Below are 57,194 nucleotides of genomic sequence, written 5' to 3'. Positions count from 1 at the left end.
TTCAGCCAGTTCATCAAAGGATTTTTCGGACTGGAATTTCTGCCACAGCGCCTGATCATTGGCCATGGAGGTTTTCAGGGCCTGTTCCGTTACCTGGGCCATGGTGTCGGCATTCAGACCAACCAGTACCACCATACCGCCGCTTGGGGTCGGCATCTGGCGCAGGATTTTGGAACCAACCAGGGTTTCCTTGGTGATCTGGCGAGTGACAGAGGAATTCACCTTGTCGACGGTTTCGCCATCCCCGGTACCCGTGGTCTCAGCATATTGCTTGATCATGTTCTGGACTTCGATACGCATGGTCTGAGCCAGCTCAACACGAGCAGCAGTGGCCGCCATTTGTTTCATGAAGTTGGGGCCAGCGGCAGTTTTGTCGGCATAACCAACCGCAGTCAGGTCGACACCATCAATCGGTGCGCCACAAACCCATTCCGGTGCTGCCTTGCCCGAACCATCAGCAAAAGCACAGCTGACCGGTTGGGTTTCGATCGACTGGTTGGATGAGCAGCCTGCCATAACCGCGACAGCCGCCGCCATTGCCCAATGTTTAAACGCCATAACGTTCTCCTTGTGATATGAATGGGGTCGCTTTCTGATCAGATAAGCCAACACCCTGAATGGTTCATGCTTTGTAATGTCAATATGACCTGTCTTGCCTGTTGTCCCATGCTACGCCAGCACCATGACAATGTGATTGATCTGGTACGGCAGATCCGCCTGTCAGGACCCGTGTCCGCAGTGATCACCGGCGTGGGCGTGGCCATGGGCCAGTTCTTCGGCGGTGGCATCACGGGTACTGAGGATCGACACCTGAAACGTCAATGTCTTGCCTGCCAGCGGATGGTTGGTATCAACATCGGCCATAAATTTACCAACTTTGACGACCGTCACCTTGCGCGGGCCATGTTCTGTCTGAACTTCTGCAAGCATTCCGGCGCGCCAGCGTTTGGCACCTTGCAGATGTTTTACCGGCACCCGTTGTTGAGCGTCGTCGTGGCGCTGGCCATAGGCCTGATCCGGGGTCAGGGTCAGCAGTAATTCATCCCCTGCAGAGCGGCCATCAAGGGCCGCTTCAAATGCCCCCAGCATCTGTTTTTTGCCGTGCATGTACAGCACTGGCTCGCCATCAAAAGTCGACTCAATCAGTTGGTTCTCGCTATCAGTCATGCGGTAGTGCAATTCAACAACGGTATTGGCAGTAATCATCTTGTTTTCCAGCGTATATTCAATTGTAGAGTATCCGGCTGTCGGTAAAGTCAGGCAACTGTTAAAAAAGCGTCAAAGGTAAGTAAAGGCAGTCCAAGCCAGAAATAACAGTGCGGTAAGCGCAAATGTAATCCGCTTGGCATAGACACTTGATTTCGTGATTGACGGCCCCATCTTTTACCGCTGACCCGAATGTAAGCAGGAAGTACGCTATGACAACGATTGTATCCGTCCGACGTGGTGACCAGGTGGTGATTGCCGGTGATGGCCAGGTATCACTGGGTAATACCGTGATGAAAGGGAATGCACGCAAGGTCCGTCGGCTCTATAACAATAAGGTATTGGCCGGGTTTGCGGGCAGTACCGCGGATGCATTTACCCTGTTTGAAAAATTTGAAGCCCAGCTGCAGCAACATCATGGCCAGCTGACGCGTGCCGCCGTCGAGCTGGCCAAAGAATGGCGCTCGGACCGTGCGCTGCGCAAACTGGAAGCGATTCTGGCAGTGGCAGATCACACCGCTTCCCTGATCATTACCGGTAATGGCGACGTGGTGCAGCCGGAAGAAGATCTGATTGGTGTGGGTTCTGGTGGTCAATTTGCCCTGGCCGCGGCTCGTGCCCTGTTACACAACACAGACCTGGAGGCACGAGACATCGCCGAAAAAAGCCTCACTATCGCCGGAGAGATCTGTGTCTTTACCAACAACAATATGACGGTTGAATGCCTGTCTGCCGGAGATAACGCATGAGCGAAATGACCCCGAGAGAAATTGTTCACGAGCTGGACCGTCATATTATTGGCCAGCAGAATGCCAAACGATCCGTCGCGATTGCCCTGCGTAACCGCTGGCGTCGCATGCAGCTGCCAAAAGCACTGCGCGATGAAGTGACCCCCAAGAATATCCTGATGATTGGTCCGACCGGGGTGGGTAAAACCGAAATTGCCCGACGTCTGGCCAAACTTTCCAACGCCCCTTTTATCAAGGTCGAAGCAACCAAATTCACCGAAGTGGGTTATGTCGGCAAAGACGTGGAATCCATTATTCGGGATCTGATCGAAACCGGCATTAAAATGCTGCGCGAGCAAGAGATGGTGCGAGTCAGCCACCGGGCTGAAGAAGCGGCAGAGGAACGTATTCTGGATGCTTTACTGCCTCCGGCTCGTTCCAATACACAAAGCGAGTGGGACACCACAACCAGCCCCAAAACCGAAGATTCCTCCACCCGTCAGATTTTCCGCAAGAAACTGCGTGAAGGTCAGCTGGATGACAAGGAAATTGATATCGCTGTTGCTCAGGCACCGGCAGGCGTTGAGATTATGGCACCGCCAGGCATGGAAGAAATGACCAGCCAGTTGCAGAACATGTTTTCCAACATGGGGAGCGACAAAAAAACCACACGCAAGCTGAAAATCCGCGATGCTTTCAAGCAGCTTCAGGATGAAGAAGCGGCTAAAATGCTCAATATGGAAGACCTGAAAGCCAGAGCGATCGACCTGGTAGAGCAAAACGGCATCGTCTTTATTGACGAGATCGACAAGGTTGCCAAGCGAGGCGAATCCGGGTCCGGTGGTGATGTCAGCCGTGAAGGAGTACAGCGCGACCTGTTGCCGCTGATTGAAGGCAGTACCGTCAGCACCAAACACGGCATGATCAAGACTGACCATATCCTGTTTGTGGCTTCCGGTGCTTTCCACGTTGCCAAGCCGTCAGATCTGATCCCGGAACTACAGGGACGTTTGCCAATCCGGGTTGAATTACAAGCGCTGACGCCGGGCGACTTCGAACGTATTCTGACTGAACCCAGCGCCTCGCTGACGGAACAATACCGTGCCTTGTTGCAGACCGAAGGCGTGGAGCTTGAATTTCGCCCGGACGCCATCAAGCGCCTGGCGGAGATCGCTTACGAGGTGAACGAAAGCACCGAGAACATCGGGGCTCGTCGTTTGCACACCATTATGGAGCGCCTGCTGGAAACCGTTTCCTTTGACGCCACCGACCTGAGCGACGCCGTTGTCATCGACGCCGCTTATGTTGAGGCCCAGTTGGGCGATGTGGTGAGAAACCAGGACCTGAGCCAGTTTATTCTCTGAGCCAAAGGCCTGGTTGACGCTGGTTGCTCTCGCTATAAGAGCAACCGCGTTCAATATTTGGTTGGGTATTTGGATATGAATGTTTAATCGAGTCGCCGAGAGACCGGCGTCTATCCATACTGATTACCGTAATCCGACAACCCAAACCGTTAGCCGCAACGACCAACACACGCTAATCTGGCAACATTTGCCACGTGTTCCATCCCTCAGTTCGGGAGATACCCCATGAAGCCAGATGGCATCACCGTTAAAAAAAGCAGCCGTTGCCTGGTATTACGCTACGGCGAACAAAGCCATGAACTCAGTTTCGAATTCCTGCGGGTGTTATCACCTTCAGCCGAAGTACGCGGTCACGGTAGCGGCAACGGCGTGCTGCAATCGGGTAAAAAAGACGTCGGCCTGCTGCGGGTTGAACCCGCTGGCAACTACGCCCTGAAACTGGTGTTTGACGATGGTCATGATTCCGGGCTGTACGACTGGTCTTATTTGCACCATTTGTGTATGAATCAGGCAACGCTCTGGCAAGATTACCTTGATCAATTGGCCGCTGCCGGTGTGGGTCGGGAGTCCATGTTGATTAATATTCGCGGACTATGACAGCAGATTGAGCAGCATCAGCTGCCTTTGGGTATACTGTCTGGCATGAATAACATAAAACCGGTCTCGACCAGCCGCCTGTGGCGCCCAAACACATCCCTCATAAAAACAGGAGCCGTACATTGACGGATTCTCCCACCCCAAAAAACTCCCCCATTCACGACCCCAACGCCGCGTTGGAGGCAAAGAAATACGACAATCCGGTACCCAGCCGGGAAGCATTGTTGACGCTGCTGGAGCAATCCGGCCGTCCAATGACTCATGAAGATGTGTGTGAAGCGCTGACAGAATCAGATCCCGAGCGGGTTGAAGCCCTGCGCCGCCGACTGATCGCCATGTCGCGGGACGGCCAGCTGATGAGCAACCGGCGCAACCAGTTTTTCCCCATGGAAAAAGCCGACCTGGTGACCGGTGTCGTCATGGGGCACAAGGACGGTTTTGGTTTCGTCTTGCGCAGCGATGCCGACGATATTTATCTGTCGAACCGGCAAATGCGCAAAGTCTTTCATGGTGACAAGGTCGCCGTGCAGATTCTTGGCCTGGATCGCCGCGGGCGTCCGGAAGGCAAGATCGTGCAGGTACTCGAACGTAACACCCAGCACGTCGTCGGCCGTTATTTCGACCAGGCCGGTGTTGGCGTGGTGCAGCCCGACAACAAGCGTGTCAGCACTGAAGTGCTGATTCTTGCTGATGGACGTAACGGTGCCGAGCACGGCCAGTTTGTAATGGTCGAAATCGTTGCCCAGCCAAAACAGGGTGGCTTGCCGGTTGGCAAGGTAGTTGAAGTGCTGGGCGAGCACCTGGCTCCGGGCATGGAAATCGAAGTGGCTATTCGCAGCCACGATATTCCCCACGAATGGCCAGCGGCGGTGACTGTCGAAGCCAAAAAGCTGTCTGACGAAGTACGTGAGGAAGACAAGGCCAACCGGATTGATTTGCGTCACCTGCCGTTTGTCACTATCGACGGTGAAGATGCCCGCGATTTCGACGATGCGGTGTACTGCGAACGTAACAAGAACACCGGTGGCTGGCGTTTGTACGTTGCTATCGCCGACGTATCCCACTACGTCAAACCGGGTTCGGCACTGGATATTGAAGGCCATACCCGAGGCAACTCGGTGTATTTTCCCGGGTTTGTGGTGCCGATGCTGCCAGAAAAGCTGTCCAACGGGCTGTGTTCCCTGAATCCGGCAGTGGACCGTTTGGTGCTGGTGTGCGAAATGACCATCTCCAAAGCCGGGAACATCTCCGGTTACAAGTTTATGGAAGGGCTGATCCACTCCCATGCCCGCCTGACCTACAACAAGGTCTGGTCGATGCTGCAGCAACCGCGCAGTGAAGAAGGCCAGATCTGGCGTGATCATTACCCGGCGGTCGTGCCTCACATCGAAAACCTGTACAGCCTGTTCCAGCTGTTGCGCAGCAAGCGTGAAGAGCGGGGTGCAATGGACTTCGACTCGGTCGAAACCCGCATTGTGTTTGATGCCGAGCGCAAGATTCAGGAAATCGTGCCGATCAGTCGGAACGATGCCCATATGCTGATTGAAGAGTGCATGCTGGCCGCCAACGTGTGCGCAGCCAGCTTCCTGGAAAAATATCAGGTGCCCTGTGTTTACCGCGTCCATCCAGGCCCGAATGAAGACAAGCTGGAAAACCTGCGCTCGTTTCTTGGTGAGCTGGGGCTGGCAATCAATACCGGTAAAGGCAAGCCGACTCCGAAAAACTATCAGGAATTACTCAGCAGTATTCAGGATCGCCCGGACTCCCATCTGATTCAGACCGTGTTACTGCGCTCGCTCAGTCAGGCGGTTTATCACCCGGAAAACGAAGGCCACTTTGGTCTGGCGTACAAGGCCTACACTCACTTTACCTCGCCGATTCGTCGCTATCCGGATTTGCTGGTGCATCGTGCTATTCGCAGCGTGATTCGCAGCGAACAGGAATGCCGTAACGTCATCCGTGCCGAAGGTGCCAAGCCGCTGGCCAAGGCCGAAATCTATCCCTACGATACGGCGCAAGTCATCCAGCTGGGTGAACACTGCTCCATGACCGAGCGTCGTGCCGATGACGCCACTCGGGACGTGAACGACTTCCTTAAATGTGAGTACATTCAGGATCGGGTTGGTGACGTGTTCGAAGGCGTTATCACGGCCGTGACCGGCTTTGGTTTGTTTGTTGAACTGAAAAACGTCTATGTCGAAGGGCTGGTGCATATCTCCTCGCTGGCGAATGACTTCTACCAGTTTGATGCCACCAAACACCGGCTGGTTGGCGAACGCACTCGCCGCACCTTCCGCCTGGGAGACAGCCTCTGGGTGCAGGTGTCGGGTGTTAATCTGGACGAACGCAAGGTCGACTTCGATCTGGCTACCGCGCCAGGTAAAGCCGGGCAAGCGGCGCCGGAAGCGCCACGTTTGCCTCGTCGGCGGGCCAAAAGCACCGCCTCTGGAGCAACAACGACTGGCAGCAAGGATGAAACGCTCAAGCCTTCTGGCCGTCGTCGCCGTAAAAAACCGGCGGCCAACAAGTCCGCGGCGGCAACCGCTCCCGCCATGGTGGCCGGCGCTGCTGTCAATAAAGGGGGCAGTGTGGCCGAGAAAGACGCGGCTGGTGGTAAAAAGAAAAGCCGCAAAAAATCGCCCAGCAAGCGCCAGAAACTGAACGCCAAAAAAGCATCCGCCAGTGGTGTTGCGGCGGCGGCTACCAAAGCCAAACCAAAAGCCAAAAAGCCGAAGCGTAAAGCCGCTCCTGGACCCAAGGCCGCTCCCAAAGCTGGCTCAAAGGCCAAAAGTACCACCAAACCCTGACTAGCATACACTGAGGGCTGTTTGCCATTCGCTCGCGAGTGGCCCTCCAACGAGACAAATGAATGAAGCTTGATGCTGTATACGGCCTGCACGCCGTCACCACTCTGCTACAACGCAGCCCGGATCAGGTGACAGAAGTCTGGGTACAAAAAGGCCGCGTTGATCAACGCATGCAAAAGGTATTGGACGAAGCCCAGCGACTTGGCCTGGATATTCGTGAAGCCGACAAAGGGTTGTTGAACCAGAAAGCCGATGGTAACCATCAAGGTGTCATTGCGTTCCGCAAGCCGCTACAGGGAGTGAGCGAGCGTAATCTGCCAGATGTACTCGATCGCATCGAAGGCCCGGCCTTTATCCTGATTCTGGATGGCGTTACCGACCCGCACAATCTGGGTGCCTGCTTGCGCACCGCCGATGCTGCCGGTGTGCACCTGGTGATTGCCCCAAAAGACAAATCAGCGCCGCTGAATGCCACTGTTGCCAAGGTGGCCTGTGGTGCTGCGGAAGTCGTGCCTTATGTACAGGTGACCAACCTGGCCCGTACCATGACCGAACTGCAAGAACGCGGTATCTGGCTGGTGGGTACCGCAGGAGAAGCCACCACCGCGGTGTATCAGCAAGACCTCACAGGTCCGCTGGCACTGGTGATGGGGGCTGAAGGTGCTGGCATGCGCCGCCTGACCCGCGAACACTGCGATCATTTGATCAATATCCCGATGGCGGGGGAAGTCAGCTCGGTAAATGTCTCGGTAGCGACCGGTATTTGTTTGTTTGAAGCGGTGCGGCAGCGGCTGTCGTGATAAACCGTTGGCCTGTTGTTTTGGTGGCGTGAACGTAGTCTCCCAGGCTTTTTCAACCTAGCTGATGACCAAAGTGATATGGTAGGTTGGACTAGTGTAGCGACGCATAACATCCTGTTATCAGCATAAGATCAAAGTCCATATCTGTCGTCGTTGAGGCTAACAGGCAACTTTTATGGCTCTTTTGCCGTGGAATCAGGTGCACGTTCTCTAGGAAAACTCTTGCAAGCTGTCGACAGGCAGTGCCAATCGATTGTGGCCAGTGCCACTCATGAACCAAAACGGTCTTGTCGAGCTCTGGCGTCAGAGCAAATCTGTCCAATCCGTCATTAAATATATCTTAATACGAAAGAGAACTCTGACTTGGTTTACCATGATGAGGTACTCTTTCTGAAGGGTTCCTAGGTGCAATAATTAGTGATAAAATAAATACTAGATATTTTTTTGAGAATAAATATGAGAACATTGTATTTGCATATAGGGTTTCATAAGACGGGGTCTTCGTCATTACAATTAGCTCTATATAATAATAGATCAAATTTGTTGGATGTCGGTTGGGAATTTTTGTCACTTGATAAACTGGGTAATTCATCATCTTTTATTAAGATAAAAGGTAGTGAGTCAATGGAGTATGAAGTGTCTTCAGATTTTGATGGTTTCTTGGGTAAATCGACCCAAGATAACGTTATCGTTTCTGGAGAACATTTTTCTCTTTTGAATGATGAAGAGGAAATGTCCAAATTAAAAGAAACTATTTTATGTTACTTTGATAAGGTGGTTATTATTGTTTATTTGAGACGCCAGGATAAACTTGCGTTATCGTTTAAGCAACAGGCCGCAAAATGTAGTGTTCCGAAACTTATGTTGTCTAGCTGTTTATGCGGACATTCTGCTTCAGCATTACCTGAATTAACGGACGATTTGAAAAAATATTTGGATTTTGAAAGCAAAATAAAAATATGGTGCAATATTTTTGGAAAAGAATCGGTTTCACTTCGATTGTTCGAAAAAAATAACTTGATTGATGGTGATATTTGTTCAGATTTCCCAAGAATAATAAACCTCCCTTATTCTTTGGAATCCATCCGGGTGAACGAGGGGGTTAGTAGATTATATAGCCTGTGTTCACATCTTCTCATAAATTTGGATTATCCATCCGTGATCGTTGACAAAGTCAGGTCAAAAATTAACCGTGATAGCTGTAAAGTGATGCCATCAAAGAAGGAAGCACAAGAATTTTATTCCGTTTTTGAGAATAAAAATCATACTTTATTTGATTGGTTTGGTCTTGAACAAAGTTTTGATGGTAGTTTTGAAGACTACCCTGATGAAAGCAATTATAAGTTCACAGAAGAAGAATTCAATTCTATATTGGGTATTATCTCAACTTTATCCTATAAAGCAGATTATCTTACAGAAAAAGAGATTGATATTGTGCGAGACTCGGCTTTGCTTTTGGAGAAGGTTGACCTGAAGAAAGCAAATTCTTTGATGCTTATCGCCAATAGATTCAGGCCGCATGGTGGGTTTATAAGAGAAAAGATTGAATATTATAAGTCATTGTTGAAGTAAGTTATTTCTGGGGTATTGCCTTTGTTCGAATTATTATATGGTGACAACATTTTAGAATTGGACCATTCCAGTTCTAAACCTTGTAAAGGTTGCGGGGTTGTTGGGGGTGTTTATTTAAAATATTCAATTTTGAACACTGAAGCCCCATTGGTAATAAGCTTTTCGAATGCGGGAGAGGTTACTAATCCAAATCATATACATGAAACCTCGTATTCTCCATGGGGATATGAGTATCTCTGCAAGAAAAATTTAAATGTAATATCTTTTTCTTGCATGGGAGAGACTACCTGGTACAGAAATGATTTGTTTATTGATTTTCTTGAGAGTTTTGCTTTGCAGTTGAAGAAATTTCGACGGAAAATTGGCTATGGTGGTTCTATGGGAGGCTATGCAGTGAGTGCTTTTGCCAACTTGCTGGAATTAGATAATGTACTCCTGATGAATCCTATTAGCTCATTGAATACTTCATCTCTTGTTCCTTGGGAAACAAGGTTTGCAAGTGCTGCTAACGGTTTGAATTGGGAACAGCGTTATAATGATGGCGCCAATTTGAATTGTAAAGGTATGATCGTTTATGATCCTTTATTTGATTTGGATAATCGACATGCAAAGCGCTATAAGACGCTTAAGCATATTCATTTTCCTGGTGTAGGGCATGGAATACCAAAACATCTCTTGGTATTCAGGCTGCTTGATACTCTGGTTGAATCTATAATACATGAATCATTCGACGAGTTGGATTTCTACAAGAAAATTCGTAAAAGACGGTATTATTATGGATATTACGAATGGATGCTAGGTGTACAAAATAAACATCTGACAAAAAGAAGAAGATTGATTGTTGAACGATATAAAAAAGATTTTTTGAATATCAGTGGCGATGTACCAAAACAGCCAAGACAGAAGAATTACGTAGATCTGTTACGTGATGATGCATTAAAGATTGAAAAAACAAACCTGAATATGGCATATTTTATTATGAAGCGTGCCCTTGAATTACGTCCAAATGGCCCTGTAATCAAGAAAAAAGTTGCCGAATATGAAAAAATTCTAAATATAAGGACTTGATGGATATTGAGCATCTACTCCTCAGAAAAGATCGAGCGTGGTGTTACATGGCTCATCTATTTAATCAGCACTTGATGATACACTCGGGCATATCGCTCAGAACAACCGTGGATACACAACATGCAGCCCGGCTTCTTTGATTTTGACGATATGAACGACAAATTCGATCAACACAACTACCCTGGCCAAAATCAATGAACTCGTCGACTGGACAGACTTTCGGCCTGCTCTCAGCAAAATCCACATGCCACTCTCATTCCATTCAACAAAAGTCGTCCTCGGCCAGGTAAATTTTGATGCTTAAGCCGCTGCGTGATTTCCCCTGGGCTTCCTGATCACGATCGTTTTTTTGAGGCACCGTGTTGATGGACCCGGACAATACTGCCGTCCACCATCAAATACTCCAGATCCGGCTGATCACTCAGCGCTTCAAAGACCGCTTTCCAACCCCCTTTGTGTGACCAGCGACTGTAACGAACATACACCCGGTGCCAGTGACCAAACTCCGGTGGCAAATCCCGCCAGGGAGACCCGGTTCGGGCAATCCAGAGTACGGCTTCGACAAATTGGCGATTATTCTTTGCGGTGACACCGCAATCCGTGTTTTTTCCAGGAAGCCGATGCTCGATGCGTTCCTATTGGCTATCTCGAAGTAAGTTTCTATTCATCTTGGGCAAATAGATAGACGTTACGCAAAAACGCCGAGAAAGTTAATTGAGAATGCTCTCTAGGTTGGCTGACCATTATGGTGTTCTGTTTGTCTTATCGACGTGTCGGTCTGAAGGCGTTTCTTCTGGGGCTCGAAGGTGGCAATACGATATGGATGAGAGGGGTGAGGCCAAAAGCAAGGCGGCATCACCATACCGGCAGATACTGCGTGTCGGTTTTGCCGTCATTGCATTGTTGCTGCCGCTCGGAGGTTTCGCTTGGCAATTACTGAATACGATAGTAATTCAATAATTTCGGGCATCGGGATAAGTGGTTAATTGCCACTATAAGCAAGAAGCAAGCAGATCTCTGATAACCAGGAAACGACGCTTTTTTCTCCTGGTTATGATCTTTCCCTCAGCCCTGTGTGACACCTTTAACGCGAACACCCTCGATCATCCATAGGGGACATCCATTTAATCCTGCACGGCTCTGCGCGAGTGTTGCCGTTGTTCAGGGCAAGGCGACGAATGCAGCGAAATGACGAGTCCTTTTCAAATTCGTCAACACCGCACTGGACGGCGGCAACCCGCGCCCTTCGGGGGCTGCCGGATGATCTCGACTCGGTGTCGCCGACGTTTGACTTGACTCGTCAGGCCTGCAAGTCGGCTTCGTGATTCGAAACCATCCGGTAGCCCAGAGTGAGCACCGGATTAAATAGATGCCCCCCATACAATAGAGGACTCAGAACCGATACCCGACGGCGCCAATATATTCATCGTAGAACACTTTTTGACGGGCCCTGTCGCTGCTGCTATGGGTGGTCAGTACATCGGTCATATTGACGTAACCGTACTTGCCAATAAAGCGCACAAACAATCCTCGCCAGACGTTGGCTTCCACGCCTATTTTCACCAGCGTGCTGTAACCGGCAATATGCCACTCATCGTTACGCGCGCCACTCATCAGTTTGACGTTACTTTTCGGGTACATAATGCCCGCACCCGCACCGGCAAACAGGGCAATGTCCTTGTCCGTACCGTACTGCCATACCGGTAAATAGGCCTCGGTTTCCAGTGAGATCTGGTTAAAGCCATCGGTGTGTTCGTAGGTGAGGAAGTCGCCGCTTAATACAACCTCTTCGGCGGCAGGGTTGGTTTTCTCGAAACCGTCGCGATCGTTCACTCCGGTCATGGTGACGGTCTGGTCCTGGACCATAACGTACTTCATATGATCCCAGCCCAGCGAGACTGACCAGTTATCCTGCACAAAGTAGCCGAAACGCCAGTTGTATTGGGGAATCGTCAAGCGGCCGGGGTTCAGGTAGCTGTGAAAAACCTGTGCAATGCTGAACGGGGTCTGATGATCCTTGGCGGAGACGTTATGCAGGGTAAAGTCGTAGTCGTCTCCCTCAAAATGGATATCGCTGTCGGAGTAGGTGGCGTTGTTCCAGCCCCAATAGCCGTACCAGTCGCCCTGGCTGCGCATGGCGGCTTCGCTGGCAACGGAATAGCAGGAGCTGGCCATTAATAAAATGGCAACGGAAAGAGGGTGTTTCATGAAATGACTACCTTGAGATGAAAACAGGATCAGGAACAAGAGGCCGGGGAGGGTATCAGCTATATGGCTGATCGGTAATGTATTTTTATGGAACAAGGTTGTGTAAGACTCAATACAAGTTGCATAAATCAAGCGGATTCATGTTCGGTTGAGGCGATAGTAGCACCGACTCTGCGCTCAAACCGGAATAAAGCCATGTATTGGCCACCATATCGGCATCACTGCGACTGAATATCTGCCATGGATTCCACCAGTGAATTGTTACTTTCATGGTTTTTCCCTACTCTCTCGATCTTGTGCTTATTACTTCCGTTGCGTTTGCTGTTGCCAAGGATCGATTTATGTCCGATTTCGTTTTTACACTGCCAGATTGGTGGCATGACCTGGTCAGCCAGAATTATGACTGGTTCTGGGATGTCTCAATTGCCCTGACGATTATGGTGGTGGCTGCTTTTGTCTGGCGTATTGTGCGCAAGCGTCTGGCTCGGCTGGCAGCTCATAGTAATAATCAGTGGGATGATGTGCTGCTGAATGCCATTGCGGTGCCGGTGAACTGGATCATTATTGCCATTGGCGCCACCTGGGTGGCCGATATTACTACCCGTAATTTTCAGCTGGATGTCATGACCAGCGTGCCGGTGGTGCGGCAGCTGTCGTTGATTATCCTGGTGGCCTGGGGAATCTGGCGGCTGATTAACCAGGTAGAGCAGCGGCAGATTGTACGGGGAGCTGATCCAACCACGATTCAGCTGGTCGGCAAGCTGGCCAAGGTCGCCGTCACGATATTGATCATGATGCCGGTATTCCAGTCGCTGGGGATTACCATTTCTGGCTTGCTGGCGTTTGGTGGGGTCGGCGGGCTGGTGGTTGGCCTGGCGGCCAAGGACTTGCTGGCTAACTTTTTTGGTTCGATCGTGGTGTATATGGATCGCCCCTTCAAAGTAGGAGACTGGATCCGTTCCCCGGATCGCAATATTGAAGGTACGGTGGAGCACATCGGCTTCCGGGTTACCTGTATTCGCACCTTCGACAAACGCCCCTTGTATGTACCTAACTCGGTATTTACCAGTATTGCGGTGGAAAACCCGTCACGGATGCTGAATCGCCGTATCTATGAAACCATCGGCTTGCGTTATCAGGACTCCCACTTGCTGGATAATGTGTTGCACAAGATCGATACCATGTTACGAGCACATCCGGATATCGATACCGATCAAATGATCATGGTGAACTTCAACAGTTTTGGTGCCTCCAGTCTGGATTTCTTTGTGTACTGTTTTACCAAAACCACCGACTGGAGCACCTACCACAAGGTCAAGCAGGCGGTGATGCTGGAGATGATCCGTATCATCCATGCTGAAGGAGCTGACTGTGCCTTCCCGACACGCACCTTGCATCTGGAGTCCATGCCGCCGGCGGCGGCCATGGCGAACGATGGCGCGGCCTCCCGCGTCTGATCAAGACTGGTCTGGCTCTGGTCGCAGCAGAGCCAAAGCAGATCAGGAATGGTATGGTCGTTGTCTGAAAAACCAGCAACGATGGAGCCTGTATGTCCCCGGATCTTTCTTCGTATCAATGGCACACCGATACTTCTCCGCTCGCTGATGCCCTGGCGGCAGAACGCGATTATCTGATCATTCAGGATCTGGACGGTGTGTGTATGGGGTTGGTTAACGACCCGCTGAGCCGCACGATGGATCCTGATTATATCCAGGCTGTACGACAACAGGCCGGGCATTTCTACGTGCTCACTAATGGTGAACACATCGGCAAACGAGGGGTCAATCCGATTGTTGATCGGGCGTTAGGAGACTCAACAGCCAAGCAGCAAGGTTTGTATTTGCCAGGCCTGGGTGCCGGTGGCGTCCAGTTACAGGATCGCTTTGGCAAAGTCACTCACCCCGGTGTCAGCTCGGCAGAAATGGCCTTCTTGCTGCAAATACCAGTGAAAGCCCGCTATTTTCTGATCAATTTACTGGGCAATACTCCCTACAACCTCGCCAAGGAAAACATCCACTTGCTGGCAGACGCCGTCGTGCTGGATAACCGCGCTTCGCCGACGATTAATGCCAACCTGTTATGTGCCGTACTCGGTTCGGTCAGTAGCGTGACGCGGCTGCAACACGATTTGCAGTCTTTTATGGCCAAATTGCTGCTAGAGGCGCAAGCACAAGGCATGGGTGATTCTTTCTTTATCCACTATGCCCCAAACCTGGGAACTGATCCGGTAACCGGGCAAGAGCGGATTAAACCGGCCGATGGTAACAGCTGGGGAACCACGGATTTCCAGTTCATGCTGACCGGTGCAGTAAAGGAGTCCGGGGTGCTGGTATTGCTGAATCAGTATTACGCTGCCAAAACCGGGGTGTATCCACTGGGAGAAGATTTCAGCGCCCGTAGCGCACCAGGCTCCCATGCCGCACTGCTGGCTTTATCCAGGGAAGCGTTTGATCCGGCCCAGATGCCCCGCATTATCGGCGTGGGTGACACCATCACCTCCCATCGGGTGGGGGATGAATGGCAACGGGGTGGCAGTGACCGGGGCTTCCTGACCCTGGTACAGGATCTCGGCCGTCAGTTCGAATCCGATAACGTAGTCTTGCTGGTCGATAGCAGTGGCGGTGAGGTGATTCGCCCGAGTGTGGATGTTGACGCCCTGCAGCAGCACCCGGCTGATCATGAGTCGTACTGGCAAGCAGTGGCGGGCTTGAGTGATCCGGCCGATCCGCTGCAGGTTAATTTTGTCTGTGCGGGGGGGTATCCGCAATATCTGGCCTGGTTCAGGCATATTGCTGATCTGATTCATTGATTTCTTGCCCGGATGGCCAGACATTACCGTAAGCGTCGGTCGTGTCTGGTCTGGGCCTGCCTTTACCTGACTCACAATTGTGTTCGAGTTAAGCCAGCCGGCTGCCTGCTGGCTTTCATTCGGCTCGTCTCAATAGCGATATCGTTCGATGGCTATTGGCTATAGGCCTATTTAAAAAGATTAATTTAACCTATGGCGTGGAGCGGCGCATTATAGATCTCGTTCCCGGATATATTCTCTGACTCAAACTCACTGGAGTGACCACTATGATCAATACTGCTATCAAACCATTCTCTGCTACTGCCTTTAAACAAGGCGAATTCGTCGACATCACCGAAGCCGACGTTCTGGGTAAATGGGCTGTCTTTTTCTTCTACCCAGCTGACTTCACCTTTGTTTGCCCGACTGAACTGGAAGACCTGGGCAGCAAATACGAAGAACTGCAATCCATGGGTGTTGAAGTGTTCTCTGTTTCGACGGATACCCACTTCTGCCACAAAGCATGGCACGACACTTCAGATGCGATTGGCACCATCAACTACTACATGGTAGGCGACCAGACGGCCACTATCACCAGCAACTTCGGTGTACTGCGTGAAGGTCAAGGCCTGGCAGACCGTGCCACTTTCCTGATCGATCCAGAAGGTGTGATTCAAGCCATGGAAGTGACCGCTGAAGGTATTGGCCGTGATGCCGACGACCTGATGCGCAAAATCAAAGCGGCTCAATACGTCGCGGCTCACCCAGGTGAAGTTTGCCCGGCCAAGTGGAAAGAAGGCGAAGCCACACTGGCTCCTTCACTGGATCTGGTTGGCAAAATCTGATCTGAATTTTGGGCAGATAAGATAAAAGGGAGCATCCGCGGCTGCTCCACTGTTGTGAACAGCCTCGTCTTCAGACGGGGCTGTTTGCGTTTGTAGCCACAGTAAAACCAGAGCAGTAACAGCTCTACAAACAACCCTGTCAGCCACTAACCCGGCCGGACATTGATACGACTCAAGCGAGGTCTGTCAGTCCAGGGACACAATGACAATCAGATATTTTTTGTTTTTATTTTTAGCTTTAAACTATCGAATAGTTAGAAAAGATTGATTTATATAATCATAGGGGCAGGGCTATCATAGTCTCGTATCTTGAATAAAGGCGTTCATGCCGTCGTTGCAGCAGCCTGAACGAAATCAACGAAATAAGGAAACCATCATGCTTGACGCAAACATGAAACAGCAATTGGGCGCTTATCTCCAAAACATCGTTCGTCCGATTGAGCTGACTGTCTACACCAAAGAAGGCAACGACAAATCCATCGAGCTGGAAAGCTTGGGCCGTGATATTGCCGACCTGTCCGACAAGGTTGCCCTGAAAATCGTCTCTGGTGACAGTGGTCGTACACCACGCATGACGGTTGGCCCGGAAGGCGAAGCGGCCCGAGTCACCTTTGCCGGTGTGCCAATGGGGCACGAGTTCACTTCACTGGTACTGGCGCTGCTGCAAGCGGGCGGTCACCCAAGCAAGGCGGCACCTGAGTTGCTGGAGCAAGTCAAAGGCCTGAACAAGCCACTGGACTTTGAAGTGTACATATCCTTGTCTTGCCACAACTGCCCGGATGTCGTCCAGGCCATCAACCTGATGGCGGTACTGAACCCGAACGTGCGTGCCACCATGATCGACGGTGGTGTGTTCCCGCAAGAAGTGGAAACCGTGGGTATCATGGCGGTACCAACTTTGATGCTGAACGGCGAACCTTTCGGCAACGGTCGCATGACGCTGGAAGAGATCCTCAACAAGGTGGACGATGACGCCGATGCCAAAAAAGCCGCCGAAATTTCCGCCAAGGAACAGTTCGACGTGCTGGTGGTCGGTGGTGGCCCTGCGGGTGCTTCAGCGGCGATTTACACTGCCCGTAAAGGCATCCGCACCGGTATTGTGGCTGAACGTTTTGGCGGGCAAGTCATGGACACACTGGCGATCGAAAACTTTATCTCGGTAAAAGCCACCGATGGCCCGAAATTGGTGGCTGGCCTGGAAGAGCACGTCAAGGATTACGATATCGATGTGATGACCAACCAGCGTGCCAAAGCGATTCGTGAGATCGAAGTCGACGGCCAGACACTGAAACAGGTTGAACTGGAAAACGGTGCCATCCTGACCAGCAAAGCCGTGATTCTGGCGACTGGTGCACGCTGGAGAGAAATGAACGTACCAGGTGAAGAGCAGTACAAAACCAAAGGGGTGGCCTTCTGCCCACACTGTGACGGCCCGCTGTTCAAAGGCAAGCCAACTGCCGTTATTGGTGGTGGTAACTCCGGTATCGAAGCCGCGATTGACCTGGCAGGGATCGTTGAACACGTAACCGTACTGGAATTTGGCGACACCCTGCGTGCCGACGCCGTGCTGGTGAAAAAAGCAGAATCCCTGCCGAACGTTACCATCATCAAAAACGCCATGACCACTGAAGTGGTCGGTGATGGCAGCAAGGCGACAGGCCTGAAATACAAGGATCGCGTCAGCGGCGAGATGCACGATCTGGCAGTGGCCGGTATCTTCGTCCAGATTGGTCTGGTGCCCAACAGCGAATTTCTGCAAGGCACTTTGGAACTGAGTAACCGGGGTGAGATCGTGATTGACGCCAAAGGCCAGACCAGCGTGCCTGGTATATTGGCGGCCGGTGACGTTACCACGGTGCCGTTCAAGCAGATCATCATCTCCATGGGTGCCGGGGCCACCGCCGCACTGGGAGCGTTTGATTACCTGATCCGGAACTGATTCAGGCCATCAGTGGCCGGTCAGTAGCAGAAAACAAACAGCCACTGTTGTAATACAGTGGCTGTTTTTTTGTGGCCTTTATTCCAGGCCATCGTGCCGGTTTGCCAGAATATGTTGTTGAACATATTGTTGGGCGGCATACAGTGCGTCAGGCCATCTTAGAATCAGGAATGGCCCATTTTTGCTGCGGAGTCTTTTAATATGAGTTCATTGTATCTTTTTGGTCCGGCCATCAGTCCGTATGTTCGTGCGGTTCGTTTGTATGCCCATGAACTGGGATTGCCGCTGGCATTTGGCATGGCCCCGGCGGGCAACCCGATTGCCCCGTATTCCCCGGATCATCTGGCGCTCAATCCGTTTGGGAAATTCCCGATCTTGCTGGACGGCGATTTCAGTCTGCCGGAAGTAACGGCTATTTGTACCTATCTGGATGATCTGGCTGGTGCTTCTGGGCGCCTGGCGGCGTTGTCGAGCCAGCAGCGGGCGACGGTGCTGCGCTGGACCGGAGCGATCGCGATTTATGGACGGCTCTACACCATGGACGGCTTTATGCTGGAGCTGGTGTTTCCCCAGGGTGACAACGGCCGGCCGCGTCTGGATGTGATACGGGGTAATCTGCCGCGAGTCCGTGAGTTTCTGGCAGTGATCGAGCGCCAGCTAGCGGCGTCACGCTGGATTGCCGGTGAGCAGTACAGCATGGCCGACAGCTTGCTGACGCCGTTTCTGGATTATCTTGTCAATGTGCCACCGTTGGATGAACAGGGGGTGTTGCTGGCCCCGGATAGCGCCTGTCGCCGTTATCTGGATAACGTGCGGGAGCGCGATACGGCAAAAATCCTGCAACAGGGTTGATACGCTCCGTCGTCGCGCGCTCGGCAAGCATCTCCGGAGCGCCAGCGGTTATGACGTCTGCCGTTGCAACCACACCTCAATGCCCTGGGTGTTGAGGTTGACGTCCATGCTGAGCCAGTGGCGAGCCTGATCCAGGTCGGCGGCGGGGTTGATTGTTTCCAGCTGCGCCAGCAGGTATGCCATCATGCGCTGCTGGATTCGGTCGCTGCGGCCTTCGGGCGGCGCGATTTCCTGCCGGGCGATGGCAACAAAGGCATCGAGGGATTGCAGCAACTGGCTGACGTTGTCAGCGTGGGGAACAATCGGGCCGTAGTGAGTGAGGTAAATACGCTCGGGCTTGAGCCCTGCCAGCCGTTCGATGCTGGCACGCAGCGCGGGTGGATCAAAGTGCACTGGGGTGGTGGTTACAAACAGTAGATTCTGGCCATCGTCGGCATCGAACGCACGATAGGAAATACCAAAGGTGTCGCCACTGAAGATGCTGTTGCTGGCGCTGTCGTGGACGCAAAAGTGATGCTTGGCGTGACCCTGTGTATCCAGAAAGGTAAAGGTGCGACCGTTGAAGTCCAGCGTGAAACCATCGCTGGCCTGAATCACCCGCTCTGCGGCAATCGGCAACAGCGAGCCATAAAGTTGCTCGTATTTTTCGGCGCCATACACCGCCCGGGTTCCGGCTTCCAGTTTGCCGGGGTCGATCATATGGGCTGCCCCGCGGGGGTGAATCACCAGTTGGGCATTGGGGCACCAGGCCATCAGGTGTCCGGCACCGGCGGCATGGTCGAGGTGAACATGCGTCGGGATCACATAATCGACGTGGGCTGGGGTCAGGCCGAGCTGATGGATCTGCTCCAGTATATGAGGAACGGTATGGCAGGTACCGGTTTCGACAATGGCCAGGCGGTCTTCCTGTTGGATGATATAGACACTGGCGACCCCCGGAGTGACATATTCTGCATCCAGCTGCCAGATGTCGTGCGGGTGGTGTATCGGGGTGGGGTATTGAGCGGGCTGCTGCCGTGCATCCGTCATAAGAGTCTCTCCACAGTGGCGGTTGGATCCGGGTCGACGGTCGCGCCCGGACTATTATTATCACCGTCAGTAAAGCCGTCTTTGGCAACAGAGGCAATCCGACGAAGTGTTGGCATTTCTTGATGCGACCGGTTGACCATTAATTGTTGCAGTTATTCCCGCCGCTGGTGAATAAAAACGTGCTGCCAGCGGTGCTTGTTTTGTCTTCGGCCGTTTTCGTCTTCAACAATCCGCACTGGTTGGTTTGCGCAACTGAGTTGCGTAAGCTGGATTGAATCGAATTCTTGGACAATCATGGCCGCTGATGAATACAGACACCCTCACTCCCGCTCTTACGCCTGCTTCCTCTTCTGATCTGAACATTGTGTTTGCCACCAATAACCCGGCATTCAGTGCCCGCTTGATGGCGCTGATGGCCACAGAGTATCCACAGGTTGCTGTGTGTACGCCGGACGACCCGGCTGCCCGGCATGCCCAGGTGGCGGCGTGTTGGCATCCACCGGTGGATTTGTTGCAGCGTTGTCCCGGGTTGCAGCTGCTGCAAGCTGTATCGGCAGGGGTTGATCATCTGGGCGACATACTGATGCACAGCGGCTTGCCCGTATCCCGAGTCGTTGATGAAGGGCAACAGCAAGGCATGCTGGAATATGTGTTATGGGGTGTATTGCATCATCAGCGCGATTTTGATCTGGCCTTGAGCAATCAGCAGGCCAAGATCTGGCAATTACATCCGCAGCGCCAGGCTGGTCGTATGCGGATCGGTGTGATGGGCCTGGGGCAGTTGGGGGGATTTATCGCGGCCAGGCTGGCCGGGCTTGGTTATCCTGTTTCTGGCTGGGCAGGCAGTCGCAAGCAGATTGAGCAAGTGCATTGTTACGCAGGAGAGGCTGAGCGAGGAACGTTTTTATCCAGCTGTGACCTGCTGGTTAATCTGCTGCCCCTGACCACGGCAACCGAGGCGATTCTGGATGCTTCGCTGTTTGCTGAATTACCACCGGGCGCGGTAGTGATGAACTGCGGCCGCGGCGAGCACCTGAATGAGCAAGACCTGATCGATGCCTTGAGCAGCGGCCATTTGCGAGCTGCTGTGCTGGACGTGTTTGCGCAGGAGCCGTTGCCGAAAGGCAACCCTCTCTGGGATCAAGCCGGCGTGATCGTGACGCCGCATATGGCATCGTCGGCTTCTGGCCAGGTAATGCTGGCGCAGCTGGTCGAGAACGGCTACCGCCAGCTGGCCGGTCAGCCGTTGCGGAACCTGGTCGATATCGCCAAGGGTTATTGAGTTCGTGCCGGTGGCTGATCGAGTGATTTAATGCGCATATCAATGTGCATGGCGGGTCAGCCAGTTATTGACTTGCGATTCCACGCGGCCGCCAATCAACCTGGCTCGTCTGGCCATTTCGGCATGCCACGCTTTATCGGTTGTGTTGTTTGCAGCCGGTTTGGCGTCACGGGGGTCAGCTCCCTGATAAAGGTAGTAGTCTGCGATGTAAGACAGTGGTTGATCAGACAGGAATCGGTCTGACAGGTCGCTCAGTCGCTGTTGGCCAAAGGGGTCGTGCCCAAGATCAATCAGGGTTGGCGCTTGGTAGCGGGTTGTGTCCAGTGCGGCTCCCATGTGAGGCCAAAGGGTAATGACGTTGGTGCCAGACTGGACCAGCCGGGATACCAGCGAGTTGAAAACATCCGGCTTACCCTGAAGTTTGAGAGGCCTTTTCAGCTGATGAAAGGCACCAAATAGCAGTATCGCTGTTTGATGCTTTTCCAGTACTTCGGACTCGACCATGTTCTGGTAGGTGTCTTCACGCGTTACCGTCAGTGTTTCCCATTCATCACGTCTGATGGTTGCCCAATCGAAGGCGGGGTCAGCCAGAACGAGACGAATCTTGTGCGCCCGGGTTGCGTTATGGTAGCGCAGAAATTCGATCAACCGCTGGTATTGCGGTGTTTGCCAGGCCATGAAGTACAGTGTATTGCGCCATATCTGGCGGAGTGTTTCCGGGGCGACATAAACTCCCTTCAACAGGTAGTCATCGGCCAGGGCTTGATATTGGGCGTTACCAAACTCAACCACGATGTTGTCGATTTTATTCGCGATGGCAGGCTGTTTGAGTGTATTAATCAGAAAATTCACTGGTTTTTCTGAGCCATGAATATCCCCAAGTGCGATCAGCCTGGTGCTGTTCACTATTTCTTCGATGGTGGACAGGGCCTGTGTGTTATTGGTGAATCCCAAAAGCAAAGTCAGCAGCATGGCTGTTCGCTGCAGTGTGTGGATGATCATCTGTTTGCCAAATCTCATGAATAGGTGTAACCCGCGACAAAGCCACCGGTCGCTATCTTCCGGGAGTTGCCTGGGCCGCATCGCTGATGTCGGGTAAGACGGGTCGACCGGTTGGGCTGCTGCAGTGGCGGTTTGCGAGCACGGCAGCGTAATCCCTCGCCTTGCGTCATACCGTGATCAGCCTCGCGTTGCTGCCATCACAATATCCAGTGCATCCAGCCGCTGTTGGCGGTCATAAATATCGTTGGTGAACATCAACTCATCCACCTCCAGCTCCTGTACCAGCGACGCCAGTTTGAATGCCAGTGTTGCTGGCCCACCGACGACAGCCATGGCCAGAAAAGACTGCACTTGCGCCTGCATCGGAAGATCCCACAGGGCATCTATATTCCTGGTGGGTGGCGGTAAAAACAAGGGTTGTCCTGTCATCAGGGCGATCACCCGTTGCTGACTGCTGGTGGCCAGATACTGGGCCTGCTGGTCGGTTGCTGCGGCAATCAATGGCAGCGTGGCAATGGCGTACGGTTTGGCCAGTTGCTCTGATGGTTGAAACTCCCGCCGATACAAGGCCAGCGCTTCGTGTAGATAGCGAGGGGCAAAGTGCGCGGCGAAGGCGTAAGGCAAGCCTCGCTGTGCGGCCAGCTGGGCGCTGAACAAACTGGATCCCAGCAGCCAGATCGGTACCTTGGTATCACTGCCGGGGTAGGCATGGACGGCGTGGCCTTCAGTGCTTTTACCTAACAGTCGTTGCAGCTCGGCGACTTCGGCAGGGAAATGATCCGCTCGCCGCTCGTCACGACGTAATGCCCGGCTGGTGATGGCGTCGGTACCTGGTGCCCGACCCAAACCGAGGTCGATGCGATCCGGGTACAGCGATGCCAGGGTGCCGAACTGCTCGGCAATCACCAGCGGTGGATGGTTGGGTAGCATGATGCCGCCAGAACCGACTCTGAGCTGTCGGGTATGGGCGGCAACCTGGCCAACCAGCACGGCAGTGGCAGAACTGGCAATACCGGCCATATTGTGATGCTCCGCCAGCCACAGGCGTTTGAAACCCAGCTGGTCGGCGTGACGTGCATGCTCCAGCATATGCTGCAGCGTCTGGGGAATATCAGCGCCTTGCGGCACCGTGGCCAGCTCCAGCAATGACAACGGAATCGATTCAAGTACCGACATACAAACCTCATGTTTTATCAGCCGGTTATGCTGGCAGGTTCTCCGGCACGACAACAGCACTGGCGGTGGTACACACTGTTGTCATAACCCCGGCTGCCGGGGTTACTCAGGGCAGACGTAGCACGTGTATCAGTACCATCACCAGCTGGACGATGCTGACCAGCAAACCGACCATATAAAAATAACTGCGCGGACTGGGGTTTCGCTCGGTGGCAATGGCGTAATACAGCCCCATGTGAATCAGCCGGGTGGCGGCATAAATGGAGCACATGACCCCCAGTTTGAGGGCATCAAAGCCACTCAATATGCCGATCAGGGCTGGCCCCAGCAGCAGTGGCAGATTCTCCAGTGAGTTGATAAAGGTGCGGTGACTGCGAAACACAAACGAGCCATGGCTCAACTGCGGGTCAACAATTCCGGGGGTGTAGCGCCCCTGTTTGCGGTGCGCCATGGTGGCGACCAGATTTTGTACCAGTAGAGTGGCAAAAATCAGCATCAGGGCCTGAAACGTCAGGCTGTATGAAGTCATTAATTCTGGCATGGGTGATACCTGTTGTGCGGTGGCGGTTGTGACAAGGTGTGATGACAGGATAGTCGTGATTAAGCGTCATTGCTTGGCTGGCGGCTGGTCGTGATCATCGCGGCGCGGCGGGCAAACTGTTGCTCGATCGTCTGGATATTGTCCTGAATAAAATCGACAAATGCCCGCATGGCCGGGTTGGGCTGCTTGTCGCTGAGATAGACCAGACACCAGGAGCGGCGCAGCGGAAAGCCATCGAGTGGCAGCTGTTGCAGGCTGCCATCATGCAGTTCCGACAGCACCGTCAGCTTCGGCAGTACGGTGACGCCGAGACCGGCCATGACGGCGTGTTTCAGGCCTTCGTTGGAGTCGATCTGCATCACGGGTTGTAGTGGTATCCGGCATTGTTGACTCCAGCATGTCAGAGCCTGGTGGGTGCCGGATTCCTGCTCCCCGACAATCAATCCATGGTCGAGAAAGTCCTGCACACGCACGTCTGGCTGAGACAGCAGTGGATGGCCGGGGGCCACCAGTGGAATCAGCTCGTTATCCAGAAATGGCAGGGTGGCGAGGGTTTTGTCGACTGGAGCCATGCCCATAATCACCAGATGGTCGGTGTAATCGGCCAGACGCTGTAACGACTCGGAACGGGTCACCATCCGGGCGTGCACCTGTACCTGCGGGTGGCGTGGCATAAAATCCTTTAACAGATACGGCAGTATGCAGTGGGCGGTATCCACGGCGGCAATGTTGAGATCCCCGGCCACCTGGTTACCCATGATAACCAGCTGGTTCTGCAAGGTGCCCAGCTCTTCAAAAATCACTTCAATGCAGGAGGCCAACTGCTCCCCGGCGGCGGTGCAGAACAGTTTGCGGCCGACGTATTCGAACACCGGTTGTTTCAGCGCCAGTTCCAGCTGCCTGACCTGTGAGCTGACCGCGGGTTGAGTCAGTCCCAGTTGTTCTCCGGCCTTGCTGTAGTTGCGGTGGCGATAGACGGCACGGAACACTTGCAGCTGCCGGAAAGACAGGCGACTGATCAGTTGTTGAACAGAATTTGGCATACCAGACTCAATACAAAAAAGCCGACTATAAGGTAAAACGCGGCGTTATCTAAGGTTGCTCGTTCAAGTGTCTGGAAATGAGCTGATTATCGTTTGTTGGCGTTATCGCGGGCTTCGGCGCCGTGGGTGTTGAGCATTCTGGTCGGGACGCTTCAGCGACTGCGGGAAAGGGAAAACGGCCGCTGCCAGACCTCAGATAAACAGCCATGGCAGAGGCCAATGCGTCGTTTATCAGACTCCGTTATCAGTCCGTTGGTGAGTGCGCCATTATTGAACATTCGTTCAGGTTCGTGAGCGATAGCAGGGATTTTGTTGCGTCGGATGGTGGCCAAATACCGTAAAAATACACCGACGGGGCAATGAACGGAGGCTTATGTGGATGATTGGCAGAATGGACACTGAAATTACATTAAATTAAATCACTGAAAAATTCATTTTTTATGGTCGAAAATTAAATAATATCAATAATCTGTAGGTATAAGAACTATTCAGAGGCTTCGATTAGATCACAACAATCCGATTGTAAGACGGGTTTCGGGCCTGTTTTAGCGTTTCGATGAGTGGGTTGTACCAAGGGACCTGAATGGCCGCAGAATCGCCTTCCCATAAGGAAAACTTATATAAAAGATAAGTTTTCAATGGCTATTTTATGATGCAACTGCACGGAAGCAGGGCGGGATTTGATATTCATAATGGTGATAAGTATATAAAAAACAGAAATAAAGGCCGTTTTTAAGCCATTTGAAGTCATGGCATAGCTGTTGCTTTATCCCCCTCAGAGCGCCTTCGGGCGTATCCCGAACTCCACTTGAGGAACCTATGTATGGACAAGTCGGCGCTACAGCTAACTGAAGGGCTCACACCGGGCCTTGGCTTTGCACTTATGATCGGACTGGGGCTGGTCTTTCTGGCCCTTGCTTACTTGATCAAGCGAACGCTGATCAGAAACACACATGATTTTATTTCCTCTAATCGCCGCATTGGCCTGGGCTTTGGCGTTGGGTCGGTGATTTCGGTCTGGACCTGGGCCATGGCCGTGATGATGAGTTCAGCGATGACGTTCCAGTGGGGCCTGTCGGGGCTGTTCTGGTTTGTGGTTCCCAACGGCCTGGCATTGATGGTGATGATTCCTCTGGCGCGTATTCTGCGCAAGCGGATGCCGGACGGCTATACCATCAGCCAGTTTGCCTATAACCGCTTTGGTCGTTCCCAGGCGGCTGCCAGTGTGGTCACCATGACGATGATTTTTGGCATCCTGCTGGAGATCCTGATCAACCTCAAAGGCACCTCGGTTGTGATGTCGACGGTGTTTTCGATCGACTGGCGCGTGGCCACGGTTGTCACTGTCTGTGTGGTGATGGCGTATTCATTCTTTGGCGGGCTCTGGACAGCCGTTATGACGGGCACGATCAACACCTGGATGATTACAGTGCCTGCGGCGCTGGTGATTGTGGCAGTCTTTGATCTGATTCCTGGTGGGGTTGATACGGTCTTTGCCGCTGTCGGCGAGGCGGATGAAATCAATCTGTCGATCACCGACTCCGCTGCCGCGGCGGGCTTTGGTATCACGCTGGCCTTTGGCTTGCTGGCTTCGGTTGTTGCTGATCAAACCTTCTGGCAGAAAGTCTGGTCGGTACGCAAGGATCAGGTGTCACGTACGTTCCTGTGGGCCGGTGCGCTGTTCTACCCGATTCCTATCTGTCTGGGCATGCTTGGTCTGGTCGGTATTGGTTTTGGTCTGACGGCCACCGAACTGGGTGGTGATATTGTCGCTGTCGGGCCTTATATCATCTCTCATATCGGCCTGCCGATGACGCTGATCATCGCTTATACGCTGGTGATTCTGGCGGCCTGTTACTCCACCATTGATGGTGCCAGTGCAGCGCTGTCGTCTGTTGTTGCCATTGATATCGTCAAACGCTTTGCCCCCAATACCGGTGAAAAAACCCTGTTCTATATCACCAAGGCTTCCATGTTTGTTGGCGGCAGTGTCGCGGCGCTGATCGTGCTCTCCGGGGTCGATTTCACCTCGCTGGTACTGACGACCTACGCATTGAAGACCTCCATTCTGATTCCGCTGGTACTGGCCATTCTCTGGTCGCGAACCAACACCCTCGGTTTTGTGGCCGGTGTCATTCTCGCCATCCTGGTTGGTATGCCCATCCGCAGCATGTACGGCGAGCTGGTCGGTACGCTGTCGATTCTCTCTATCAGCGGTATCACGGTGGTACTGGGTGCGCTGCTGAAACCCGTCAAGTTCGATATGGATGAGCTTGAGAGCATGACGGCCGATCTGGATCACAATGTTGAAGTCGCCAATCGTGCCTGACATCCCGTCGCAAACTGATACGACCCCACTGAGGAAACCGCTATGTCGATTTTGTTTTATGTAACTTTGTTTCTGTGTCTGATAGCGACGGCCATTTTTGTGGCCGGCTATATCAAGGGCGTTACCGGGGCGGTGGCAGATCACCGCGCCACCGCCGAGACGGCCATCCCCGAAGAGCAGGACAGCAATTATGGTCTGGCGATTCTGGCTGCTGTCCTGGCCGCCAGCGGCATCATTGCCATGGTCGGTTTTGTGCCTGAAATGATTTATGCCGGGCCTTTTCTTGCCATTGTGACCGCGACCATGAATGGCGTGGCTTTCTTTGTCGACGCTGAGGGGTAGTGATGAAGTTTGGTCTGTGGTTGCCGGTGTACGGCGGTTGGTTGCGATTACTCAATCATCGCCCGTTACCCGACTTTGAGCAGTGTGCTCGCCTGGCTGTTCAGGCGGAACATGACGGATTTGATTATCTGTACGGCTCGGAGAATCTGCTGAATTGTGTTTACGGCAAGGATGCAGAAGTGGCTGACCCATGGATATTTGCCGCTGGCATCGCCACCTTGACGCAACGGATTGAACTGGTTGTCGCCAGCAAGCCTGGCTTCTGCTCGCCACTGGTGGCGGCGCAAATGGCCCGCAGTCTGCAGCAAATGAGTCGTGGGCGCTGTTCCGTCAATATCGTCTGTGGCTGGTGGCCGGAAGAGTTCCGGCAGGCCGGTGTGGATTACCTGGATCATGCTGGTCGCTATCGCCGTGCGAATGAGTACTGCCAGAGCCTGCAGCGTTTCTGGGGAGTGACAACCGCAACTGCGGCGGCGGAGTTTTTCAGTGCCGAAGTCGCACCGCCAGTCGACAAGCTCGAACCGGTGCCGCCGATCTGGGTGGGAGGGCAGTCCGAGACTGCCCTGGCCATGGCCCGGCGGTACGGCGAGACGATTTTCCTGAACAGCATGCCGATTGCTGAACTCCGGGAAACCATTGCGAATATTCGCAGCACCGAGGCCGCAGAGGCAACACCGCTGAAAATTGCCGTCAGCGCCTTTGTGTTGATGGCAGCAACCGATCACGAGGCGCAAGCCCGTTATCAGGCATTACAGAGCCAGCGGGATGACGCGCTGGTTGATGAACTGCGCACGGCGATGGATGAGTCCGGTGCCAGCTCTTGGGAAGGACTGAGCAAGGAAAAAATGCTCGACTCCAATTGTGGTTTCGACATTGGGCTGGTGGGGTCTACCGACACCATCGCTGCCCGCCTCCGTGAATTGAACGATGCGGGGGTGGATGTACTGATGTGTCAATTTGAAGACATGGTCGGTGGCAGTCATCAGTTCGCTCGACAGGTTATGCAGCCGTTTCACTCTCTTTATACGGCTTGAATACTTTTCATAATAAGCGCTAGTGGAGAAATACAATGTCCAAGAAAAAAGCACACCTGCTCGGTTTTGTACAACATGGCATCAACAGTCATGCAACAGGTATGTGGCGACACTCCCGCGACAAGGTCAACTGGGATTGGCGCAAGCCCGAGTACTGGCAACACATGGGTCGCACCATGGAGCGAGGTCTGTTTGATGCCATGTTTATTGCAGACGAGCTGGCGCCCTATAACAACTACGAGCAGAGTTCGGATGCGAGTGTGAAATACGCCGTCCAGTGCCCGACCCACGAGCCATCAACCATTGTGCCAATCGTCACCGGCGCGACCAAACATCTGGGTGTGGGAGTGACGCTCTCGACCGCATTTGAACATCCTTATTCCATGGTTCGCCGTCTGTCGAGCCTTGATCATCTCTCCAGCGGACGGGTGGCCTGGAACGTGGTCAGCTCCTACTCCAAATGTGAATGGGATGCGTACGGTGAGCCGATGACCGATCGCTCACGCCGTTATGAACGGATGGAAGAGTACCTGAAGCTTTGTTACGAACTGTGGGATTCCTGGGATGAGGATGCCATCGTTGCCGACAAGGAAAGCGGCGTATACGTCGACCCGACCAAAGTCCGCGAGATCGACTTTGACGGCGAGTTTTTCAAATCGAAAGGCCGTTCGTTTGTCTGCCGTTCACCACAAGGCCGCCCGGTACTGTGGCAGGCCGGTTCATCGGCGACAGGACGTGATTTTGCTGCCCGCCATGCGGAAGCTATTTTTGCCGTTCACCCCAATATTGATCGCATGCGTGAGTATGCCGACGACGTGAACGGCCGCTTGGCGGCGACAGGCCGTGCGCCTGGCAGCGTCAAACTGATTTACGGACTGCAAACCGTGGTCGCCGAGACACGGGAAGAAGCCGAAGCCAAGTACGAACGCATCAAGGCCTGTATTCCGCTGGAAGGCGCATTGGCCTGGATGTCTGGACACTTTGGCCCGGACTTCTCGACCTACGACCTTGATGAGTACGTACAGAACATCGAGATCCCGGGTATTCAGGGGCTGTTTGAATCCATCATTTACGCCAAGGGCGGCGCACCGGTAACGGTGAAAGAAGCGGCGCTTTATTACGCACAAGGCATGGGCATGCCGATTCTGGTGGGGACCCCCACAGACATCGCCGACAAGATGGAAGAATTCATGGATGAAGGCGGTGCTGATGGCTTTATGTTGGCGGCCACTTACACCCCGGGCTGCTTCGAAGAGTTCGTCGATATGGTTGTGCCTGAGCTACAGAAACGTGGCCGTTACCGCACCGAATACACGGGTTCGACGCTGCGCGAGAACCTCTTGGCCAACTGAGGTGACGGCAATGATAAGCAACGAGCTTTTTTGCAACACGATGCGGCAACTGGCGTCCGGCGTGGCGGTGATCACCATGGAGAACGACGGTCAGCTGCACGCCATGACGGCCACGTCCTTTACCTCGGTATCGGCACAGCCGCCGTTGGCGCTGGTGTGTATCAAACGTGGCAGTGATACCGACCAGTTACTGGGCAAGGCAGAGCGTATGGGAGTCAGTCTGTTGAGCGAGAGCCAGCAGGAAATTTCCAATCGATATGCCTGGAAAACAGCCGACCGGGGCCGTTTTGATGACCTCGACACCCGGCGTTGTCCGGGTGGTGCACTGGTGTTCAATGACAGCGCAGCGGTGATGGAAGCGGTGATTACCGAGACCTACGAAGCCGGTGATCACACCATTTACATAGCCCAGCTGGATTATGCGGCGGTGAATGAGGAAGTGCAGCCGTTGTTGTATTGGCAAGGCCGTTACGCCGGACTGGACAGCCCGGCCTGACCGTAGCGGTTTGCCACCGTCAGGCGTGCCAGCGGGTACTGCCTGCCGCTTCTATTAATGAACACTGAAACGGCCGGCCGGGCACCCCCGGCCTTGCCGGTCGACTATCAGGAGGACGTATGTCCAATATGCCATCCATCAAGTTAAGCGCCGCCCTGTCGGAATTGGCGGCCGGTAACATCATTATTCTGACCGATGATGAAGACCGCGAAAACGAAGGTGACCTGTGTGTGGCTGCAGAACACGCTACCCCGGAAGCCATTAATTTTATGGCGATTCATGGACGTGGCCTGATCTGTTTAGCGCTGCCAGAATCCCGTACCCAGACACTGGGGCTTTCTCTGCTGGTGGCTCCAGAAGCAAACCAGACGGCTCATGCCACCCCGTTTTGTATGCCAGTGGATGCCAGGGTTGGTGTAACGACAGGGATTTCCGCACCAGACCGGGCGGAGGCTGTACGAGTTGCCCTGGACCCGGCGAGTCAGGCGGGTGATCTGATTGCACCTGGGCATTTGCCGGTATTGAGCGCCCGGGCTGGTGGTGTACTGGAGCGCTCCGGTCATACCGAAGCCTCGGTTGAACTGGCCCAGCTGGCTGGCCTGACGCCAGGTGCTGTGATCTGCGAAATCATGAACTACGACGGTGGTATGGCAGGGCAGAGTGACCTGCGGCAACTGGCTAAAGAATTTGGCCTGAAGACGCTGGCGATTCGTGATCTGGTGGATTACCAGGCCCAACGGGCCAATTTTCAGGATTGCTCTGTTGGCCAGCTGGCCGGAGAGTATTTCTGATTGATTCTGGGCCGGGCACTTTCTGCATCAGGCGTTGCCAGGCACCGCCTGTGCTGAGCATGGGTGCCTGGAGACAGTAGGAGACAGTAACAATCTTATGTCGGCAGCGGCTGAGTTTTTGCTGATTGGCCGGGCGCCGGGATGGGCTGACTTGAGTCAGCCGAGATGGCGGGAAAGGGTTATGCCGTATTGGCGGACCAGTCTTCGCAGAAGCGCAAAAACGCATTCATTAAACGGCTACGATATTTGTCTTTGTGCACCACGATATACAGGTTCCGTTTCAAATCCAGAAAAGGTACTGCCACCGCTGCCAGATCACCGTGATCGATCATGGCCTTGACGGCGGTAATCGACAGGCAACTGACGCCCAATCCACTGGCGACTGCTGTTTTAATCGCTTCGGTATGCCCTAATTCAAGATAGACTTTTAATTCATGTAAATGATCACGTAATGAATTCTCGAATATGGTACGGGTACCGGAACCGGATTCACGTAATATCCAGTCAGGCTTGTCAAGTAAATCATGGACATTGGACGGTGGGTGTTTTGCTAGTGAATGATTCGGATGTGCCACAATAACCAGATTATCCTGTCGCCAGGGAAATGCCTGTAATTCCGGAGCGACACTGATGCCTTCAATAAAAGCAATATCAATTTTAAAAGAAGATAAATCTTCCAGTGCCTGTTCCGTATTACTTGAATTCAGGCGAATATTGACTTTTGTATGTTGCTTGATAAACCCTCCCAATATGACCGGTAATAAATAATTGCCAATAGTCGAGCTGGCTCCTATTTTTAATGAGCCAACCTGTTGTGTCAGGTGCGTATTGGGGCCGGTTTCTATTTCACTGGCGCGGGAGCACAGCTCAACCGCCAGGGGTAATATGGCCCGGCCTCGATCATTGAGTAACAGAGTACGATCGACGCGATCAAAGACCCGCTCTCCCAGAATATTTTCGAGTTGCGAGACCGACATGCTGACCGCCGGTTGCGACAGATTGAGTTCTTTTGCCGCGTCGCTGAAGCTTCCGTTTTTGACGACCGACGAAAAAATTTCCAGTTGGCGTAGTGTAACGGGCATAAAATATTCCAGTACATTGATGAGTTCAGGGAACCGCGGATACGTTTGAATATTAACTGAAGCATTAACCGTGCCTGGAATATAAACAGACTGTTGTTGCTCTTTTTTGCAGCGTTTTTTTACGCTGTTTGAGGCTTTTTCTTCCTTGTTTATATCGCTGCTGGAGCGCGGATTGGGTGATGTTTTCGGGTGGCACAATATCTGCAATAACCGGATCTCAAATCACTGTTTAAGGATCACTCCGTGGGTTTCCGACTTTATACCCTGCTCAGCTCACAAGGCTCGATTATTCCTGGTTTTGCTCTCTGTCTGGCTCTGGGTATGGCAGCTGTTTTTTCATCGCCTTTTTGGGGTGTGCCATCACTGATTCTGGCGCTTTTTCTTGGCTATGTTATTGGTGCTCCAGCGCGGGAATATCCACTCTACAGTGGCATAGAATTCAGTCGGCAGAATATTCTGAAACTGGGGGTGGTATTGCTGGGAGTGAGACTGGATTTGCATCAGGTGCTGGCGCTTGGCTGGACCCCGGTATTGTTGGTGAGTCTGAGTGTTCCGCTGACAATTCTGTTGGCCTGGGTGATTGGTCGCTGGTTACGGCTACCGACGGAGTGCTGGCTGATTGGTGGCGCAGCGGTGGCTATTTGCGGCGCGTCAGCTGCGATGGCAGTGGCGGCAGTATTGAGTGCTCGTCAGGGGACGTCCCGGATTCTTCCTTATATTGCTGCCAGCGTCACCGGAATCGGTAGTATTGCCATGATCAGTTATCCATTTCTGGTGGATGTACTGGGTATTAACGCTCAAAGTGCCGGTGTCTTGATCGGTATATCCATTCATGATGTCGCCCAGGTAGCCGGGGCTGGTTACGCTATTTCCGATACGGTGGGTGATGTTGCCATTTATACCAAGATGTTGCGTGTTGCGGCGCTGGTGCCGGTGATTGCGATTATTGCCATTTGGCAGAAATCAAACAGCGATCATGGTAATGGCTTGCCCGGTTTCCTATACGCATTTGCTGCTATTGTAACGCTTAATGCACTGGGGCTTATTGGTGATCAGGTCAAATGGTTGGCAGAAGAATTATCCACTGTTTTTTTGGTAACGGCGATGGTTGGCCTGGGTGCAAAAATCCAGTTCGCGAATCTGCTGGGTGAAAGCTGGCAGCCATTGTTCTTGTTGCTGGTTCTTTCGGTATTGCTGTTTTTGGTGCCATTGTTGGTGATTATTATAAGCGGTGGTTTCTGATTTTATTAATCAATGGTTGACCGGTTTTCCGTTTTTAAATGCTGGCTTTATTGTTTGTTTAATAGTCAGTTTCTTTATTTTTCGAGATGTCTTTTAGCCATTACGAAAGCACTTTGCATAAATATAATTTACCGATGTCATAACTGAACCATGGCCCGCTTATGATGCAGTTGCACGGAATCAGGGCGGCGACCTGCCCGTTCTGCGGTTGGTTCTGTCTCCGCTTTTTAGCTCTTGCTCCTCTCTGTCTCACCTCCGGTGATGACCTGAACCGGCCTGAATGAGTGGATGTGTTTGTTCATATTCAGGCCGTTATGACGTCAAGACCGGGGCTGATTGCGTCAGGTCAAGCTGCTGGCCGGTTGCCCTGTCATGGTGATGTGGCTGTTGTTGGGCAATCGGTGGTCATCAGTCATCAGGGTAACGGCTATAGAGAAGAGGCTGACACCATCGTTGAACAGAACTGGTTCTGCCGGGCTTTGTTGAGTCCATAGTTGCAGCTTGTCTATAAGGTAAAGCTTATGGCTGACTAAAATAATATCAATTTTGGATTGATATACGAGTGTCGTAGGGTGAACCCATCAACCATGTTCGAGGCTTGACTCATGTTGAAGAAGGTACTGATCGCCAACCGTGGCGAAATTGCAGTGCGTATTGTGCGCGCTTGCGCCGAAATGGGAATTCGCTCGGTTGCCATCTACACCGAACCCGATCGTTATGGCCTGCATGTCAAACGAGCGGACGAAGCCTACTCGTTAGGGGACGATCCGTTAGCGGGTTATCTGGACCCTCTGCGACTGGTGAATCTGGCAGTCTCGACCGGTTGTGATGCCATCCATCCCGGTTACGGTTTTTTGTCTGAAAACGCGGAATTTGCCCGCCTTTGTGAAGCAAAAGGCGTTACCTTTATTGGCCCCAAATCGGCGGTGATTCATGGCATGGGTGACAAAACCCAGGCCCGTGATTCGATGCGGGCGGCGGGTGTGCCGGTTACGCCCGGTTCCGACGGTAATCTGGCAGACATTAGCGAAGCGTTAACGCTGGCAGAAGAGGTCGGCTACCCGGTGATGATCAAGGCCACTTCCGGTGGTGGTGGTCGGGGGATTCGCCGCTGCGACAGCCCGGAAGAATTACGCCAGCAGTACCCCCGAGTCATATCCGAAGCGACCAAGGCCTTTGGTTCTGCCGATGTATTTCTGGAAAAGTGCATCGTTAATCCCCGCCATATCGAAGTACAGATTCTGGCCGACAGCCAGGGGAATGTCATACATCTGTACGAACGCGACTGTTCGATCCAGCGTCGCAACCAGAAACTGATTGAGATTGCACCCAGCCCACAACTCACGCCGGAGCAGCGTGAGTATGTGGGCACTCTTGCCGTCAAGGCCGCCGCTGCGGTGGGCTATGAAAATGCCGGTACGGTTGAGTTCCTGCTGACCGGCAACAAGGTGTATTTCATGGAAATGAACACGCGGGTTCAGGTAGAGCACACCATTACCGAGCAGATTACCGGCGTCGATATTGTGCGCGAACAGCTGCGTATCGCTGCGGGTTTACCGCTCAGTTACCGTCAGCAAGACATCAGTTATCGCGGCTTTGCCTTGCAGTTCCGTATCAATGCCGAAGACCCCAAAAACGACTTTTTGCCCAGCTTCGGTCATATCACCCATTACTACGCGCCGGGTGGCCCGGGGGTTCGGGTAGATACAGCGATATACACCGGTTACGACATTCCGCCTCATTACGATTCCATGTGTCTGAAGCTGATTTGCTGGGCCTTGACCTGGGAAGAAGTGATCGCCCGGGGTAAACGGGCCATCGATGATATGCGTTTGCGCGGAGTCAAAACCACAGCACCTTATTACCAGCAGATTCTGGCTCATCCAGATTTTGAAAAAGCGGTGTTTGATACCAGTTTTGTACCCAGCCATCCTGAGCTGATGAACTACTCAGAAAAACGAGACCCCAGTGAAATTGCCCTGGCGCTGGCCGCGGCCATCGCAGCCCATATGGCCGCCTAATCGAGGAGATTGAACATGACCAAGAAGCCAGTACAGGTAACCGATGTCACGCTGCGTGATGCTCACCAGTCGCTGATTGCTACCCGCCTGCGTACCGAAGACATGCTGCCGATCTGTGAAAAAATGGATCAAGCCGGATTCTGGTCGCTGGAAGTCTGGGGTGGGGCAACGTTTGATGCTTGCGTCCGTTTTCTGAAAGAAGACCCCTGGGAACGCTTGCGCCAACTGCGGGCGGCGTTACCCAACAGCCGTTTGCAAATGCTGCTGCGAGGCCAGAACCTGCTCGGCTACCGCCATTACGCCGATGATGTGGTTGAGGCATTTGTCCATAAAGCGGCAGCAAACGGCATGGATGTATTCCGGGTTTTTGATGCCTTGAACGACCTGCGCAACCTCGAAACCGCGATGAAAGCGGTCAAGGCCGCAGGCAAACACGCCCAGGGCACTATCTGTTACACCACCAGTCCGGTACACACGCTGGATCTGTTTGTGCAGCAAGCCAAGGATCTGGTCAATATGGGAGCCGACTCCGTTGCCATTAAAGACATGGCCGGTCTGCTGACACCGTATGGCACTTATGACCTGGTCAAGGCGCTGAAAGAAGCGGTGGACGTAGATATAGTGATCCACAGCCACAGCACTTCCGGTCTGGCGCCGCTGTGTCAGATGAAAGCGATTGAAGCCGGTGTCGACCGGATAGATACCGCGATTTCTTCCTTTGCCAGTGGTACCAGCCATCCGGCCTGTGAATCACAGGTGGCCGCGCTGAAAGGCACCGAATACGATACCGGGCTGGATCTGGAAGGGCTGGGCGAGATCGCCGATTACTTCCGTGATGTGCGCAAAAAATACCACCAGTTTGAATCCGAGTTCACCCGTGAAGATGTCTCGGTGCAAATCAACCAGGTGCCCGGGGGCATGATGTCCAACCTCGCCAACCAGTTGAAAGAACAGAATGCCCTCGACCGGATTCGCGATGTATTTGCAGAAATTCCACGGGTACGTGAAGACCTCGGCTTCCCTCCTCTGGTGACGCCGACTTCTCAGATTGTCGGCACCCAGGCGGTATACAACGTGTTGGCGGGGGAGCGTTACAAAACCATCACCAACGAAGTCAAACGTTACCTGCAAGGGGGATACGGCAAGGCACCGGCGGCCGTGAACGCCGAACTGCAACAGCAAGCGATTGGTACGGAAGGTATTATTGAAACCCGTCCGGCGGATTTGCTGGATGCCGAAATGGCGCGCCTGAAAGCCGATATCGGCGAGTTGGCCCTGAATGACGAAGACGTACTGACCTTTGCCATGTTCCCGGATCTGGGGCGTGAATTCCTGCAGCAGCGTGCTGCCGGTACATTGATGCCCGAAGCGCTGCTGGCGGCGGATGTCGACAGCAAAAGCAAAATGGGTGTGGCCACCGAGTTCGTTATCGATGTGCACGGCGAAAGCTACGATATCGCAGTCACCGGCGTTGGTGATTTTGGGGCTGGCAAGCGCAAGATCTATCTCAGTATGGACGGCGTGCCACAAGAAGTGATCTTTGAACCGTTAAATGAATATGTTGATGACGGTGCCAGCAAAGGCCGTAAACGCGCAACGGAACCCGGTCACGTCACGGCCACCATGCCAGGTAATGTGGTGGATGTGCTGGTCAAGGAAGGCGATACCGTCAAAGCCGGTCAGGCAGTTATGGTGGCAGAAGCCATGAAAATGGAGACTGAAATCAGCGCCAATATCGCCGGTGTGATCCAGGCGGTTTATGTCACCAAAGGGGATCGCGTCACTCCCGGCGAAGTGCTGATCGAGATCGGCTGAGCCACTTCGTTTACGCACACCGGCAATCTGCTACCCAACTCACCATGCTGATGGAATGACTCCGATGATTCACATCAAAAGAGATGTGTTGATTACGCGGGTGACGTAATCTCCCGGCTTATAAATCGGAACAACCGCTTGATGGCATTTTGAGGAAGAAAGATGAAAAAACTGGTGCAGGGTGTGCTGAATTTTCAGCAAAACATCTACCCGAAAAATAAAGATCTGTTTGGTGAGCTGGCCGATGGCCAAAGCCCGGATGTCCTGTTTATTACCTGTTCTGATTCCCGCATTGATCCTAACCTGGTCACCGGTTCAGAACCTGGCGACCTGTTTATTTGTCGCAACGCCGGCAACATTGTGCCGCCACCCTCGAACTTCACCGGGGGGATGACGGCTTCCATTGAATACGCTGTTGCGGTACTCGGGGTGCGCCATGTAATTATCTGTGGCCATACCGACTGCGGCGCGATCAAGGGGGCGCTGGATATTCAGGCGATCAAGGATCAGGGTTTACCACACGTAAAAGAATGGCTGGGGCACTGCCGTTCCGCTATGGATATTGTGCGTGAGCGTCATGGCATCGCCTGGAATACACCGGTAGACACCTGTTATCTGAATGAGGCCATCAGCCAGAACGTTTTGCAGCAGGTCGCCCATATTCGGACGCATCCTTGTGTGGCCGCCAAGGTGGCCGCCAAAAAGATTTATCTGCATGGCTGGGTGTATGACATCAAGAGCGGCGATATTTTGTGCAGCGATGAACAGTGTGAAGACTTTATGCCGTTTGCCGAGCGTTACGCAGACCATATCAAGGCACTCGCTGACAGCTGACACAAGGAACCCAATATTGCTCCCGGCAGAGTCCCGTGTCTGGTTGGCCTGATCCTTTTACGGATCGGGCTTTTGCATGACATCACCAATGTACAGCAAGAGTAATGCCCCGACCGTTGCCATCAGGGCCGAACCAATAAAACCAATGGCGGCAAGGTCGGTGAGCGCAAAGACAAGACCACCAATAAACGCCCCGACAATACCAATTATCAGATTGACAATAATCCTGAAGCCACCTTCTTTTTTGAGCGTACTGATCAGCCATCCGGCAGTCGCGCCAATGAATAAAAACACCAATAAATTCGCTAACTCCATGATTTCCCCTCCTCTCTTGTTTATTGGCTGATGTTGTACCCGTCGCCATGCCTGCCTTTGGATTGATGTGCCTTGCATAGTTCAAGAAAATCGATAATGACACATGAAATCAATGTGATGCCTGATGTTCAGCATTGACAAAGTATCAGAGTGTTTCTGACAGCCTTGTCGGGTTGATGACAAAAAAGCCTACGAAACCCTGGGCAAAGAGGTCAAAAGGGCGGTTTTTACCCTGGCCCCTGGCTTGCTGACGTATCAAGGACACCTTCATTCAAAGCATAGCGTCAGACGCTACAGGAGCCAGTTATGTCAGCGACATTTGAACTGAAAACGACGATCAGCCAGGCATTTACGTTTGAACTGCTCAGTAGTCGTGGCCACTCACTGCTGTTGGGCGGTGATTACCCGACCAAAGCCGAGGCCGAACAAGGAATCAAGGACGTGCAGCTGGGTTCGTTGATGGGACATCAGATTGCAGCAGGCCGAACCCCGGCAGGTGAGACCTTTTTTGTTATCAAGGACACCCAAGGCCAGATCATTGCCAAAAGTGCGTTATTTGGAGATCAGATGTTGTTCGACAATGCTCTGCACGCCGTCAAGGATAACGCCTGCATTGCAGCGATTGCTGATTTGACGACAGCCTGACAAGTGGAGAAAGGCGATGAATAATGAGCTGACTATTCTGAAAGAATTGGCAGTCGTGTCTGTTACCCGGGCGGAATGGCTGGAAATTCACCGTACGGTGGCTGGCCATGTGCCGGGTAGCGACTTTTCACAGACCTTTGAGGCGATGGTGCAGGATGTATTGAAGGTCTACGATTTTGTCGGCGACATCCTGTCTCCCTTTGTGGCACTTAACTCAGTGGCCGCTTTTGAGGCAGGCTTTGATTCGTTGATGGCCACCTATCAGGCTGGGTATCTGGCGGAAGCCAGCAAGCCCAGACACTACTGTGACGACGCCTACGAGCACTTTATCGAGATACAGCAAAGCAAGGTATTCAATACCCGCTATCCACTGCTGAAGCACACGTTTGACCGGCTGGATTACATCGTCGACAAGTTCATCGCCAATGACGCCTGGCTGGTGATGAGTATCGAAACCGTGATGAAACGCCTGAGTCGCTGGCTGAATGGCATTGCCGAACTGAAAAAATCCGATGGCGAGGATGCTTTCTGGGTGTATCAGGGGCTGATGGCCAGTATCTGTGACTATTTGCAGTTACTGAGCCAGCGCCGCTGATTGCTGGTTTTATCGATCGATCAGTACTTCCAGCACAAACTTGGAACCGAAGTAGGACAGCACCAGAAAACCGGTACCGATTAACGTCCAGCGGCTGGCTGTGACACCACGCCAGCCAAAGCGATAACGACCAAACAGCAGCAAGGCAAATACCGACCAGCCAATCGAGGCAAAAGCGACCTTGTGAATCAGATGCTGCTCTTTCAGATCCACCACACTCGGCCAGCCAATGGCAAACGCCATGGTCAGTAGAATCATACCCAGCCAGATCATCTCAAACAGCAGCACATCCATGGTCTGTAGCGGTGGCAAGGCCTGGATCAGGCCATGGGTCTTGTGCTTGCGCAAGTGACGGTCCTGCAAGGACAGCAGGATCGACTGCACTGCCGCAATCACAAACACACTGTATGCCAGCATCGAGAGCATGATATGCCAGACCAGGCCGTAGCTGAGATGCTGTAAAGACTCGTGGCGCTGGGACAGCGATGACACCAGCAGCACTATCACAATCATCGGGAATAACCCGACAAACAGATTCTCTACCGGTTTTTTCAGACTGGAAAACAGCAACAGCAAGGTAATAAGCAGACCGATTACAGAGCCAATGTCATAAAAGGCGAAATTGATTCCGGACTGGTCGCTACTGTTGGTGGCGGCACTGAACACCAGTACACCCATATGGGTGAGAGAGGCCAGCATGGCCAGGGTGAGCACCATATTACGATTGGCCGGGCGATCACCACGAATGGTTTGCCACTGGCGGAAGGCAGAAAACAGATACAGGGCAGCCGCAGGAAGGGCAACAAAAAATTCGGACATAAACAGGTTTCCAAAAAGACGCGTCCAGTGTCGCACATGGCTTCCGCTTCGCAAAGCAGATGCCATGCCGAGATAACCCCGTTGGGGAGCAATTGGCATGCCGGTCAAGAGCGGTGGCTCGTTCCATCGGGATTATTCTGCTGGCGTGTTACTTCAGTATCTCAACCCAAGGGCATCGCAGAGCCAGCCCTGAAACGGACTGGCAGCCCGAAAGCGCCGGGCGACCTGATCGCAAAAGTCGGCCTGAAACAGCATGGCCGGGTCTAATGTAGTCAGGGCAATAAAATCCTTGCGCTTGATTTCCTCAATGTGCGGATGTTCCTTGTCGTAACCCCGGGGTGGCCGGATCAGGCGGTCACCCGCCAACTGAAAGTATTGCTGGAAATCATCGTTCGCCATGGCATCCAGATAATGGGCCGGTCGTTCTGCCAGCGCGTCGCGAATCCTGCCCAGTGAGGGCGAATCCGGGTGCCAGACACCCACGCCGATAAATACCTCGTCCGGTTCAATGTGCAGGTAAAACCCCGGCGCATGGACATCCTTGCTTGATTCATGGCGAAACTGGATGCCGACATTCAGCTTGTACGGCGTTTTGTCCTTCGAAAAACGGGTATCCCGGTACGGCCGCATTAACGATCCGCCCACTTTTTTGGCCACCGCGGTGTAATACGGAGAGATGGCACGAACTTCCATTTCCATCGCCGCGATAAACGCCAGTGCCGGGCCTCGCACCTGCTGTTCGTATTCGGCCTTGTGTTGTTGAAACCAGGCCTTGTTGTTGTTCTCTCGCAGTTGTTGCAAAAAAGTCAGTAATTCCGGTGAAAAAGCCGTAAACATCGTGTTGCTCTCCCAAGAGGTGGCGGCGATGGCATGAGTTCCCGCGGCCGCGTTTGATTGGTTGCCAGAACCCCGGTAGCCAGGCAATCGGCTTTGCCTGGTCGGCGCTGGTGTCGAGCTTGCCACCAACGGGTATGGTTCGGGTAACGTCGACTGTGACGAATTCGCCCAAGGGTGTGAAGATAACCGCCTTTAAAGAGGGTATACTCGGGGGGACATCTATTTAGTCCGGTGCTCACTCTGGGCCACTGGATGGTTTCGAATCACGAAGCCGACTTGCAGGCCTGACGGGTCAAGTTACAAGTCGGCGACACCGAGTCGAGATCATCCGGCAGCCCCTGAACAACGGCAACACTCGCGCAGAGCCGTGCAAGATTAAATCGATGTCCTCTCAAGGCTATTTTTCGCAAACGAAGCGCCGGTCCGGTTATCCAGTCCCGGCCAGACGTACCAGCATACGAGTTGTCATTATGTTCGAAAGTTTGACCGACCGACTTGGCAAAGCCCTCAAAAGCATTTCCGGCCAGGCCAAGTTAACCGAAGAAAACATCAAAGGCACTGTGCGTGAAGTTCGCATGGCGCTGTTGGAGGCCGACGTGGCCTTGCCCGTGGTGAAAGCCTTTACCGATCAGGTTAAAGAGCGCGCCATTGGCACCGAGGTGCTGAAAAGCCTGAATCCGGGTCAGGTCTTTCTGAAAATTGTCCATGAAGAGCTGCAAAGCGTCATGGGTGAAGCCAACGAAAAACTGAACCTGGCGACCCAGCCTCCGGCTGTTGTGCTGATGGCCGGTCTACAAGGTGCGGGTAAAACCACCACCGTCGCCAAGTTGGCCAAATATCTGGCCGAGCGTGAAAAGAAAAAGGTCATGGTGGTCTCTGCCGACGTGTATCGTCCGGCCGCCATCAAACAGCTGGAAACCCTTGCCAACGAAGTCGGGGCGCTGTTTTACCCGTCTGATATCAGCCAGAAACCTTTGGTCATTGCCCGCGGTGCGATCGACGCGGCGAAAAAGGCCCACGCTGATGTGCTGCTGGTGGATACCGCCGGACGTCTGGCGGTCGATGACGCCATGATGGCCGAGATCAAGGAACTCCACGCCGGAATCAACCCGATCGAAACCCTGTTTGTGGTTGATGCCATGACGGGTCAGGATGCTGCCAACACCGCCAAGGCTTTCAGTGAAGCCTTGCCGTTGACCGGGGTGGTACTGACCAAGGCAGACGGTGATGCGCGTGGTGGTGCGGCCCTGTCGGTGCGTCATATTACCGGCAAACCGATCAAGTTTATGGGGATGGGTGAGAAGACCGACGCGCTGGAGCCTTTCCATCCCGATCGTGTTGCTTCCCGTATTCTCGACCTGGGTGACGTACTGACCCTGATCGAGGAAGCCGAACGTAATATCGACAAGGCCAAGGCCGACAAGCTGGCGAAAAAACTGCAAAAAGGCAAAGGCTTCGATCTTGAAGACTTCCTCGACCAGTTGCAGCAAATGAAAAATATGGGTGGCCTGACCGGTATGCTCGACAAGTTGCCGGGTATGGGCAACATGAACCAGATGGCGAAACAAACCACCGCCGCTGAAAGCCAGTTCAAGCAGATGGAAGCGATTATTTTTTCCATGACGCTGGACGAGCGCCGTTTCCCGGACAAGATCAACGGTTCCCGTAAAAAACGTATTGCCAACGGCTCTGGCTCCCAGATCCAGGACGTTAACCGGGTGCTGAAACAGCACAAGCAAATGCAGAAAATGATGAAAAAAGTCACCGCCAAAGGTGGCATGAAAAAAATGATGCGCGCCATGGGTGGTATGGGTGGCGGCGGTATGGGCGGTCCGGGTGGCGGCTTGCCACCGGGCTTTGGTGGTGGTGGCGGTATGCCACCCATGCGCTAGGCCATCAGCTGGTCAATAAACCAGTCGATACCCAAAAGCCTGATGTGGTTATCCCCGTCAGGCTTTTTTTATGCCGTTACCTGCTTAACAACCCATTCTGTTTTATGCTGCGGCTTCTTTTTATCGATACAGGAAGGATGATTGTGCAGTTGCGTCCCATAGACAAGAGCAGCTACAAAAAACGTCTTAATCAAGTGCAGGGTGGCGCGGTGGTGGCCTTGCTGGTACTGGCGCTACTGTTCTCTGAACTGTATCGGGGGTTATGGGCCAATGGTGAGTCCAGCACCTGGTTAAATGCGCTGGCTGTCGCCACGGCTGCGGGGTTGGTCGGGCTGGTCTTTAATATCATCAAGGACAAACCCTGGATGGCGGACGTGGTGTACCTGTGGCGCCTGAAGCAGGAGCTGAACCGGATTTATCGCAGCAGCAAGCTGATAGAACAGGCGTTGGCTGATGGCGATCGTGAGGCATTTGTGATTCAGAACTTTAACTTGCGCGGCGCCAAGCTGTTGTACACCGCCGAAGACAACACCCTGACGCTGCCAGAGTTGCAAGAGAAAATCATCGAACTGGAAGCCACTCTGGCAGAGCGGCAATTGACCGTATCCGTTGATGAATACAGCCCGGCGCTGTTGGATGCCTTTAAACAGCGGCTGAAGTCAGGAGTTTAGCGGCCGCTGACTGCCTGGCGATGCTCGGGATCGAGGCACGGCAGTTCTTCATGAGGGCGGCCGGGGGCAAGGTTGCTGTTGAGATAAGCGATGACTGCCGTGACCGGGTCAGATTCCGACGTCGCCACCAGAGTCGTGTGGCGTTCAGCCAGCCTCCGGGTGACACCTTCCCCGGCCGATCCGCAAATCGCAATATCCACCTCGTGTAATGGGTGCCGGTTACCGTCACCGCGGACATGCCATTCATGCAAGCTGCCTGCTGGTGACAAGGTCAGGTTCCAGACCAGTTCGGGCTGGCCCTGTGAGATGGCATAGACATGCCAGTGTGCTGCTCGGCCAGCGTGGGGAGATACGCTGCCGTTGTCTTGTACGGCAACAGCGATCAGGGTGTCTGTCATGGGAGTTCCTCCGGTTAATGGCGTTATGCTAAAACGGGAAGGCATTGCGAATTTGATCCGTCGCAGGCAAGGGCACATCAATCGGACGAAAATGTCCAGAATGGCATGACTGGGCATTGAGTGGTGCACTGACGCTTATACCGGTTGTGCTGAACTGGCTGTTATTGATATCGCCAGTTATTTCTGCGGCTGAGGATTGGCGATTTCTTCCAGAATCGGACAGTCCGGGCGATCGTCACCGGCACAGCCTTGCAGCAGCGATTGCAAGCTGCTGACCATGGCTTGCAGCTCTGTAATGGTGTGATTCAGCACGTCAATATGTTCGGTGGCCAGACGTTTGACGTCTTCGCTGTGGCGAGACTGGTCTTGCCACAGGGCCAGCAGTTCTCCGGTTTTTTTAATCGAAAATCCCATATCCCGGGCGCGACGGATAAACCTCAGTGTATGAATATCGGCCGAGGAGTACTGGCGATAGCCTGCAGCGCTGCGTCCCGCAGGCTGGATCAGGCCAATATTCTCGTAATAGCGCAGCATTTTGGCGCTGATGCCCGAGGCGCGGGCGGCGGCTCCAATGTTCATGCTGGTCTCCTGTCTTGTGGGACAATCGTGTGAAGGTGCCATTGTTGTCTGGAATATCACCGTGATCAGGCCAGACGGACACGGTTAAGTCGCAAGGCATTGCCAATAACAAACACCGACGACATGGCCATGGCAGCGGCCGCAACGGCGGGGGATAACAACCAACCGAAGGATGGATAAAACACCCCGGCCGCCAATGGCACCAGAGCTGCGTTGTAGGCAAAAGCCCAGAACAGGTTCTGGCGAATATTGGTCATGGTGGCCTTGCTCAGGGCAATAGCCGTGCGGGCACCGTTAAGGTTACCCGACATCAGTACCACGTCGGCGGCTTCAATGGCGACGTCGGTGCCTGTTCCAATCGCCATGCCGATATCGGCGGCGGCCAGTGCCGGGGCATCGTTGATGCCGTCACCAACAAAGAGCAATTGTTGGCCTGTCGGGAGTTTGTTCTTGAGCTGTTGCAAGGCATCGACCTTGCCGCTGGGTAATACCTCGGCAATCACCTGATCGATCCCCAGTGTCTGTGCAATGGCCGCGGCGGTGTGGTGGTTGTCGCCGGTAATCATTACCACCTTGAGACCCAGCTGGTGCAAACCGGCAATGGCGGCGGGCGTGCTGGCCTTGATCGGGTCCGAGACGGCGATAATGGCGGCGAGTTGGCCTGCCAACGCCACATACAGTGGCGTTTTGCCTTCCTGGCCGAGTCGGGCAGCGGTATGGGCCAGCGGGCGAATATCGATGCCGAGTTGTTGCATCAGTCGATCCGATCCCAGTGCAATGGTCTGCATCTGTTTATTTTGCGTGACGTCTGTCATCACCCTGGCGGTTACCCCCAAGCCCGCAAGCGAGGCGAAGTCGGAGCAGGTCGGCAGGTTCAGTTGTCGTTGCTGCGCGGCATCTTCAATGGCGCGGGCAATGGGGTGTTCTGAGTGTTGTTCAACCGCCGCGATCATGGCCAGCAGAGAATCTGCTTCAAGACCCGGGGTGACGTCGAAATCGGTCAACGCCGGTTTGCCCTCAGTCAGGGTGCCGGTTTTATCGAATGCAATCATCGCCACATCCTGTAACTGTTGCAGGGCCTCTCCTTTGCGGAATAACACACCGATGGCCGCCCCGCGCCCGGTGCCGACCATCAGCGAGGTGGGGGTGGCCAGCCCCATGGCACAAGGGCAGGCAACAATCAGCACCGCGATGGCGTTGACCAGGCCAAAGGTTAATGCCGGTTCAGGCCCAAAGATCAGCCATACCCCAAAAGTCAGCAAGGCCAGCGCCATAATGGTAGGCACAAACCAGAGTGTGACCTTGTCGACCAGGGCCTGAATCGGCAGTTTGGCCCCCTGGGCCTGCTCGACCATACGAATAATCTGCGCCAGTACGCTGTGTTCTCCAACGGCGGTTGCCTGCAGGGTCAGGGCACCGGACTGGTTCAGGGTGCCACCGGTAACGCTGTCGCCGGGTTGACGGTGAACGGCTACCGGCTCTCCGGTGAGCATGGATTCGTCGACATAGCTGTCTCCTGCCACTACTTTGCCATCCACCGGGATGCGCTCACCGGGCCGCAGTTCGATACGATCTCCCGCTACTACATCGGCGAGGGCGATTGTGACCCGCTGGCCATTACGCTGTACCCGTGCTGTCTGGGGCTGCAGTCCCATCAGGTGGCGAATGGCGGCGGAGGTTTTCCCCTTGGCCCGGGCCTCCAGCAAACGCCCCAGCAGAATCAGCGTGACGATTACCGCCGCGGCTTCGTAATACACGTGCACGGTGCCGTGTGGCAGCAAGCCGGGTGCCAGTGTGGCGATGGTGGAGAACCCCCAGGCTGCCAGCGTACCGACCGCCACCAATGAATTCATATCGGGTGCGGCATGCAGCAGGGCGGGAATGCCCCGCAGATAAAATCCTCGTCCCGGGCCTAGCAGCACCAGCGTGGTCAACGCGCCTTGTATCAGCCAGTTGGTGTGTTGGCCCAGAACGGTCATAAGCCACTGCTGCAGCGCTGGCACCAAATGGCCTCCCATGGCCAGCATAAACACTGGCAAGGTCAGGGCCGCGGCCAGCCAGAAGTCGCGCTGGTATATTCTTGCTTCGGCGTTGCGCTTGGCCTGGGTGTCCAGCGACGCTTGCCCAGCGGGTTCGGCGCTGCTGATGGCGCGGGCGCCAAAACCGGCTTTGTCGATCACGGTGATCAGGTGTTCGGCGGTGGTGCCGGGCAGACATTGGATGCGTGCCTGTTCCGTACTCAGATTAACCTCGGCCTTGATGACGCCAGCCTGCAGATTGAGTTGTCGTTCGATACGACCGGAGCAGGACGCACAGGTCATGCCTTCGATGGCCAATTCTATGGGGGGCGGCAGATGTACTTTGTACCCGGCGAGGGTAATGGCGTCCATCAGGGCCTGTACCGACAGGCTGGCTTGGGGGGGTGTCGGTGATCCGGCGGGTGCTGGTCTGGCTGTTACGGTGGCGGTTTCCGTCGCTAGATTAACGTTGGCGTCTTCGACACCGTCGACGTGGAGCAGTGCTTTTTGCACTCTGGCAGCGCAGGAGGCGCAGGTCATGCCATCGATACGCAGCTGCACTGTGTGTCCTGCGAGAGCCACGGTTGGGTCGGTGGCTGGGCTGGTGGTAGCAATGGCAGACATGGCATCTCCTTGTCAGGTTGTCAGGTCGAATAAAGCGTCAGTGTTGGCGGTGCCAGTTAATCAGCGGCGATGAGAGGGACAGGGTAAACCTTCCCATTATGGCAAGGTAAACCGAATCAGGATAAATCCGTCAGTCTGTACCCTGTCCATCGAGCCAGATCAATAGAATGGTATTTGGCGTTGCGGTTGTATTGACCTTGTCATGGGGACAGGGCTCATATGAAAGCGGTGTTGAATCATCAACATAGCATCAGAACCCACATTAAAATCACCGCGGCGGAGCACAGATACCCGCCGATAAAACAGGAGTCATCATGATGAAACTCAGTGTCGAAGGCATGACGTGCAGTGGCTGTGTTAACGCGGTTACCCGCATTATTACTGGACTGGATGATCAGTCTGAAGTCCAGGTGTCGCTGGCAAGCGGGCTGGTAGAAACCAATGCCCGGGTCGCGGCAGCCGAGTTGATCGCGGCGTTACATGAGGCTGGCTTCCCGGCTCACGAGCAAGGGTAACCGAATCATAGCGGCCAATAGCCCTTCTGTGAGGCAGGCCCAGCAAGCTGGCAGACTCTTTGCAATACCTCTTTGTGAGTTGGCAATTGACTAGGGAGACTGCCGTTATGACACTGTATTGCGGGGCATATTTGCCAGAAAGCGGGTTATCAGACAGCCCGTTTGTCGGGGCGCTGACAAGGGTTGCAGCAAAACTGACAAGTATGAGCGGGCGTCAGACCAACACGGAAGATCCTCATCTGGATCTCTACTTTCTGGTGCCGGGCAGCACCGATGTACCGCCGTTTCGGGGGATGCGTTTTCATTCATTTGACCGCACCAATCGGCGTTTGCGGATCGAATCCTCGGTCCCTGCGCATATGGTTGGGTCCCGTCACTGTCAGGCCTATGTACTGGCGGCGATTCAGGATGCGGTCGAAAACGCCGCCGACTTCTTTTCGCGTGAACATATCGAGTTTGATCACCAGTCCTACGACTCCATGATCAGCCGGTTAGTGGAGACGCACTGATGACCGATCCCGTCAAAATGATTCTGTGTGAAGACATCCAGAATCTGCTCGACAAGCCCGATCTGTTGCTGCTCGATTGTCGCGATGTTGGCGACTATCGCAGCCATCATCTTGAAGGGGCCTTGCATGCCCACGACAGCCTGATTGAAAGTCTGGTGCGCAAGGGCGACAAGCAACGACCGATCCTGATTTATTGCTACTCGGGTCATCGCAGTGAAAACCTGTGTGAGCTGTTTGGCGGCTTTGGTTTCAAACAGGTCTATAACCTTGGTGGAGGCTACCTGCGCTGGCAGGAGCTGCAAGTGGCAAGCTGATTATGAAAACCACCATGCAGACCGACCCGGCAGGTATCCGGGTCGGCGAATTGAATATCTGGGCGATGGACAAGGATCAGGATATCAAGCACCTGTTGCTGCTGCTGACAGAACAGCTGGGGGAGGATGGGTTTGCGATTGACGAACGCATCCTGACCGATCTGCGAGCGGTGTATATTTGTGATCTGGACGAACCGGAAATGCGCGCTTATCTGTATACCCTGGGTCAAGCGCCAGGTCGTTATGGCGTTCATCTGGAGTACCCCGAGTCATCGGAAGCCAATCCGGTGTACGACGTGTTTGAAAACCTGTCACTGCCATCACTGGTCAGTATCCTGGCTGTTCATCTGGACGTGAATGAAATCCAGCCTTTGCCTGTATTGCATTAACCGCGTCTTGCATTAACCACATCTTATGCTGTGTCCTGCAGTAACCGCCCTGCATTCACTCATGGCAGGCTGTTGCGCAGGTGATCTTGCCGTTCTCTGATTTTTTCTGTTATTCCCGGCACTGTTCCTGTGCTGTTTCTGTACCTATGGCCTGCTATTGGCATGTCGGTCTGCCTGTTATACCTACAAAACGCACTGATACTGTTTCTCATTAATATTTTCAATTGTAGATTTGTAACTAACTGAGACACACTCTGTCGCCACAAAAAGGACCGTTGGCGCCGTGTATTACGTGTTCATCGTCTGATTCATCCACTTGACCATAACAAACAGGGACACCATGTCTGCGGCGCCCCCGGCAGCAAATTCTGCAACTCCAGTAGCCACCCGTTGGAAATCCGTGTCGTTGGCGACCTTGCGCCAATGGCATTGGGTCAGCTCCGCCTTGTGTCTGGTTGGCATGCTGCTGTTCGCCATCACTGGCATCACCTTGAATAACGCCCGCCATATTCCTGCCGAAGCCGTGGTTACCACCATCGAAACCACCTTGTCGCCCGGCTTGCTGGAGATACTGGCACAGCGTTCAGACGGCCCCTTGCCCTTGTCGGTGCGGCAATGGCTGCAGCAAAACCACGATCTGAGTATTCCGGCACTGGATGCCGAATGGGACGATCTTGAAGTCTACCTCGGTATGCCGCGACCGGGCGGTGATGCCTGGCTGAGCCTGGATCTGGAATCCGGCTGGCTGATTTACGAAAAGACCGACCGTGGGCCAATCTCGTTTCTGAACGATTTGCACAAAGGCCGTAATACCGGAGTGGCGTGGAGCTGGTTTCTGGATGTGTTTTCGGTCAGTTGCATTGTTTTTTCTCTGAGTGGCTGCTGGTTGCTGGTGCGATATGCCCGCCAGCGGCCGGGAACCTGGCCGATGGTGTCGCTGGGACTGGTGATACCTCTGCTGCTGGTTTTACTGACCATCCATTAAATCTGTAACGCGCCATCCTTGGCGGATGGCTCATGAACACACCATATAAGGAGTCTGTATGTTACCGGGTAAAAAATGCTTGCTGGTTCTGGCAGCCAGTGTGCTGGCCAGTCAGGCAAGCGCTACCGAGTTGCGCATCGGTATTGAACTGCCTGACCTCAAGGTCGCGGAATACCACAAGCCCTATGTTGCGATCTGGCTGGAAAACAAGGACACCCGCGCAGTGACCAATCTGGACGTCTGGTACGACGCCGACATGGCGGATAACGAAGGTAACAAGTGGCTGAAAGACATGCGCCAGTGGTGGCGCAAAAGCGGCCGTTCGCTGGATATGCCCGTCGACGGCATCACCAGTGCCACCCGTGGCCCAGGCCAGTACGACCTTTCTTTTCGTAGCAATCAGGCCCGGTTGGCGGACTTGCCAGCGGGTAATTACCAGCTACGTGTGGAAGCCGCTCGGGAAGTGGGCGGACGTGAACTGCTGAGCATCCCGTTTCAATGGCCGGTGGACGGCAGCTTCAGTGCCACCGCCAATGGCTCCAAAGAGCTGGGCGACGTTGTCCTCAGTATCCAGCCCTGATCCTTGCCAACCCATCATTTGATAAAGGAATACGTGTATGAAACCACTGAAATTATTGAGCGCTGCCGTTTTGGCCGGTGCGACCCTGATGTCGATGCAGGTCAATGCGCACCGTGCCTGGATCTTGCCGGATGTGACGGTCTTGTCCGGAGAAGAGCCGGTGGTGGCGTTTGATGCTGCTGTCTCCAACGAAATCTTCAATTTTGACCATTTTGCCCTGAACGTTAAGAGCGTTCGTATCACCGCACCCGATGGCAGCATGGTGGAGCCGGAAAACGCCGCCAAAGCCCGCTACCGCAGCACCTTCGATCTGACCCTGAAGCAAGAAGGCACGTACCGGGTCTTTATCGCCTCACAAGGTCTGCGTGCGCGCTGGGAAAAAAGTGATGGCAAGCGAGGCTCTTACCCAGGGCGAGGTGAAGACTACACCCAGGAAGGTTTTGACAAGAACGTCCCCAAAAACGCCAAAAACCTGAAAGTAAGCCAATACTCCCGCCGCCTGGAAACCTTTGTGACTGCTGGCGAACCCTCCGACAATGCCAACAAGGTGACTGGCCAGGGCTTTGAAATGAAGCCGGTCACACATCCGACAGACCTGTACGTTGGGGAAGACGCGACGTTCCAGTTTCTGATTGACGGCAAGCCCGCCAAAGGCGCAAAAGTCACTCTGATTCGTGAAGGTTCCCGCTACCGCAACGATCAGGAAGCCATCGAGCTGACCACCAGTCGCCAGGGTAATATCCAGATTGACTGGCCTGCCCCGGGTCGCTACTTCCTGGAAGCGGAATACAAGGACGACGACGCCAAAAAACCGGCTACCGAACGTACCGGCAGCTACGTGGGTGTCTTTGAGGTACTGCCGGACTGATGAGTTACATCGGGATGGCGGAACTGCAAGCCATTGTACTGGTGCTGGCCTGGTTGCTGTTGACGGGCTGGTGTTATCGGCACCGGCTCAGCTGGGGGGTTACACCTGCTGACGCCGATGGTGTCGGTGGGCCATTGTGTGTCTACGCCAGCGAAAGCGGCCATGCCCGCTCGCTGGCGGAACAGTGGCAACAGCGATTGCAGCACCAGGGTCGTGCTGCTCACCTGCTAACCCTGAATCAGCTGACTCAGGCACCGTTGTCGTCCTCATCGCCGCACGGTCGGGATATCTTTCTCTTTATCAGCACCACCGGAGAAGGAGAAGCCCCGGATAATGGCAACCGGTTTTTGTCCCGGTTGCAAGACCCGCGCTCTGACCATGAGCGCTGGACGTGTCGGGTTGCTGTTCTGGCGCTGGGAGACCGTGCCTACCCGGAATTCTGTGCGTTTGGGGTAGCTGTCAGTGATGCCTTGCAGGCAGCAGGGGCCGAGCGATTGTTTGAGCCGGTGCTGGTGGATAATCTGGCTCCGGCCGATTTGCAGCGCTGGCAGTCTCATCTCGACAGGGTGTCGGATTATACCGGTCTGAGTGCCGGTTTATGGGGCGATACGACTGCCATCACAGAGACCGACGGTATTTCGACAGCCGCCGTTGCTGGGCCGTTATCCGCCAAGCCAGCGCATACGCCAAGTGTCTTGTTACGGCGGCAGTGTCTGAACCACGGCAGCCCCGGTCATCGGGTGTTCGAACTGGATTTTCAATGCTCCGACGTCTGGCAAGCCGGAGATATCGCCCGGCTGAGTCTGGATGATGCGGCGGGCAAAATACAAAGCCGCGATTACACCATCGCCAGCACGCCATCGGAAGGGCATCTGCGGTTGCTGGTACGGGAGCAGTTCCAGGCTGATGGTCAGCCCGGACTGGGCAGCGGCTTTTTATGTACACAATTGCCATTGCAGGCAGCAGCGCGTTTACAGGTTATTGAGAACACTGGTTTCCATGCCCCGGATACCGATGTCCCGCTGATTCTGATTGGTAATGGCACCGGGCTGGCCGGACTGCGGGCGCATCTGCAGCAGCGCTTTGAACGGAGTTCGACGGCCCGGCATTGGCTGATCTTTGGTGAACGTACCCTGGCTCACGACGCGCTCTGGCAGACAGAGCTGCAGCAATGGCAAGCGCAAGGTTTGCTGGGGCGTCTGGATTTGGCGTTCTCCCGCGACATTGACGGAGAGTTACAGACAGGGCATCTGACCCGGGGGTATGTGCAGCAGGTGCTGGAACAACAGCAGCAAGAACTGCAGCACTGGCTGCAACAGGGCGCGATGATTTATCTGTGTGGCAGTCGTGCCGGTATGGCCAGCGCTGTTGATCAGGTACTGCGTGCTGTACTGGGAGATGATCAGGTCGATGCGCTGGATGTGCAGGGCCGTTATCGCCGCGATGTCTATTGAATATGGGCACTTGCCCGGTGGAGCAAGTCGTCAGTCAGGTGACGGCTTGCTGTTCACAATTCCTCCTGCTGGTCGTGCGCAATGCGGTCAAAACAGGTAAGCTAGCCCACTTTTCTAGCACCCTGCCGGTACATTGATGGTCTGCACGGCCACGCCGGTGTTGGCGCTGCACGAATCCACCACTGCATTCGGGTTTTCACACCATGATGAAATACATCTCCACTCGGGGTAATGCGCCAGAGCTGGCGTTCGACGACGTTCTGTTAACCGGTCTGGCCGCTGACGGCGGCCTGTACGTACCGAAAGACGTGCCACAATTCTCTCTGGAAGAGATTGAATCCTGGCGTGACCTGTCGTACACCGAACTGGCGCACAAGGTGATTTATCCCTTCGTGGAAGGTTGCGTAGACGCCGATGCATTACAAGGCATGATCGATGATGTATACGGTGCTTTTGGTCATAAAGCCGTTGCGCCGTTGCAGCAGATCGACCACAACGAATACGTGCTGGAACTGTTTCACGGCCCGACGCTGGCGTTCAAGGATTTTGCCCTGCAACTGCTGGGACGCTTGCTGGATTACGTACTGGAACGGCGTCAGGAAAAGGTCGTGATCATGGGAGCCACCTCGGGTGATACCGGCTCGGCGGCCATCGAAGGCACCAAGGCTTGTCGTAATGTGGACATCTTTATCCTGCATCCCCATGGCAAGGTCTCTGAAGTGCAACGCCGCCAGATGACTACCGTTACCGGCGACAATATCTTCAACATCGCCATCGAAGGCAATTTCGACCAGGCGCAGGATATGGTCAAGGCCAGCTTTGGCGACCAGTCCTTCTTGCGCGGTGAACGCAAGCTGGTCGCTGTCAACAGCATCAACTGGGCACGCATCATGTCCCAGATTGTTTATTACTTCTATTCCAGCCTGAACCTGGGTGGTCCACTGCGGCCAATGGCGTATTCGGTACCGACCGGGAATTTCGGCGATATTTTTGCCGGATACATGGCGCGTAAAATGGGCCTGCCAATCGAGCAGCTGATCATTGCGACCAATGAAAACGACGTCCTGCATCGGTTGATGAGCCAGAACCTGTACGAAGTTCACCCGCTCAAGCACACCATCACGCCATCCATGGACATTGCCGTATCGTCCAACTTTGAGCGTCTGTTGTTTGACCTGTACGATCGCGACGGCGCCGCTCTGGCCGACCTGATGGGCCGGATGAATGCCAAAACCGAAGTGGTCTCCCTCGACGCAGACAAGCTGGCCAGCGCCCGCCAGTTGTTCGACAGCCTCGCGGTGGATCAGGATGCCACCATCGCAACGATGCAACAGGTCTTTGCCGAAACCGGCTACCTGCTGGACCCGCATACCGCCATTGGTGTGAAAGCCGCTCGGGAATGCCGTCGCAACCCCCGGATTCCGATGATCACATTGGGCACCGCGCATCCGGTGAAATTCGAAGAAGCGGTCCAGCGCGCCGGATTCGAAATGCCCAAACTGCCGCATCATCTAACCGATCTGATGGAACGCGAAGAGCGGTTGAGCGTATTACCTGCCGATCTGGCCACCGTGCACGCATTTATTGCCAGCCACACCTTCAAAGACTGATTGGCTTGCCAGCGGGCACCAGCGTGCCCGCTGCCTGGTTTCTTATCACTTGACCATCGACCACTGGACTGCTGTGCAGATTATGGTAACGGTGGTACATCTGACATTCCGAGTTTGACTCTCTTCCCCCGAGGCTTGCCATGCAGTACGTATCCCTGAACGACTTTAAATGGGGCTGGATTTTCCGTCATCGTGAATTACCGATCGATTCTGAGACGTTGGCGCTGATTCGCCCGCTCGACAAGGCCTCAGCCAACCAGTTCTGGAAAACCCATATCAGCAAGGAAGCGGCGCATGCCAGCCACTTTCTAGGTGATGACTGGCCATCCAAAAAAGGTATCTGGCAGCCGAAGGCAAACTGGCAGAATGCCTGGGAAGCCGACGAAAACAGCATGCCGGAAGACCTGGCGCAGCATATTCACTGGGAGACCAACGTCACCGTCTTTTTTTGTTACGACGTCGATCATATTGTCCAGACGCGCTGGGATATATTTCAGCAACACTGGAAGAATTTTCTTTTTGTTGATGACCAGCCAATGTTACTGGGAAAGAGTCGTGATGAAGTGGTGTGGTTTTTTAATGATGGCTTATATCAAACAGGAACTCGTCCTAAACGGTGATGGTTTTCAAATGATAAGGCGATTGAGTTTTATTGATATAAAATTGTTTAAAATCAATAACTTGTTTGTTTTGCTACAAAATTGAAAATTCAATAATATTGGTAGATGCAAACTTATTTATAACGTAAATATTGCATTTACAGACTTGCCGACCAGCCTTTTGATACCTAGACTTGGCATCAATGTAATCACGACAAGGATTAGGGGCTTATGAAAGGCGATAGCAAGGTTATTGAATACCTGAACCAGGTGTTAACCATTGAGCTGACTTCGATCAACCAGTATTTCCTGCATGCCCGCATGTATAAGAACTGGGGTTTCGAAGCACTCGACAAAAAATGCTTCAAAAAATCCATCAAGGATATGAAACAGGCTGATGAACTGATTGAACGCGTACTGTTTCTGGAAGGCCTGCCTAATCTGCAGAAACTGAATCGTCTGCGCATCGGTGAAAGCCCGGCCGAGATGTTGCAGTGCGACATGGACCAGATCGTCGAACAGCTGGCGCTGCTGCGTGAAGCCATCGCCTACTGTGAATCGGTCAAGGACTTCGTCAGTCGCGAAGTACTGGAAGAAATCACAGAGTACGAAGAAGAGCATCTGGACTGGATCGAAACCCAGCAGCATCTGATCGCCAACACCGGTATCGAAAACTATCTGCAGTCCATGATGAGCGACGACTAAGGGGAACACCATGAAAGGCAATCAACAGGTTATTGAAAAACTGAACGAACTGCTGGCGGGTGAACTCACTGCCATGGACCAGTACTTTGTTCACTCTTGCATGTATCAGGACTGGGGCCTGGACAAGCTGTACGTCCGTATCTCCCACGAATTTGATGACGAAAAACAACACGCTGCCGACCTGATTGAACGTATCCTGTTCCTCGAAGGCACACCCGATATGGTCACCCGTACACCGATTCACGTTGGTAACGATGTACCGACCATGTTGCAGAATGACCTGAACCTCGAATATCAGGTGGTGGCCGATGTTCGTGAGGTGATGGCTTATTGCGAGTCGGTTCAGGATTATGTAACGCGTGATATCTTGCTGAAAATGCTGGATGACACCGAAGTGGACCACGCTTACTGGCTGGAAAAACAGCTGGGCCTGATCAAGCGCATCGGCTTGCAGAACTACCTGCAATCACAAATGGATGCCCCTGCTGCCTGAGGGCGCGATGCCCGCAGCTGCTGTCCGCTTTGACAGGACTGCGCCAACTCAAGCACGATTCAAAACAGCCCCTTGTTGAGCGATCAACCTGGGGCTGTTTTTTATCATCAAAATAAAGGGTTAGCCAGGAACCGATATGAACGAAATTCGATTTTCTACAGAACAAAAATCACACATGGCAGCCAAAGTGAAAAAATACTTCAACGACGAGCTGCAGCAAGACATTGGCAGCTTTGATGCCGAGTTTCTGATTGATTTTTTTGCCCGTGAAATCGGCCCGTATTACTACAATCGTGGTTTGCAAGACAGCCAGCAGTTGCTGCATGAAAAGATGGAAGAAGTGGGCTATTTGCTGCAAGAGCTGGAACAGCCGGAGGGGGAGTGAAATCCTCTATTAAAAATCCTCTAATAATATTAAGACACCCACCCTATTAAAAATCCTCTATTAAGACACCCACTAAACAATCCTACTATTGAGACACCCATCAACTCTATAGGAAGAGCACTATTAAGACACCTGTAGTGGTTCAATGATTCCGGACACCAACGTAGGTGGTAATATCGCCACCATAAACGAGGTGTCTGATGACCAGCA

56 protein-coding genes (1 of these 56 running past the window's edge) are annotated in these 57,194 nt (G+C 53.5%); 40 read left to right on the top strand and 16 right to left on the bottom strand.

Features of this window, described 5'->3' with window-relative positions; translation table 11 throughout:
- Both Q8W22_RS12130 and Q8W22_RS12125 read right to left on the bottom strand, forming a co-directional pair.
- Nucleotides 1–558, bottom strand: partial view of an LPP20 family lipoprotein gene (locus Q8W22_RS12130; protein ID WP_303432758.1) — the 5' portion only. Its footprint begins 21 nt before the window's first position; only the first 558 of its 579 coding nucleotides appear in the window; the start codon lies at nt 556–558; its stop codon lies beyond the left edge, outside the window.
- A 162-nt stretch (nt 559–720) separates the two neighbouring features.
- Nucleotides 721–1,206 (bottom strand): peptidylprolyl isomerase, encoded by a 486-nt coding sequence (locus Q8W22_RS12125; protein ID WP_305452486.1) that lies wholly within the window; start codon nt 1,204–1,206, stop codon nt 721–723.
- A gap of 212 nt (nt 1,207–1,418) precedes the next feature.
- Here Q8W22_RS12125 and hslV point away from each other — a divergent pair, with 212 nt between their 5' ends.
- The 7 genes from hslV (at nt 1,419) to Q8W22_RS12090 (ending at nt 10,142) form a co-directional block, all read left to right on the top strand.
- Nucleotides 1,419–1,955: an ATP-dependent protease subunit HslV gene (gene hslV, locus Q8W22_RS12120; RefSeq protein ID WP_305414385.1), complete on the top strand. Its 537-nt coding sequence runs from the start codon at nt 1,419–1,421 to the stop codon at nt 1,953–1,955.
- Nucleotides 1,952–3,298, top strand: a complete 1,347-nt coding sequence (gene hslU / locus Q8W22_RS12115) for an ATP-dependent protease ATPase subunit HslU (RefSeq protein WP_303432763.1) — start codon at nt 1,952–1,954, stop codon at nt 3,296–3,298. Before hslV ends, hslU begins: the two co-directional genes overlap by 4 nt.
- Before the next feature lie 225 nt (nt 3,299–3,523).
- Complete coding sequence (locus Q8W22_RS12110) at nt 3,524–3,895, top strand: DUF971 domain-containing protein (RefSeq protein WP_305452485.1); 372 nt, start codon at nt 3,524–3,526, stop codon at nt 3,893–3,895.
- A 122-nt stretch (nt 3,896–4,017) separates the two neighbouring features.
- Nucleotides 4,018–6,702 carry a ribonuclease R gene (gene rnr, locus Q8W22_RS12105; protein WP_305452484.1) on the top strand — a complete coding sequence of 895 codons (2,685 nt, stop codon included), beginning with the start codon at nt 4,018–4,020 and terminating at the stop codon, nt 6,700–6,702.
- 62 nt (nt 6,703–6,764) lie between these two features.
- Nucleotides 6,765–7,502 (top strand): 23S rRNA (guanosine(2251)-2'-O)-methyltransferase RlmB, encoded by a 738-nt coding sequence (gene rlmB, locus Q8W22_RS12100; protein ID WP_303432768.1) that lies wholly within the window; start codon nt 6,765–6,767, stop codon nt 7,500–7,502.
- A gap of 456 nt (nt 7,503–7,958) precedes the next feature.
- Nucleotides 7,959–9,074 carry a hypothetical protein gene (locus Q8W22_RS12095; protein ID WP_305452483.1) on the top strand — a complete coding sequence of 372 codons (1,116 nt, stop codon included), beginning with the start codon at nt 7,959–7,961 and terminating at the stop codon, nt 9,072–9,074.
- A gap of 21 nt (nt 9,075–9,095) precedes the next feature.
- Entirely contained in the window at nt 9,096–10,142 is a 1,047-nt protein-coding gene (locus Q8W22_RS12090) for a hypothetical protein (protein ID WP_305452481.1), read from the top strand.
- A 335-nt stretch (nt 10,143–10,477) separates the two neighbouring features.
- On the opposite strand, the gene Q8W22_RS16695 is transcribed toward Q8W22_RS12090, so the two are convergent.
- Nucleotides 10,478–10,771, bottom strand: coding sequence for a transposase (locus Q8W22_RS16695; RefSeq protein ID WP_370694177.1), 294 nt, complete (start codon nt 10,769–10,771; stop codon nt 10,478–10,480).
- 763 nt (nt 10,772–11,534) lie between these two features.
- A complete protein-coding gene (locus Q8W22_RS12085; protein WP_305414381.1) occupies nt 11,535–12,350 on the bottom strand; it encodes a hypothetical protein in 816 nt (271 codons plus the stop codon).
- 341 nt (nt 12,351–12,691) lie between these two features.
- On the opposite strand from Q8W22_RS12085, the gene Q8W22_RS12080 reads away from it, so the two are divergent.
- The 5 genes from Q8W22_RS12080 to Q8W22_RS12060 all read left to right on the top strand — a co-directional run bounded on the left by Q8W22_RS12080 (nt 12,692) and on the right by Q8W22_RS12060 (nt 18,774).
- The gene (locus Q8W22_RS12080; RefSeq protein ID WP_305452479.1) at nt 12,692–13,807 is read left to right on the top strand and encodes a mechanosensitive ion channel family protein; all 1,116 of its coding nucleotides are present in this window, start codon (nt 12,692–12,694) and stop codon (nt 13,805–13,807) included.
- Between the two features lie 92 nt (nt 13,808–13,899).
- Nucleotides 13,900–15,159, top strand: coding sequence for a glucosylglycerol 3-phosphatase (gene stpA, locus Q8W22_RS12075; RefSeq protein ID WP_305452478.1), 1,260 nt, complete (start codon nt 13,900–13,902; stop codon nt 15,157–15,159).
- A 266-nt stretch (nt 15,160–15,425) separates the two neighbouring features.
- Nucleotides 15,426–15,983 carry an alkyl hydroperoxide reductase subunit C gene (gene ahpC, locus Q8W22_RS12070; RefSeq protein WP_303432776.1) on the top strand — a complete coding sequence of 186 codons (558 nt, stop codon included), beginning with the start codon at nt 15,426–15,428 and terminating at the stop codon, nt 15,981–15,983.
- Between the two features lie 376 nt (nt 15,984–16,359).
- Entirely contained in the window at nt 16,360–17,922 is a 1,563-nt protein-coding gene (ahpF, locus tag Q8W22_RS12065) for an alkyl hydroperoxide reductase subunit F (RefSeq protein WP_303432777.1), read from the top strand.
- A 201-nt stretch (nt 17,923–18,123) separates the two neighbouring features.
- Entirely contained in the window at nt 18,124–18,774 is a 651-nt protein-coding gene (locus Q8W22_RS12060; RefSeq protein ID WP_303432778.1) for a glutathione S-transferase family protein, read from the top strand.
- Nucleotides 18,775–18,822: 48 nt separating this feature from the next.
- Here the strand turns inward: Q8W22_RS12060 and Q8W22_RS12055 are convergent, their stop codons facing one another.
- The gene (locus Q8W22_RS12055; RefSeq protein ID WP_305452476.1) at nt 18,823–19,803 is read right to left on the bottom strand and encodes an MBL fold metallo-hydrolase; all 981 of its coding nucleotides are present in this window, start codon (nt 19,801–19,803) and stop codon (nt 18,823–18,825) included.
- A gap of 304 nt (nt 19,804–20,107) precedes the next feature.
- Here Q8W22_RS12055 and Q8W22_RS12050 point away from each other — a divergent pair, with 304 nt between their 5' ends.
- Nucleotides 20,108–21,085: a glyoxylate/hydroxypyruvate reductase A gene (locus Q8W22_RS12050; RefSeq protein ID WP_305452475.1), complete on the top strand. Its 978-nt coding sequence runs from the start codon at nt 20,108–20,110 to the stop codon at nt 21,083–21,085.
- A gap of 39 nt (nt 21,086–21,124) precedes the next feature.
- Here Q8W22_RS12050 and Q8W22_RS12045 read toward each other — a convergent pair whose 3' ends face one another.
- The 4 genes from Q8W22_RS12045 to Q8W22_RS12030 form a co-directional block, all read right to left on the bottom strand.
- Nucleotides 21,125–22,087, bottom strand: coding sequence for a hypothetical protein (locus Q8W22_RS12045; RefSeq protein ID WP_305452474.1), 963 nt, complete (start codon nt 22,085–22,087; stop codon nt 21,125–21,127).
- Between the two features lie 177 nt (nt 22,088–22,264).
- Nucleotides 22,265–23,263, bottom strand: a complete 999-nt coding sequence (locus tag Q8W22_RS12040) for an LLM class flavin-dependent oxidoreductase (protein ID WP_305452473.1) — start codon at nt 23,261–23,263, stop codon at nt 22,265–22,267.
- A gap of 106 nt (nt 23,264–23,369) precedes the next feature.
- Nucleotides 23,370–23,804 (bottom strand): MAPEG family protein, encoded by a 435-nt coding sequence (locus tag Q8W22_RS12035; RefSeq protein ID WP_305414370.1) that lies wholly within the window; start codon nt 23,802–23,804, stop codon nt 23,370–23,372.
- 59 nt (nt 23,805–23,863) lie between these two features.
- Nucleotides 23,864–24,847 carry a LysR family transcriptional regulator gene (locus tag Q8W22_RS12030; protein WP_305414369.1) on the bottom strand — a complete coding sequence of 328 codons (984 nt, stop codon included), beginning with the start codon at nt 24,845–24,847 and terminating at the stop codon, nt 23,864–23,866.
- Between the two features lie 823 nt (nt 24,848–25,670).
- On the opposite strand from Q8W22_RS12030, the gene Q8W22_RS12025 reads away from it, so the two are divergent.
- The 6 genes from Q8W22_RS12025 (at nt 25,671) to ribB (ending at nt 31,191) form a co-directional block, all read left to right on the top strand.
- The gene (locus tag Q8W22_RS12025; RefSeq protein ID WP_303432787.1) at nt 25,671–27,176 is read left to right on the top strand and encodes a hypothetical protein; all 1,506 of its coding nucleotides are present in this window, start codon (nt 25,671–25,673) and stop codon (nt 27,174–27,176) included.
- Between the two features lie 42 nt (nt 27,177–27,218).
- Entirely contained in the window at nt 27,219–27,518 is a 300-nt protein-coding gene (locus tag Q8W22_RS12020; RefSeq protein WP_303432788.1) for a hypothetical protein, read from the top strand.
- Between the two features lie 2 nt (nt 27,519–27,520).
- Complete coding sequence (locus Q8W22_RS12015; RefSeq protein WP_305452469.1) at nt 27,521–28,552, top strand: LLM class flavin-dependent oxidoreductase; 1,032 nt, start codon at nt 27,521–27,523, stop codon at nt 28,550–28,552.
- A gap of 35 nt (nt 28,553–28,587) precedes the next feature.
- On the top strand, nt 28,588–29,904 hold the full coding sequence (locus tag Q8W22_RS12010; RefSeq protein WP_305452468.1) for an LLM class flavin-dependent oxidoreductase: 1,317 nt from the start codon (nt 28,588–28,590) through the stop codon (nt 29,902–29,904).
- 10 nt (nt 29,905–29,914) lie between these two features.
- Nucleotides 29,915–30,400 carry a flavin reductase family protein gene (locus tag Q8W22_RS12005; protein ID WP_303432791.1) on the top strand — a complete coding sequence of 162 codons (486 nt, stop codon included), beginning with the start codon at nt 29,915–29,917 and terminating at the stop codon, nt 30,398–30,400.
- Nucleotides 30,401–30,519: 119 nt separating this feature from the next.
- Nucleotides 30,520–31,191 (top strand): 3,4-dihydroxy-2-butanone-4-phosphate synthase, encoded by a 672-nt coding sequence (gene ribB, locus Q8W22_RS12000; RefSeq protein ID WP_305452467.1) that lies wholly within the window; start codon nt 30,520–30,522, stop codon nt 31,189–31,191.
- 179 nt (nt 31,192–31,370) lie between these two features.
- On the opposite strand, the gene Q8W22_RS11995 is transcribed toward ribB, so the two are convergent.
- A complete protein-coding gene (locus Q8W22_RS11995; protein ID WP_303432793.1) occupies nt 31,371–32,273 on the bottom strand; it encodes a LysR substrate-binding domain-containing protein in 903 nt (300 codons plus the stop codon).
- A 243-nt stretch (nt 32,274–32,516) separates the two neighbouring features.
- On the opposite strand from Q8W22_RS11995, the gene Q8W22_RS11990 reads away from it, so the two are divergent.
- The 4 genes from Q8W22_RS11990 (at nt 32,517) to Q8W22_RS11975 (ending at nt 38,185) form a co-directional block, all read left to right on the top strand.
- The gene (locus tag Q8W22_RS11990; RefSeq protein WP_305452466.1) at nt 32,517–33,515 is read left to right on the top strand and encodes a YeiH family protein; all 999 of its coding nucleotides are present in this window, start codon (nt 32,517–32,519) and stop codon (nt 33,513–33,515) included.
- A 605-nt stretch (nt 33,516–34,120) separates the two neighbouring features.
- On the top strand, nt 34,121–35,536 hold the full coding sequence (locus Q8W22_RS11985; RefSeq protein WP_305414364.1) for an acetyl-CoA carboxylase biotin carboxylase subunit: 1,416 nt from the start codon (nt 34,121–34,123) through the stop codon (nt 35,534–35,536).
- A 15-nt stretch (nt 35,537–35,551) separates the two neighbouring features.
- The gene (gene oadA, locus Q8W22_RS11980; protein WP_305414362.1) at nt 35,552–37,351 is read left to right on the top strand and encodes a sodium-extruding oxaloacetate decarboxylase subunit alpha; all 1,800 of its coding nucleotides are present in this window, start codon (nt 35,552–35,554) and stop codon (nt 37,349–37,351) included.
- 162 nt (nt 37,352–37,513) lie between these two features.
- Nucleotides 37,514–38,185, top strand: coding sequence for a carbonic anhydrase (locus Q8W22_RS11975; protein ID WP_303432797.1), 672 nt, complete (start codon nt 37,514–37,516; stop codon nt 38,183–38,185).
- A gap of 57 nt (nt 38,186–38,242) precedes the next feature.
- Here the strand turns inward: Q8W22_RS11975 and Q8W22_RS11970 are convergent, their stop codons facing one another.
- On the bottom strand, nt 38,243–38,500 hold the full coding sequence (locus Q8W22_RS11970) for a GlsB/YeaQ/YmgE family stress response membrane protein (RefSeq protein WP_303432799.1): 258 nt from the start codon (nt 38,498–38,500) through the stop codon (nt 38,243–38,245).
- A gap of 306 nt (nt 38,501–38,806) precedes the next feature.
- Between Q8W22_RS11970 and Q8W22_RS11965 the strand changes: the two genes are divergently transcribed.
- Nucleotides 38,807–39,145, top strand: a complete 339-nt coding sequence (locus Q8W22_RS11965; protein WP_305414360.1) for a hypothetical protein — start codon at nt 38,807–38,809, stop codon at nt 39,143–39,145.
- A gap of 16 nt (nt 39,146–39,161) precedes the next feature.
- On the top strand, nt 39,162–39,740 hold the full coding sequence (locus Q8W22_RS11960) for a hypothetical protein (RefSeq protein ID WP_305452463.1): 579 nt from the start codon (nt 39,162–39,164) through the stop codon (nt 39,738–39,740).
- Between the two features lie 9 nt (nt 39,741–39,749).
- Here the strand turns inward: Q8W22_RS11960 and Q8W22_RS11955 are convergent, their stop codons facing one another.
- Nucleotides 39,750–40,559: an inner membrane protein YpjD gene (locus Q8W22_RS11955; RefSeq protein WP_303432802.1), complete on the bottom strand. Its 810-nt coding sequence runs from the start codon at nt 40,557–40,559 to the stop codon at nt 39,750–39,752.
- 153 nt (nt 40,560–40,712) lie between these two features.
- Nucleotides 40,713–41,396 carry a DUF2461 domain-containing protein gene (locus Q8W22_RS11950; protein ID WP_305414358.1) on the bottom strand — a complete coding sequence of 228 codons (684 nt, stop codon included), beginning with the start codon at nt 41,394–41,396 and terminating at the stop codon, nt 40,713–40,715.
- Between the two features lie 470 nt (nt 41,397–41,866).
- Between Q8W22_RS11950 and ffh the strand changes: the two genes are divergently transcribed.
- Both ffh and Q8W22_RS11940 read left to right on the top strand, forming a co-directional pair.
- Complete coding sequence (gene ffh / locus Q8W22_RS11945) at nt 41,867–43,288, top strand: signal recognition particle protein (protein WP_303432806.1); 1,422 nt, start codon at nt 41,867–41,869, stop codon at nt 43,286–43,288.
- A gap of 143 nt (nt 43,289–43,431) precedes the next feature.
- Nucleotides 43,432–43,959, top strand: coding sequence for a DUF3087 family protein (locus tag Q8W22_RS11940; protein ID WP_303432808.1), 528 nt, complete (start codon nt 43,432–43,434; stop codon nt 43,957–43,959).
- Here the strand turns inward: Q8W22_RS11940 and Q8W22_RS11935 are convergent.
- The 3 genes from Q8W22_RS11935 to Q8W22_RS11925 all read right to left on the bottom strand — a co-directional run bounded on the left by Q8W22_RS11935 (nt 43,956) and on the right by Q8W22_RS11925 (nt 47,578).
- Nucleotides 43,956–44,357: a NifB/NifX family molybdenum-iron cluster-binding protein gene (locus tag Q8W22_RS11935; RefSeq protein ID WP_303432809.1), complete on the bottom strand. Its 402-nt coding sequence runs from the start codon at nt 44,355–44,357 to the stop codon at nt 43,956–43,958. The genes Q8W22_RS11940 and Q8W22_RS11935 overlap by 4 nt on opposite strands.
- A gap of 177 nt (nt 44,358–44,534) precedes the next feature.
- On the bottom strand, nt 44,535–44,936 hold the full coding sequence (gene cueR / locus Q8W22_RS11930; protein ID WP_303432810.1) for a Cu(I)-responsive transcriptional regulator: 402 nt from the start codon (nt 44,934–44,936) through the stop codon (nt 44,535–44,537).
- A gap of 65 nt (nt 44,937–45,001) precedes the next feature.
- Entirely contained in the window at nt 45,002–47,578 is a 2,577-nt protein-coding gene (locus Q8W22_RS11925; RefSeq protein ID WP_305452462.1) for a heavy metal translocating P-type ATPase, read from the bottom strand.
- A 314-nt stretch (nt 47,579–47,892) separates the two neighbouring features.
- Between Q8W22_RS11925 and Q8W22_RS11920 the strand changes: the two genes are divergently transcribed.
- From Q8W22_RS11920 to Q8W22_RS11860, 13 genes are all read left to right on the top strand, one after another.
- On the top strand, nt 47,893–48,093 hold the full coding sequence (locus Q8W22_RS11920; RefSeq protein WP_303432812.1) for a heavy-metal-associated domain-containing protein: 201 nt from the start codon (nt 47,893–47,895) through the stop codon (nt 48,091–48,093).
- A gap of 107 nt (nt 48,094–48,200) precedes the next feature.
- Nucleotides 48,201–48,602, top strand: a complete 402-nt coding sequence (locus tag Q8W22_RS11915) for a hypothetical protein (protein ID WP_303432813.1) — start codon at nt 48,201–48,203, stop codon at nt 48,600–48,602.
- The gene (locus Q8W22_RS11910) at nt 48,602–48,916 is read left to right on the top strand and encodes a rhodanese-like domain-containing protein (RefSeq protein WP_303432814.1); all 315 of its coding nucleotides are present in this window, start codon (nt 48,602–48,604) and stop codon (nt 48,914–48,916) included. The genes Q8W22_RS11915 and Q8W22_RS11910 overlap by 1 nt, the downstream gene beginning before the upstream one ends.
- Before the next feature lie 2 nt (nt 48,917–48,918).
- Nucleotides 48,919–49,305 carry a hypothetical protein gene (locus tag Q8W22_RS11905; protein ID WP_303432815.1) on the top strand — a complete coding sequence of 129 codons (387 nt, stop codon included), beginning with the start codon at nt 48,919–48,921 and terminating at the stop codon, nt 49,303–49,305.
- A 400-nt stretch (nt 49,306–49,705) separates the two neighbouring features.
- On the top strand, nt 49,706–50,290 hold the full coding sequence (locus tag Q8W22_RS11900; protein WP_370693301.1) for a PepSY-associated TM helix domain-containing protein: 585 nt from the start codon (nt 49,706–49,708) through the stop codon (nt 50,288–50,290).
- A gap of 58 nt (nt 50,291–50,348) precedes the next feature.
- Nucleotides 50,349–50,870, top strand: a complete 522-nt coding sequence (locus Q8W22_RS11895; protein WP_305414354.1) for a DUF2271 domain-containing protein — start codon at nt 50,349–50,351, stop codon at nt 50,868–50,870.
- A 37-nt stretch (nt 50,871–50,907) separates the two neighbouring features.
- Nucleotides 50,908–51,738 (top strand): DUF4198 domain-containing protein, encoded by an 831-nt coding sequence (locus Q8W22_RS11890; protein WP_305414353.1) that lies wholly within the window; start codon nt 50,908–50,910, stop codon nt 51,736–51,738.
- On the top strand, nt 51,738–53,192 hold the full coding sequence (locus Q8W22_RS11885; RefSeq protein WP_305452461.1) for an NADPH cytochrome P450 oxidoreductase family protein: 1,455 nt from the start codon (nt 51,738–51,740) through the stop codon (nt 53,190–53,192). The genes Q8W22_RS11890 and Q8W22_RS11885 overlap by 1 nt, the downstream gene beginning before the upstream one ends.
- 206 nt (nt 53,193–53,398) lie before the next feature.
- Nucleotides 53,399–54,802, top strand: coding sequence for a threonine synthase (thrC, locus tag Q8W22_RS11880; protein WP_303432917.1), 1,404 nt, complete (start codon nt 53,399–53,401; stop codon nt 54,800–54,802).
- Nucleotides 54,803–54,942: 140 nt separating this feature from the next.
- Entirely contained in the window at nt 54,943–55,422 is a 480-nt protein-coding gene (locus Q8W22_RS11875; protein WP_303432821.1) for a DUF2947 domain-containing protein, read from the top strand.
- Between the two features lie 210 nt (nt 55,423–55,632).
- Nucleotides 55,633–56,106, top strand: coding sequence for a bacterioferritin (bfr, locus tag Q8W22_RS11870; protein WP_303432822.1), 474 nt, complete (start codon nt 55,633–55,635; stop codon nt 56,104–56,106).
- A gap of 10 nt (nt 56,107–56,116) precedes the next feature.
- Nucleotides 56,117–56,599, top strand: coding sequence for a bacterioferritin (gene bfr / locus Q8W22_RS11865; protein ID WP_303432823.1), 483 nt, complete (start codon nt 56,117–56,119; stop codon nt 56,597–56,599).
- Between the two features lie 136 nt (nt 56,600–56,735).
- A complete protein-coding gene (locus tag Q8W22_RS11860; protein WP_303432824.1) occupies nt 56,736–56,984 on the top strand; it encodes a DUF2164 domain-containing protein in 249 nt (82 codons plus the stop codon).
- The last annotated feature ends 210 nt before the right edge of the window (nt 56,985–57,194 follow it).

The organism is Oceanobacter sp. 1_MG-2023 (assembly GCF_030689025.1).
GTDB lineage: Bacteria > Pseudomonadota > Gammaproteobacteria > Pseudomonadales > Oceanobacteraceae > Oceanobacter.
Note: the sequence above shows the minus strand (reverse complement) of the source record. Positions and strands in the feature narration are given on the sequence as shown.

Excerpts from the sequence above, each read along its gene's own strand:
- Q8W22_RS12110 (WP_305452485.1), top strand. The coding sequence starts at position 3,524 with ATGAAGCCAGATGGCATCACCGTTAAAAAAAGCAGCCGTTGCCTGGTA.
- Q8W22_RS12080 (WP_305452479.1), top strand. The coding sequence starts at position 12,692 with ATGTCCGATTTCGTTTTTACACTGCCAGATTGGTGGCATGACCTGGTC.
- Q8W22_RS11995 (WP_303432793.1), bottom strand. The coding sequence starts at position 32,273 with ATGCCCGTTACACTACGCCAACTGGAAATTTTTTCGTCGGTCGTCAAA.
- Q8W22_RS11915 (WP_303432813.1), top strand. The coding sequence starts at position 48,201 with ATGACACTGTATTGCGGGGCATATTTGCCAGAAAGCGGGTTATCAGAC.
- oadA (WP_305414362.1), top strand. The coding sequence starts at position 35,552 with ATGACCAAGAAGCCAGTACAGGTAACCGATGTCACGCTGCGTGATGCT.
- hslU (WP_303432763.1), top strand. The coding sequence starts at position 1,952 with ATGAGCGAAATGACCCCGAGAGAAATTGTTCACGAGCTGGACCGTCAT.
- ffh (WP_303432806.1), top strand. The coding sequence starts at position 41,867 with ATGTTCGAAAGTTTGACCGACCGACTTGGCAAAGCCCTCAAAAGCATT.
- hslV (WP_305414385.1), top strand. The coding sequence starts at position 1,419 with ATGACAACGATTGTATCCGTCCGACGTGGTGACCAGGTGGTGATTGCC.
- Q8W22_RS12125 (WP_305452486.1), bottom strand. The coding sequence starts at position 1,206 with ATGATTACTGCCAATACCGTTGTTGAATTGCACTACCGCATGACTGAT.
- thrC (WP_303432917.1), top strand. The coding sequence starts at position 53,399 with ATGAAATACATCTCCACTCGGGGTAATGCGCCAGAGCTGGCGTTCGAC.
- Q8W22_RS11890 (WP_305414353.1), top strand. The coding sequence starts at position 50,908 with ATGAAACCACTGAAATTATTGAGCGCTGCCGTTTTGGCCGGTGCGACC.
- stpA (WP_305452478.1), top strand. The coding sequence starts at position 13,900 with ATGTCCCCGGATCTTTCTTCGTATCAATGGCACACCGATACTTCTCCG.
- Q8W22_RS12055 (WP_305452476.1), bottom strand. The coding sequence starts at position 19,803 with ATGACGGATGCACGGCAGCAGCCCGCTCAATACCCCACCCCGATACAC.
- Q8W22_RS12035 (WP_305414370.1), bottom strand. The coding sequence starts at position 23,804 with ATGCCAGAATTAATGACTTCATACAGCCTGACGTTTCAGGCCCTGATG.
- bfr (WP_303432823.1), top strand. The coding sequence starts at position 56,117 with ATGAAAGGCAATCAACAGGTTATTGAAAAACTGAACGAACTGCTGGCG.
- Q8W22_RS12030 (WP_305414369.1), bottom strand. The coding sequence starts at position 24,847 with ATGCCAAATTCTGTTCAACAACTGATCAGTCGCCTGTCTTTCCGGCAG.
- ahpC (WP_303432776.1), top strand. The coding sequence starts at position 15,426 with ATGATCAATACTGCTATCAAACCATTCTCTGCTACTGCCTTTAAACAA.
- ribB (WP_305452467.1), top strand. The coding sequence starts at position 30,520 with ATGTCCAATATGCCATCCATCAAGTTAAGCGCCGCCCTGTCGGAATTG.
- cueR (WP_303432810.1), bottom strand. The coding sequence starts at position 44,936 with ATGAACATTGGAGCCGCCGCCCGCGCCTCGGGCATCAGCGCCAAAATG.
- Q8W22_RS11935 (WP_303432809.1), bottom strand. The coding sequence starts at position 44,357 with ATGACAGACACCCTGATCGCTGTTGCCGTACAAGACAACGGCAGCGTA.
- Q8W22_RS12025 (WP_303432787.1), top strand. The coding sequence starts at position 25,671 with ATGGACAAGTCGGCGCTACAGCTAACTGAAGGGCTCACACCGGGCCTT.
- Q8W22_RS11970 (WP_303432799.1), bottom strand. The coding sequence starts at position 38,500 with ATGGAGTTAGCGAATTTATTGGTGTTTTTATTCATTGGCGCGACTGCC.
- Q8W22_RS11975 (WP_303432797.1), top strand. The coding sequence starts at position 37,514 with ATGAAAAAACTGGTGCAGGGTGTGCTGAATTTTCAGCAAAACATCTAC.
- Q8W22_RS12015 (WP_305452469.1), top strand. The coding sequence starts at position 27,521 with ATGAAGTTTGGTCTGTGGTTGCCGGTGTACGGCGGTTGGTTGCGATTA.
- Q8W22_RS11925 (WP_305452462.1), bottom strand. The coding sequence starts at position 47,578 with ATGTCTGCCATTGCTACCACCAGCCCAGCCACCGACCCAACCGTGGCT.
- Q8W22_RS11955 (WP_303432802.1), bottom strand. The coding sequence starts at position 40,559 with ATGTCCGAATTTTTTGTTGCCCTTCCTGCGGCTGCCCTGTATCTGTTT.
- Q8W22_RS12095 (WP_305452483.1), top strand. The coding sequence starts at position 7,959 with ATGAGAACATTGTATTTGCATATAGGGTTTCATAAGACGGGGTCTTCG.
- Q8W22_RS11960 (WP_305452463.1), top strand. The coding sequence starts at position 39,162 with ATGAATAATGAGCTGACTATTCTGAAAGAATTGGCAGTCGTGTCTGTT.
- ahpF (WP_303432777.1), top strand. The coding sequence starts at position 16,360 with ATGCTTGACGCAAACATGAAACAGCAATTGGGCGCTTATCTCCAAAAC.
- Q8W22_RS11985 (WP_305414364.1), top strand. The coding sequence starts at position 34,121 with ATGTTGAAGAAGGTACTGATCGCCAACCGTGGCGAAATTGCAGTGCGT.
- Q8W22_RS11965 (WP_305414360.1), top strand. The coding sequence starts at position 38,807 with ATGTCAGCGACATTTGAACTGAAAACGACGATCAGCCAGGCATTTACG.
- Q8W22_RS12045 (WP_305452474.1), bottom strand. The coding sequence starts at position 22,087 with ATGATCATCCACACACTGCAGCGAACAGCCATGCTGCTGACTTTGCTT.
- Q8W22_RS12010 (WP_305452468.1), top strand. The coding sequence starts at position 28,588 with ATGTCCAAGAAAAAAGCACACCTGCTCGGTTTTGTACAACATGGCATC.
- Q8W22_RS11895 (WP_305414354.1), top strand. The coding sequence starts at position 50,349 with ATGTTACCGGGTAAAAAATGCTTGCTGGTTCTGGCAGCCAGTGTGCTG.
- bfr (WP_303432822.1), top strand. The coding sequence starts at position 55,633 with ATGAAAGGCGATAGCAAGGTTATTGAATACCTGAACCAGGTGTTAACC.
- Q8W22_RS11885 (WP_305452461.1), top strand. The coding sequence starts at position 51,738 with ATGAGTTACATCGGGATGGCGGAACTGCAAGCCATTGTACTGGTGCTG.
- Q8W22_RS11950 (WP_305414358.1), bottom strand. The coding sequence starts at position 41,396 with ATGTTTACGGCTTTTTCACCGGAATTACTGACTTTTTTGCAACAACTG.
- Q8W22_RS11875 (WP_303432821.1), top strand. The coding sequence starts at position 54,943 with ATGCAGTACGTATCCCTGAACGACTTTAAATGGGGCTGGATTTTCCGT.
- Q8W22_RS12005 (WP_303432791.1), top strand. The coding sequence starts at position 29,915 with ATGATAAGCAACGAGCTTTTTTGCAACACGATGCGGCAACTGGCGTCC.
- Q8W22_RS11905 (WP_303432815.1), top strand. The coding sequence starts at position 48,919 with ATGAAAACCACCATGCAGACCGACCCGGCAGGTATCCGGGTCGGCGAA.
- Q8W22_RS12020 (WP_303432788.1), top strand. The coding sequence starts at position 27,219 with ATGTCGATTTTGTTTTATGTAACTTTGTTTCTGTGTCTGATAGCGACG.
- Q8W22_RS12040 (WP_305452473.1), bottom strand. The coding sequence starts at position 23,263 with ATGTCGGTACTTGAATCGATTCCGTTGTCATTGCTGGAGCTGGCCACG.
- Q8W22_RS12085 (WP_305414381.1), bottom strand. The coding sequence starts at position 12,350 with ATGAAACACCCTCTTTCCGTTGCCATTTTATTAATGGCCAGCTCCTGC.
- rlmB (WP_303432768.1), top strand. The coding sequence starts at position 6,765 with ATGAAGCTTGATGCTGTATACGGCCTGCACGCCGTCACCACTCTGCTA.
- Q8W22_RS12050 (WP_305452475.1), top strand. The coding sequence starts at position 20,108 with ATGAATACAGACACCCTCACTCCCGCTCTTACGCCTGCTTCCTCTTCT.
- Q8W22_RS11920 (WP_303432812.1), top strand. The coding sequence starts at position 47,893 with ATGATGAAACTCAGTGTCGAAGGCATGACGTGCAGTGGCTGTGTTAAC.
- Q8W22_RS11910 (WP_303432814.1), top strand. The coding sequence starts at position 48,602 with ATGACCGATCCCGTCAAAATGATTCTGTGTGAAGACATCCAGAATCTG.
- Q8W22_RS12060 (WP_303432778.1), top strand. The coding sequence starts at position 18,124 with ATGAGTTCATTGTATCTTTTTGGTCCGGCCATCAGTCCGTATGTTCGT.
- Q8W22_RS11860 (WP_303432824.1), top strand. The coding sequence starts at position 56,736 with ATGAACGAAATTCGATTTTCTACAGAACAAAAATCACACATGGCAGCC.